Source organism: Salinivibrio costicola subsp. alcaliphilus (assembly GCF_001996185.1).
Lineage (GTDB): Bacteria > Pseudomonadota > Gammaproteobacteria > Enterobacterales > Vibrionaceae > Salinivibrio > Salinivibrio costicola.
Window position 1 is genome coordinate 1 of sequence record NZ_MUFR01000025.1, and the last position, 57,519, is coordinate 57,519.

Sequence of the window (57,519 nt, forward strand, 5' to 3'; positions counted from 1 at the left end):
TGGTTAGAATACCGGCCTGTCACGCCGGGGGTCGCGGGTTCGAGTCCCGTCCACTCCGCCACTACTTAGAAACCCTAGCTGAAAAGCTGGGGTTTTTTGTTATTGGACGACCAGACAGATCGCTTTATAAATAAGCGATTAAACGTTTGACTAGTAATTGATGGTGGTAATTTGTCGCGAGATCGCTACAATAGGCAACTATCTACAGGGGTATAGCTCCAACTGGCAGAGCAGCGGATTCCAAATCCGCGTGTTGGGGGTTCGAATCCCTCTACCCCTGCCAAATATTAAAGCATCGACATTGTCGGTGCTTTTTTTATGTCTACTGTCTGTGGTAGTAACCACGCCTTTCTTCCCTTTTTCTTCCTCCTGTTTCTTGTTCACATGTCGCGGTATGATGAGTTTTTACCAATCGAAAGGAGCACCCAGTGGTAAGCATATTGTGGGTAGGGCTTGGTGGCGCATTAGGGGCGTCCTCGCGTTTTTTAGTTTCAGAGTGGAGCGTCGCGGTGTTTGGTCGAGGATTCCCGTACGGCACCCTAATGGTTAATGTGCTGGGCTCATTAGCAATGGGCGTCTTTTTAGCGGCGATGAGCCAAGAGCTAATTGCCCCGGTCCCTTGGCGTCAACTGATTGCGATTGGCTTTTTAGGGGCTTTTACCACCTTCTCGACGTTCTCTGTCGATACCTTGATGCTGTTCCAACATGGAGAAACGGTGAAAGCCTTGCTAAATGTTGGTTTGAATCTCGCCTTATGCCTCGGAGCGGCAGCGATGGGGGCTTGGCTGTTGGGACGTATTACCGGGTAATAGAAAACATCGCGTACGTCGCTTGTTGTTGCGGCGGTGATTTCTTATACTGGCATTGAACTTGTCGGAGTGCCAATTGGCTGAGACCACATAAAGTGGGATCCGTTGAACCTGATCTGGTTAAGACCAGCGAAGGGAACAAGAGATGCTTCAGATCACAGACGCAACTCGTCTGCCAGTTTGCTCACATCTCAAATTCAGCGTTTTCCGGCAAGCATTAATTCCCATAATGAACACCGGAGTAATGCTATGTCGACCCGTAAACAGGCCCGCCTTGAGGCCAAATCCTTTATCGATTCCCTTTCTGCGCAAACCTACCCCAACTCGGAAAAAGTCTATGTCGAGGGCTCGCGACCTGACATTCGCGTCGGGATGCGCGAGATCCATCTTTCCCCCACCTTTGTGGGCGGCAGCAAAGAAAAGCCTCAGTATGAAGACAATGAGTCCATTCGGGTTTATGACACATCAGGGCCTTATACCGACCCACAGAGTACTATCGATATTTACCAAGGCTTAGCGCCAGTGCGAAAAGCCTGGATCGATGAACGTGCCGATACGGAGTTTCTTGATGCGGTGAGCTCTGACTATGCCCAAACCCGCCTCAGTGATGAAACCTTGGATGAACTTCGCTTTAGTGCCTTACCATCTATCCGCCGCGCGAAACCTAATCAGTGTGTGACTCAACTGCATTACGCACGCCAAGGCATCATTACCCCAGAAATGGAATTTATCGCCATTCGCGAAAATATGGGGCGTCAGCAGTATCGTGAAGAGCAGCTGAACCGCCAGCATCCCGGGGAAAGCTTTGGTGCGGATTTGCCATCACAAATCACCCCCGAATTTGTGCGCCAAGAGCTCGCCGAAGGGCGGGCGATTATTCCGGCTAACATTAATCACCCAGAAGCGGAGCCGATGATCATCGGGCGTAACTTCCTGGTGAAAGTGAATGCCAATATTGGTAACTCAGCGGTGAGCTCCTCAATAGAGGAAGAAACTGAAAAATTGGTATGGTCGACTCGTTGGGGTGCGGATACGGTGATGGATTTATCGACGGGCCGCAATATTCACGAAACCCGCGAGTGGATTTTACGTAATAGCCCAGTCCCGATTGGCACTGTGCCTATGTATCAGGCGCTTGAGAAAGTGAACGGCATTGCCGAAGACCTGACCTGGGAAGTAATGCGCGATACCTTGATAGAGCAAGCCGAGCAAGGGGTCGACTACTTTACCATTCACGCTGGGGTGCGTTTGCACTATGTGCCCATGACCGCCAATCGCGTGACTGGGATTGTCTCGCGCGGTGGATCGATTATCGCCAAATGGTGCTTGGCGCATCATCAAGAAAGTTTCCTGTATACCCATTTTCGCGAAATCTGCGAAATCTGTGCCGCTTACGACGTGTCTTTGTCGTTGGGCGATGGGCTGCGTCCCGGCTCAGTGGCAGACGCGAACGACGAAGCGCAATTCAGTGAGCTACGTACCCTGGGCGAGCTCACCAAGGTGGCATGGGAATACGATGTGCAGGTGATGATTGAAGGCCCTGGCCACGTGCCCATGCATATGATCAAAGAGAACATGGACGAGCAGCTCACCCATTGCCATGAAGCGCCTTTCTATACTCTCGGCCCGCTAACCACCGACATTGCTCCCGGTTACGATCATATTACCTCCGGCATTGGTGCGGCGATGATTGGCTGGTTTGGGTGTGCGATGCTCTGTTATGTCACGCCCAAAGAACATCTGGGTCTGCCCAATAAGGAGGATGTTAAAATTGGGCTTATCACCTACAAGCTTTGCGCGCATGCTGCGGACTTAGCTAAAGGACACCCGGGGGCGCAGGTGCGTGATAACGCCATTTCTAAAGCGCGCTTTGAATTCCGCTGGGAAGACCAGTTCAATCTATCCCTTGATCCGTTCACGGCACGCGCCTATCACGATGAAACACTGCCTCAAGAGTCGGGCAAGGTCGCACATTTTTGCTCGATGTGTGGACCGAAGTTCTGCTCCATGAAAATCAGCCAGGAAGTCCGGGACTACGCCAAAGAAAACGGCTATGCCGCCGCGGGTCAAGCGATTGATGTCGCTATGCTGGAAGACCCGTTAGCAGGCATGCAGCAAAAATCGCAAGAATTCCGAGAAAAGGGCAGTGAGCTCTACCTGCAAAAATCCCATCTTCAGCCACAACACGGTACTGAGGTGGAAGACAGCGACAAGGTGGGATCATGAGTTTGACTCCGTTTGCGCCTATGTCTGAAGGCGTAGGCCCATTATATCCGGTGGTGGACGATGTGGATTTGCTCGAACGCTTACTTTGTTTGGGGGTGAAAACTGTGCAACTGCGCGTGAAGCAGCCAGCGCATCCACAATTGGCGGATTGGATACAGCGCGCGGTGGCATTGGGTCGCGCGCACCATGCGCAGGTGTTTATCAACGATCACTGGCAGCTCGCGCTTGAAGCTGGCGCCTATGGCGTCCATCTAGGGCAACAAGACTTACGTGAGGCGGATCTTGACCGGCTTGCGCGGCAAGGGCTGCGTCTCGGTGTGTCGACGCGCAGTCCAGAACAGCTCGCTGCAGCGGTTGAACTCACGCCAAGCTATCTCGCCATCGGCCATATTTTTCCCACCACCACCAAACAGCTCGCCGAACCACCGCAAGGTATTTCAGCGTTAGCGCAGCAGGTGGCGACTGTGGAGGGCCGCTTCCCGACGGTGGCGATTGGCGGTATTGATCTCGACCGAGCTCCCGAAGTCTGGCGCACCGGCGTGGACGCCATTGCGGTAGTCCGCGCCGTGACGCAAGCGCCCGATTTAGCGGCGCGCATTGACGCGTTTAATCGCTGTCTGAATCCATCCAGACAGCAAGGAGAGTGTGATGCTATCGGACAGTGAATACCTGCGTTATAGCCGGCAAATTATGCTGCCAGAGGTCGGAGAGTGCGGGCAGCAGGCACTTAAAAAGGCGCACGTGTTGATGGTCGGTGCCGGTGGGCTTGGAACCACCGCGGGTCTCTATCTTGCAGGCGCTGGCGTGGGACAGTTAGCGATTGCTGACTCGGACCACATTGAGCTATCCAATTTGGCGCGTCAGGTGGCTTATCGGGAGGCGCAAATCGGCACCGGTAAAGCCGCAGCGCTAGCTGCTAACTTGGGCGCGCTGAACCCACATTGCCAGTGCCGGGCCATCAATGCCTATCTCGAGGATGAGCGCCTGGCGCTCGAAGTGGCGATGGCGGATGTGGTGCTTGATTGCAGTGATAATCTCGCCACTCGTCATGCGGTCAACCAAGTCTGTGTAGAGACTGGCACGCCGTTGGTGAGCGCGGCCGCGATTGGCTGGCAAGGCCAGTTATTGGTTTATCAACCGCATAGTGCATGTTATGCGTGCGCCTTTGCAGACGTGACGCCCTCTGAACCCACACGCTGCGCTGAAGCTGGGGTAATGGGACCTGTGGTCGGCATGATGGCCACTGCGCAAGCGCTTGAAGGGATAAAATTATTATTAGGGCAGGCGGTCGGTACCAATCGCTTGTCACGACTGGATGGACAAACCATGACATGGCAGCACTTTTCGCTGCCTGTTCATCCGCACTGTGCGGTTTGTCAGCCAACGCGGGAGGTAAGTGATGCAGTTAATCATTAATGACGCACCCACAGAGGTCAATGCCACGACCGTCACGCAATTGATTGAGGAGATGAAGGTGCCGGCCGAATCAGTCGCGGTCGCGCTAAATCAGACCATTATTGCGCGCGATGCTTGGTCATCCACGTCACTTGCCGCTGGCGATAGCTTGGCGGTCTTTCAAGCGATTGCCGGAGGATAATTATGTTAACCATTGCGGATACGACGTTTTCATCTCGGCTGTTAACTGGCACGGGCAAGTTTGCCAGTCGCAAGATCATGGCCGAATCACTGGCGGCCAGTGGTACTGAGCTGGTCACCATGGCGCTAAGGCGAGTCGATGTGCATGCCACACAAGACGATATTTTAACCCCGCTGCGTGAGCTCGGTGTGCGCCTGCTGCCCAATACCTCGGGGGCGAAAAATGCGCAAGAAGCGATGTTTGCCGCGCGTCTTGCTCGAGAAGCATTAGGAACACATTGGGTAAAGCTGGAAATTCACCCCGACCCTAAGTATCTGATGCCTGATCCGATTGAAACCCTTCAAGCGGCGAAAACGCTTGTGGATGAGGGGTTTGTGGTGCTGCCATATTGTCATGCCGATCCTGTGCTGTGTAAGCGTTTGGAAGAGGTGGGGTGCGCGGCGGTGATGCCCCTTGGCTCACCGATTGGCTCCAACCAAGGACTGGCTTCAATGGCGTTTCTCGACATCATTATTGAGCAAGCTCGCGTGCCGGTGATCATTGATGCCGGCATTGGTGCACCGTCAGATGCGGCGTTAGCGATGGAGCGCGGTGCTGATGCAGTTTTGGTGAACACCGCCATTGCCACGGCTGGCGATCCGATTGCCATGGGCGCAGCGTTTAAACAAGCGGTTGAAGCAGGACGCTGTGCGTATCGCGCTGGACTTGCGGGCACACACAATCACGCCCACGCGTCTAGCCCCTTAACCGCGTTTCTTGACGCTAAGGAGGCGTGATGAGTTTTTCTGAGCGGTGGGCAGCACTCGATTGGGATCATCATCGCCTTTCGATTTACAGCAAAACTCGCCAAGATGTCGAGCGGGCGCTGGCCAAGTCCTCGCGCAATGTGGACGATTTCGCTGCCCTGATCAGCCCAGCCGCTGAAGGGTATCTCGAGGCCATGGCTCAGCAATCTGCGGCCCTGACGCGGCAGCGGTTTGGCTACACCATGGGGTTCTATATTCCCCTGTATCTCTCCAATTTGTGCGCCAACGTGTGTACCTATTGCGGTTTTTCTATGGAAAACCGAATCAAACGGCGCACGTTGGATGAAGCTGAGATCGCCGCCGAGTGTGAAGCGATCAAAAAAATGGGCTTTGACAGTGTGCTCTTGGTGACCGGTGAGCATGAAACCAAGGTGGGACTCGAGTATTTTCTCCGCGCTTTACCGGTGGTGAAGCAATACTTTCATCATGTGGCGATGGAGGTGCAGCCGCTGGATACCGAGGCGTATCGTGCCTTGGTGGCACAGGGTGTGGATGCGGTGATGGTGTACCAAGAAACCTACCACGCTCCAACCTACGGGGAACACCACAAGCGGGGGAATAAAACCGACTTTCACTACCGGCTGCAAACCCCAGATAGGTTGGCACAAGCAGGGGTTGATAAGATCGGTCTCGGCGCTTTGATTGGCCTTGAGGACTGGCGCACCGACAGCTTTTTTACCGCCCAGCATCTGGATTATTTGGAAAAGCAATACTGGCAAAGCCGCTATTCGCTATCTTTTCCGCGCTTACGCCCTTGCGCGGGCGCCTTACAGCCGAAATCGGTGATGACGGATAAGCAGCTGGTTCAGCTGATTTGTGCCTATCGGTTGTGGAATCCGCAGGTGGAGCTGTCGCTATCGACACGTGAGTCACCGCACTTTCGCGACAATGTGTTACCGCTTGGGGTCACGAGCTTATCCGCGGCGTCAAAAACCCAACCGGGCGGCTACGCGAACCCGGAGCCACAATTGGAGCAGTTTGCTATCAGTGATGAGCGCAGCGCGGCAGAGGTAGCCGCCAGCGTTCGTGCGCTCGGTTTTGAGGTGGTATGGAAAGATTGGGATAACATCTACGATATCGCGCGTCAGGCGCAAATGGCTTCACAAACGGCAGCGGGTTAGCGACAATGCGGGCATGAAACGTATTACTGTATATGTGGGCCCGCGCTGTCCTCACTGTGAGGCGGCCAAAGCTTACTTGGATAAAAAAGGGCTGCGTTATCGTGTCGTCGATACGGCCACGCCCAAAGGCAAGAAGCTGCTGGCGGCAACAGGCTCGCGGGGTGTCCCGGTGATTTGCATTGGCGATACCACCTTGCGCGGCTTTTCGCCCAAAGCGGTCGAGAAAGCCCTGAAAGGGGAATAAAAAAAGCGTCCAATCGGACGCTTTTTGTTTTTCTCACTCGGTGAAGACACGACTTAACGGCTTAGCGGCACGGTCGCTTGTTTTAACCAAGCTTGGTCTTGATCATCGAGGTGCGGGCTGACTTCATCCCACACGGTTTGATGATAGCGATTCCACCACTGGATTTCCGCCTCGCTGAGCAAGCTCACGTCGACCAAACGACGATCGATCGGTGCACGCGTGAGTGAGGCAAACCCGAGCATCGTCATGTCACCCTCGGTGGGCTTTTCTTCAATCAACTCGAGGTTTTCAATCCGGATCCCAAACGCGTCGGCGCGATAGTAGCCCGGCTCGTTTGACACCACCATGCCTGGCAATAGCGCGACGCTATTGGGCGCTTTGGAAATGCGCTGTGGCCCTTCGTGCACATCCAAGAAATGCCCGACACCGTGACCGGTGCCATGGTCAAAATCATAGCCGTGTTGCCACAAATACTGGCGTGCTAAGGCATCAAGCTGGCTGCCTGAGGTGCCTTTCGGGAACAGCGCGGTGGCCAGCGCAATATGCCCTTTAAGCACCAGCGTAAAGGCCTTTTTGATCTCAGCGCTGCATTCGCCCACCGGCACGGTACGGGTAATGTCGGTGGTGCCGTCATAGTATTGGCCGCCTGAGTCGACCAAGTAGACGTTGTTGCTCTCAATCACGCTCGGTTTGGGCTGATTGTTGTGGTTATAGTGACACATGGCCGCATTGCCACCGGCGGCGGAAATGGTATCAAAGCTTAAGTCGACCAGTTGATCGTCTTGTTGGCGGAATTGATACAGGGTGTCTGCGAGCACAGCTTCATCAGGGCGTTCACCGGCGTCGACTTGACGGTCAAACCACGCCAAGAAGCGGGTTACGGCGACACCATCGCGCACGTGACAGGCTTGCATACCGGCGATTTCTTGCGGGTTCTTGGCCGCTTTTTCAAGCGCACATGGGTCTTGCGCTTCCACCACGGTGACTTGCGCTTGTTGGAGCGTGTCCAGTGTCCACGCATTGGCACCGTTTGGGTCGACCAATACACGTTGACCACTCAGTGCTTGCAGGGCATCAACTAGGCTGTCTGGGTGCGCGACGCTTACGCCTTGGCCCACGTGTGCATCAAAGCCTTCGGGCAGACGCGCGGGGTCGATAAATACGGTCACGTCACCGGATTGCTTGATAATCGCTTGGGTCAGCACCACCGGCAAACGTGGGATGTCGCGACCACGGATATTGAGCAGCCAACAAACTGCATCCGGTTGGGTGAGTACCGCGGCATCAAGACTCTGATCGGCTAGCTGCTGGCCAATGGTTTGACGTTTATCCAAGCTGGCGCGGCCGGTTTTCTCTTCGCCCAGTAAAATGGCAGGGCTATTAAGCGGGGCGGGGCGATCGTCCCACAAGCTTTCAATCGGGTTTTGCTCAACACTCACCAGTGTCAAAGCCCCATCCAACGCGCGTTGGGTACGTTTGTACCAAGCAGCGCTATGCATGCGAGCGTCGATAGCCAGCTTGGCACCTTTTGGCAATTGTTGCTGGGCCCATTGCACCGGTGGCTCATCAATCAGGTGGCAGTAGTCAAACAGGCCGGCGGGGACTTGCTTACGGACTTGAACCACATAGCGGCCATCAACAAAAATCGCTGCCTTGTCGCGGGTGATCACCGCCGCCCCTGCGGAGCCGGTAAAGCCGGTTGCCCAGTGGAGGCGTTCGTTGTGCTCGGGCACATACTCACCGAGATATTCGTCTTCGTGGGGGATGAGTAGGGCGTCATAATCGTGTTGAGCTAGCCAGTGTCTTAGCTGCTCAACACGCTTGGTAAGGGTCGCGTCCATTATTCTTCCTTCTTTGTATGGGGTGAACTTGCCATGTTCGGCCACGCGTAAAAAACCAGTGGATTAGACCCTAGCGCGATGGGCGATAGGCTGCAATTTTGCCGGGCTAAACTGCTGACAGCGCGAAATAATTAAATCTTTCAGCCATTGGTGCCCCGGGTCATTTTCTTGATTTTGATGCCAAAACAAGGTGTACGCCATCGGCGGTATTGGCGTCGGTAACGGCCGTACCACCAAATTGAGCGACGCGGCAATATAATGCGCAAACTGGCTTGGTGAGGTAAACACCAGGTCGGTATAGGTACACAGGCTCGCCGCACTGTTAAAATCAGGCACGTACATGGCAATGTCACGCTCAATATTACGCTCTGCCAGTTTATAGTCCAACAACCAGCGATCATTTCCATCACATTTCACCTGTACATGTCGCAGTCCAAGGTAACGCGCTTCATCCCATGGGCCCTTGAGTGCGGGGTGATCGGCGCGCATCAAGACACACTGGTGATCTTGGCAAAGCTCTTGGTAGCGCACACCCTTGGGCGGCATCATGGTCAGCATGGCATCGGCGGGGTTTAAATCTTTGCCGGTAATACCAAAGTCGATATTGCCACGGGCGAGACCATCAAAAGTGGTTTGATCCCAAGCGGCGGTATTGAGGGTGATCGATGGGGCGGCCTCTAACATGTCGCCAATAAATTGGGGCAGCAGTAATGGGTAGGCGCTTTCTACGAGCGCAAAGCGAAAACAGCGATCACTTAAGTGTGGCTGAAAATGGTCAGGTTCGGTCATCGCCGCGATATCATTGAGCAAAGCGCGTAATTTAGGTTGCAAGGTTTGTGCACGAACCGTGGGTTTTAAGCCGTGGGCGGCTCGAGTAAAAAGCGGATCGTTAAATTGCGATCTTAGCCGGGCCAGATTTTTACTCACCGCCGATTGACTTAAATGCAGGCGTTTGGCTGTGCCCGTGACATTGCACTCTTCTAAAAGTACATGCAAACACACCAATAAATTGAGGTCGGTACGTTGCAGTTGGTCCAAATCCATCTTTGGTATTCTCCTTAGGAATAACTGCTTTTACTATAAACCATTATGGTTCATATCCTGAAGCCACTATACTGCGTGCCTGTATAGAGGAGTAACCAATGACGCACACTGATTCACCGACATCAAATCGCTTACTGGTCGCCTTAATGGTGTTACTGGTGCTATTTAGCCCCATGGCGATTGATATTTACCTACCGGCACTATCGCATATGGCGGGTGACTTTAATGTGAGTCCCACTTTGGCTCAAGACACTGTGACCTGGTTTATGTTTAGCTTAGGTCTTGGTCAGCTGTTTGCGGGGCCGTTGGCCGATCGCTTTGGCCGTAAGCCTGTGGCTATTATTGGTATTTCGCTTTATGGCCTTAGCTCTTTGATGGCGTGGCTCGCCACCTCGATGGATATGATGCTGGTGGCGCGTTTGCTGCAAGGGTTTGGCGCGTGTGCAACCTCCGTGTGTGCCTTTGCCGCCGTCCGCGATCGTTTTGGTGCCGAACGCAGTGGCCATATGATTAGCTACTTAAATGGCGCGATTTGTTTTGTACCGGCTTTAGCGCCTCTACTTGGTAGTTGGTTAACCCAGGTGTTTGACTGGCGTGCTAACTTCACCTTTATGCTCGGTTATGCGGTATTAGGGTTGGTGCTGGTTATCGTCTTTTTGCCCGAAACCCGACCATCGCATACTGATACCTCGGGCCGCCTATTCAGCTTACGCCGTTATTGGCAGGTGCTGCGTGTACCAACATTTACTTATCACATAACCCTTTGCATGTTGGCGATGGCGGTGATCCTCGCTTATGTCACCTCCGCACCTGTGCTGTTGATGGACAGATACGGTATCTCCATGAACAGTTTCACCTTTTGGTTTGGCGCCAATGCGGCGTTAAATATTGCCGCGGCAATGTTAGGGCCACGTTATATGCAAAAGTTTGGTAGCCGCCGGGCATTAAATATTGGCCTTATGATGCTGGTGGGATCGGGCGGGTTGATGCTGGCGCTTAGCCCCATCGCTGAACCTTGGGCCTTTATGTTGCCGATCTTTACCTCTTCATTCGGCTTTGCTTGGGTGTTAGGCGCGTCAGCTGGAGCAGCATTAGCGCCGTTTTCGGACCGCGCGGGCACGGCCGCGGCATTGCTCGGGTTATTCCAAATGAGCGGGGCTGGGCTACTCGTGAGCTTAACCCAGCGTCTAGGCTTATCGGCCAGTGATTTGATGACGGTGCATATGTGGTTATTAGTGCCGGGTCTGATTATTTTATGGTCACCGAAAGGTAAGCAATGGCATGCCAAAATGGTAAAAAGCTAAATAATCAATAAAACAACGTCTCAGTTGGCAAACAATAATAAGACGTGCAAAACGCAGGGGTCTCGACAACCCATCATCCTTTTGCGCTGGCCTCGGCCAGCGTTTTTTTATTTTGCTAAACGTGCGTGGTTCAGAGTATATTTACTAAGCAAATCGAATTAACGCTCATTCCTTTTCGTTTTATATCCAAAGGTCAGTTATACACTATGTCATTATCGACAATCGAAATGGCGCGCGTCCTTGAACAACTTGAGGAATCGCCGGAAAAAATCATGTTTGGTAAATTATTGGTAGAGCTAGGCAGCCAAAGTGAAGAGCGTGTCCGTAGCGCCGCCCATCAAGTGCCGCTCAAATATTTACGCGAGCTGGTTTATCAATTTAATCACGTGATTGAAGATCGTCGTGCTGAGCGTATCGAGGAAATCACCCAAGGTTTGGAGCAAGATGGCTTGTCGGCTGACGAGCTATACCAGTATATGATCCAGCGTAAGATGGGTTAATGCCGATTGACGCCGTGTAACGGACGCCGTGCAACGGGCGCCGTGCATTGTGAGCGACATTGGCGACCCTTAAGCAATACAGATTACGCGCTCGCGGCAGGTTGTTTGCGCTTTTTTGGGGTACGCTGTTGGATCAGTAACCCCACTACAATAAAACTTAGCCCAACCAAGGTACTGATATGAATTGTCTCGCCAATAATGGTGGCCAGTAACACCAAGGAGATAAAAGGCGAAATAAAAATCAGATTACTGATCCGAGAGGTGTTCTGGGTATATTTCATCGCGCTCAGCCACAGCATAAAGGTTATTCCCATTTCGAATAGCCCGACATAACCGACTGCCAGCCATCCTTGCCAAGGGATCCCTTCCCAAGTACTTGTTAATCCAGCTAATAGCAAAGATACAGGCAGTGACAGAATAAAACAGAGCAAAATGCCGAGCACAGGATCAGCGCGATTTTTAGTATTAAGGACCCAAAAACCTGCCCACAATAACGTTGAGAGTAACGCCAAACCAATGCCAAGCGGGCTATCGAACTGGAGCGATAAAAGCTGGCCTTTGGTAGCGATCACAACCACGCCAAAATAGCCCAACGCCGCCGCAATCCAATCTTGACGACGAATCGTTTGGCCTAAAAACAATGCCGCCAATAATGTCAGAGTGATCGCCCAGCTGTAATTTAAAGGCTGGGCTAATGAAGCGGGTAACAGATCGTAAGCTTTAAAAAGCACCAAGTAGTAAATGAATGGATTAATCATCCCCAACACGCAATAGTAACCGGGTTGACGCCGAAAGGTCGGCCACAGCGCGTGAAGCTTTCCTTGCACGGCGGCAATAACGGTTAAAATCACCACTGACACCAAGCTGGCCGCTGCCAGCATTTGAATCGGTGTCATGTAGCTCAGGGTGATTTTGAATGCGGTTGCAACCGTTGACCATAGCAGTACAGCAGACAAGGCAAAGATCAGTGCCTTCCGTTCGTTATGCATGTTGCCTCCTTGCAAAGATGCCTGTCGTTCCAGGCAGTCTACGCCATTGAAACTGACTGAGATAGACTGGACATCTATCCAGTATCCCATTAGCCTTTGCTGACACTAATGACCGCACAATAGAGAACGTTTTATGCTTGATGGCTTGTCATTTTCCGCTTTACCTATTCTCACGTTTTGTTTTGGCGCTGTCAGTGCCCTTGGACTCGGTTATGGCCTACACCGACGTGTCGTTGCGCAATACCAGCAATGGTATGAAACGCAATATGCGCAGCAACAAGCCAGTGCTGACATGCAACACCAACAACTGCAGCAGCAGCTTGATCAGCAACAGCACGAGTTAGATAGCTTAGATGTCGAGCGCGATCGTCTGACGCAAGAGTTACGCCAGTATTATGGAAAGTTGACGTCGGCGAGCGAGAAACTGCGCCAATTGGAACAATTACGCCAAGACAATCATGCACTGTCAGATAAACTCGATACGGTACGTGAGGAAAAGTCTGAACTGTTGGCAGAGTTGCGAGAAGTCAAAGCCAGCGCGGAGCAGCAGTTAAACGCGGCGAAGGAAAAACACGCACTGCTAGAAAACGCGGAGGAGCGATTACGCACCCAGTTTGAGCAACTTGCCAATCAAGTATTTGAGCAAAAAGTCCACTCGGTCGATGAGCAAAATAAAATGAGCTTAGAAAGCCTGCTTGGACCGCTTAAATCGCAGTTGGAAGGATTTAAGAAGCAGGTGACCGATAGCTTTGGCGAGCAAGCCAAAGAGCGCCATACCTTGATTCATGAAATCAAAAATCTACAACAATTAAACGCGGACATGACCCGTGAGGCCCATAACCTGACTCAGGCGCTAAAAGGCGATAATAAGCAACAAGGTAATTGGGGCGAAGTGGTCCTCGCGCGCATTTTAGAAGAGTCTGGCTTGCGAGAGGGGCGTGAGTACCAAACCCAAGTCAGCTTTGAAAATGAACAGGGCAAGCGCTATCAGCCGGATGTGGTGGTTAAGTTGCCACAAGAAAAAGATGTCGTCGTTGATGCCAAAATGGCCTTGGTCGCGTATGAACGCTATTACAACGCTGAGACACTGGCCGAACAAGATGCCGCGCTTAAAGAGCATGTCCAGGCAATTCGTCAGCATATTCGTGGTTTGGGTCGCAAAGATTATCATCAACTCCATGGAGTACGCTCACTGGATTACGTACTGATGTTTATTCCTGTTGAGCCGGCTTTTCAGGTCGCGGTTGAGGCGGATGCCAGTCTGATTCGGGACGCCATGGACAACAACATCATGCTGGTGAGCCCGACCACCTTGTTAGTGGCTCTCAGAACAATCAATAATTTATGGCGCTATGAATATCAAAATCAAAACGCCAAACAAATCGCCGAGAAGGCCAGCAAGCTTTATGACAAGGTGCGACTTTTTGTTAGCGATATGGAAGGGCTGGGCAGCGCGCTAGGTAAAGCCAGTGACAGTTATCAAGGAGCGATGAACAAACTTAGCCAAGGGCGCGGCAATATCTTGCGCCAAGCGGAGAGCTTTAAAGCCCTAGGTGTCGAGGTTAAACGCGATATAAGTCCGGCGCTGGCCAGTGTGGCCACGGAACCTGGACCGGGAGAGTCGGTCAATGTCATGCAGACGGACCCAGGCACCACCACGCAAGAATGAGAATAAACTGGGTTGCGCGCTTGGAGTCCGGATGGGCGATAAAGTAAACTGGAGCCAATATGTTAGGGGAATACAATGACAGAGAAAAATTCGCACCAGGACCAAGAAACGATTGATTTTGGCTACCAGAAAGTCAAACGCCAAGAAAAAGAAAGCCTCGTGGCTGATGTATTTCATTCGGTCGCTGCTAAATACGATCTGATGAATGATGTGATGTCGATGGGCATTCATCGGGTATGGAAGCGCTTCACCATTGACTGTAGTGGTGTACGCCCCGGACAAAAAGTGTTGGATTTAGCCGGCGGCACCGGTGATCTGACCGCCAAGTTTTCTCGCATCGTCGGTGAGCAAGGTGAGGTGGTACTCGCGGATATCAATAACTCGATGCTGAAAGTGGGTCGCGATAAGTTGCGCGATAAGGGTATTGTTGGCAACGTGAGCTATGTGCAGGCGAATGCCGAGCAGCTACCTTTTCCTGACGATCACTTTGACTGTATTACCATCGCGTTTGGGCTTCGTAATGTCACCGATAAAGATGCGGCGCTGCGCTCGATGTTTCGTGTACTCAAACCGGGAGGGCGCCTTCTGGTCCTAGAGTTTTCTAAACCGGTGGCGAAGCCGTTATCGAAAGTATACGACGCCTATTCGTTCCACATTTTACCTAAGATGGGGCAGCTCATTGTCAATGACCCTGATAGCTATCGTTATCTTGCTGAATCAATTCGTATGCACCCTGATCAAGAAACCTTGAAAGGCATGATGGAACAAGCCGGCTTTGAACAAGCCAGCTATTATAATCTCACCGGTGGCATTGTCGCGCTGCACCGTGGGTATAAATTCTAAGGAGCCGGTATGGCGTTTGACTCACTCGTGTGTGCAGGACTCGAGACCGCCTTAAATGGCGTGATTAATAAAGATGCAGATAGCCAGCGCCGTTTAGCGCGACTAAAAGGGCGCAGTATTGGCGTCACGCTGCAAGAATATAATCGACAGTGGGTCTTTGTTTTTGGCCAGCAGATCGATGTACTGAGCCATTACGAGGGAGAGCTTGATTGTGCATTATCCCTCTCGCTTTCTGCGTTGCCGCAATTGCAGCAAAAAGCCAATCTTACTGCGTTAATAAAAGCCGATAAGCTGACACTTGATGGTGATATGGACGTGGCCCAGCAGTTTTCTCAATTGTTGAGCGGCATTCAGTTTGATGTCGCCGAATGGTTATCGCCTTATACCGGAGATGTGGTTGCCCATACCCTCGTCAGTCAGGCACAGCAGCGTTGGCAGCAATTACAACAACTGGCTCAGCGTCAGCAGCGCTATGCTGGGGAAGTGATCACCGAAGAGTGGCGCTTGGCGCCGGGGCCGTTAGAAGTGGCGGCATACAGTGATCAAGTGGATGAATTGCGCAGTGACGCGGCGCGGTTGGAAGCCAAGGTTAAGCAGTTAGTAGAACGGATGGAGTCCGCATGACACTCAGTGAGATTCGTCGCCTGTATTTTATTATTCGTACTTTGTTATTGTACGGTGTTGATGCCCTACTACCCAGGCAACCGCTGACTCGACTCGCCCATCTTGGGCGTAAATCGCTGTTTTGGCTTAAAAACCAACACCCAGACAAGCCTGTGGGTGAGCGCTTGCGTTTAGCGATGCAAAGTTTGGGGCCGGTATGGGTAAAGCTCGGGCAAATGATGTCGACCCGCCGCGATCTTTTTCCTGCTCATATCGCCAATGAACTCGCCCAGTTGCAAGATAAAGTCGCACCCTTTGATGGCCACAAAGCAAAAACGCAAATTGAAGCGTCACTGGGTGGGCCTCTGGAAACTTGGTTCAGTGATTTTGAGCCCAACCCATTAGCCTCTGCATCCATCGCACAAGTCCACACCGCGACATTAAAAGAAAATGGCCGTGAAGTGGTGATTAAGGTGATCCGTCCCGATATCTTGCCGGTTATTCAGGCCGACTTGCGTCTGATGTATCGCGTGGCACGGCTGGTGGCGCGTTTTCTCCCTGATGCACGTCGCTTAAAGCCGGTAGAAGTGATTCGCGAATATGAAAAAACCTTGCTTGATGAACTGGATTTAATGCGCGAAGCGGCGAATACTATTCAATTGCGTCGCAACTTTGAAAACGATCAAGCCTTGTATGTGCCCGAAGTGTTTAGTGACTATTGCCGCAAAGACGTGATGGTGTCTGAGCGCATTTACGGTATTCAAGTGTCAGATATCGACGCGCTTGAGGCGAACGGTACAGATATGAAGCTGCTCGCCGAGCGGGGGGTTGAAGTCTTTTTCACCCAGGTCTTCCGCGATAGTTTTTTCCATGCGGACATGCACCCAGGCAACGTATTTGTGTCGTATGAACACCCGCACGACCCGCAGTGGATTGGGCTTGATTGCGGTATTGTTGGTACGTTAAACCGCGATGATAAACGCTATCTAGCGGAAAACTTTATTGCCTTCTTTAACCGTGATTATCGCAAGGTCGCTGAGCTTCATGTCGATTCAGGTTGGGTGCCGCATGACACCAATGTCGACGATTTCGAATTTGCTATTCGTACCGTGTGCGAGCCGATTTTCGAAAAGCCGCTGTGTGAAATTTCGTTCGGTAATGTGTTATTAAACCTCTTCAACACCGCGCGCCGCTTTAATATGGAAGTGCAGCCACAGCTGGTCTTACTGCAAAAAACATTGCTCTATATTGAAGGGCTTGGACGTCAGCTTTATCCGCAACTTGATTTGTGGACCACAGCAAAGCCGTTTTTAGAGTCGTGGATGAAACAGCAAGTCGGACCGCAAGCGGTATGGGCGGCGGTCAAAGAGAAGGCACCGTTTTGGGCCGAAAAGCTGCCAGAAATTCCGGAGCTAATCTACGATGGCCTCCGCCAGGGGCGGCAAGTCAATCAGCGGTTAGACACCTACTATCAAAGCTATTTACAGACCAAACAGCGCCACTCGCGCGCCACATATCTACTGGGTATTGGTGCCACCTTACTACTGACTGCGACTATCTTGTATGCCAACCGGATCGATACACTACCGAGTGTTGCGACAGCGGGGGCGGTCGTTTTCTGGTTGTGTGGCTGGCGACTTTGTAATAAAACCTGTAACAAATAGCAGTTACACTGCTGCGCACATAACATTAACCAAGCGGAATAAAGGGAACCGGTATGGGTGGAATTAGTATTTGGCAGCTGCTGATCATTGCAGTCATCGTGGTGTTATTGTTTGGCACCAAGAAGTTACGCAATATGGGTGGTGATTTGGGCTCTGCGGTAAAAGGGTTCAAAAAAGCGATGCATGATGACGAGGGTAAGCGCGCTGATCAAGATGCTGACTTCGAGCCAACGTCGCTTAATGAGCGTGCTGAACCGTCGAAAAGCGAAAAAACGCAAAAAGACAAAGAGCAGGTATAAGCCGTGTTTGATATTGGTTTCTGGGAGCTGGTACTGATTGCCGTCATTGGCCTTGTGGTGCTTGGCCCAGAGCGGCTGCCCATTGCGATACGTAATGTGTCACGTTGGGTGGGCGCGGCCAAGCGTATGGCAGGTTCGGTCCGTGACGAGCTCGAGCAAGAGCTTAAGATCAAAGAGTTGCAAGATAATTTGCACAAAGCCGAGCAAGCAGGGATGAAAAATCTCTCCCCTGAACTGCAAGAATCGGTGGAGACGCTGCGACAGCGAGCCGCCGATGTGCAGCATCCTTATGCGTCTTCGCCAACATCAACCACTGCAGCGCATGATACCGAGAGTGCGGACACGGCCACCAGTCCCTCGTCCACCTCGTCGACCGATAAGTGATAACGAGCGACGCCTTATGTCTCTGATGAAAAAACCACTATGTCTTCTGTAAACGATTCTCAGCCACTCATCAGTCATCTGATGGAGCTCCGTAACCGCCTGCTTCGCGCCATCGTTGCCATCTTAGTGGTCTTTGTCGGGTTAGTGTATTTTGCCAACGACATCTATAGCTTGGTCGCTCAGCCACTGATTGACAAGCTGCCTGAAGGGGCGAGCATGATTGCCACCGATGTGGCGTCGCCCTTTTTCACCCCCATCAAACTGACGCTGGTTATCTCGGTATTTGTTGCCATCCCCGTGGTGCTTTACCAAATTTGGGCCTTTGTTGCCCCTGGCCTGTATAAGCATGAGCAGCGCTTGGTGATGCCGCTTTTGGTATCGAGCTCGTTGTTGTTTTATGCGGGCGTGGCGTTTGCCTACTGGGTGGTATTGCCCTTGGTGTTTGGCTTTTTTACCTCGATTGCGCCAGAAGGGGTGCAGGTGGCAACGGATATTGCCAGTTATCTCGATTTCATTTTGGCTTTATTTCTAGCATTTGGTATTGCTTTTGAAATCCCTATTGCGATTATACTGCTGGTCTGGACGGGCGCGACAACCGCGAAAAGCTTGACCAGCAAGCGTCCGTATGTCGTGGTGGCGGCCTTTGTCGTTGGCATGATGTTGACCCCGCCCGATATGATTTCGCAAACCTTGCTCGCCATTCCTATGTGTTTGCTGTTCGAGCTGGGTGTGTTGCTGTCACGTTTTTATGTCCCGCGCGACGCATCGGCATCTGAAGAGGCCAATGAATGATTGATATTGGTGTCAATCTCACCAGCTCACGATTTGATAAAGACAGAGACGAGGTTGTTGCTCATGCGCAGCAAGCCGGAGTCTCTGGGATGATTTTTACCGGCACCAACGTTGAAGAAAGCCAAGCAGCGGCGGATTTAGCGGCGCGGTACCCTGGCTACGCCTATGCCACTGCCGGGGTGCATCCGCACGATGCCAAATCTGTCGATCCAGCCAATTTAACCATGATTCGGCAACTGGCGCAGCGCGCCGAGGTGGTGGCGATAGGGGAATGTGGCCTCGACTTTAACCGTGACTTTTCGCCGCGCCCGCAACAAGAAGCGGTCTTTGAGGCGCAACTCGCATTAGCCGCTGAGCAGTCAATGCCGGTATTTATGCATTGTCGGGAGGCTCATGACCGTTGGCTGGCGATATTGCGTCCTTGGTTAGACAAGTTGCCGGCGGCGGTACTGCACTGTTTTACCGGTGAGGATCAGGCACTGCGAGATTGCTTGGATGCCGGGTTATACATAGGTGTCACCGGTTGGCTCTGCGACGAACGGCGCGGACAGCAGCTTCAGCAACAGGTAAGCTGGCTGCCCGATGATCGCTTGATGATTGAAACGGATGCCCCGTATTTGCAGCCGCGCGATCTGCGCCCGCGGCCCAAACGTAGCCGTAATGAGCCCAAGTATTTACCGCATATTGCACAGGCGGTGGCGCAACTTCGCCAACAGCCTGTTGAACAGATTATTGATTGTACAATAAAAAATACCCAGCGCTGTTTCTCGATACAGTGAGGGGTGCATAACGATAGCGAGGCAGTACGCTGCCCCAAAGCCCAGGTCTGCAACATTAAGGAGGATACCGTGGCCGTATCCATTCAAAGCGCCTTTCCTGCACGACGCCTGCGTCGTACACGCAAAACTGATTTTAGCCGCCGTTTGGTGGCAGAACATACACTCTCTGCCAATGATTTAATTTATCCGGTCTTCGTCCTGATGGGCAAAAACCGTCGCGAGCCAGTGGCTTCAATGCCAGGTATTGAACGACTGTCTATCGACTTGCTGTTACATGAAGCGGACTACCTTGCCAAATTGGGAGTGCCCGCGATCGCCCTGTTTCCGGTGATCCCCAAAGATGCTAAAACGCTCTGTGCATCGGAAGCCTTTAATCCGGAAGGGCTAGTGCCTCGTGCTGTGCGCCTGCTCAAAGAGCATGTGCCACAAATGGGCGTGATTACTGATGTGGCGCTTGACCCTTATACCATTCATGGTCAAGACGGTATTATCGACGACGACGGCTATGTGATGAATGAGCCAACCACTGAGGTACTGATCAAGCAAGCCCTGTCTCATGCCGAAGCTGGTGTCGATATTGTCGCGCCGTCGGATATGATGGACGGGCGAATTGGACGTATTCGCGAAGCGTTGGAAGCAAACGGCTATATTAATACCCAAATCATGGCATATTCAGCCAAGTATGCTTCCAACTACTACGGGCCTTTCCGTGATGCACTTGGTTCAGCCGCTAACCTTAAAGGCGGTAACAAAGCCAACTACCAAATGGATCCGGCCAATAGTGACGAAGCCCTCCATGAGGTTGCAATGGACATTGCTGAAGGCGCCGATACCGTGATGGTGAAGCCTGGAATGCCGTATTTGGACGTGGTGCGCCGAGTGAAAAGTGAGCTCAATGTGCCAACGTTTGCCTACCAAGTGTCTGGTGAGTATGCCATGCATAAAGCAGCGTTTGATAACGGTTGGCTGAAAGAGCGGGAAACGGTAATGGAATCACTTCTGTGCTTTAAGCGAGCGGGTGCGGATGGCATTTTAACCTACTTTGCCAAGCAAGTTGCCGAGTGGTTAGCCGAAGACGCGGGCGCGCCATTACCACCGCGGCCGGAAGATACCGTCGGCTAAATGACCACACAGTGTCTCTACGCCCTTGCCATTGGCAGGGGCGTTTTTTTAGTAAGGGCATGAATTACCGCACAAAACTCAAGGGATAACATTGCGGTTGATCGGGTTCTGTAGTGAGATCAGTGTCTCTGTCGATTGGACCTCATCGATGGCCTGCAGTTTATCAATCAATACAAACTGTAACTCCTCGATAGAGCGACACATCAGCTTCACGAAGATGTTATAGGCCCCTGTCGTATAGTAAGCTTCGACTACCTCATCGAGTTGGTTCAGCTTTTCTAGCGCGGAGTGGTAATCGCGCGCCGCTTTCAGATTGATACCAATAAAGCAGCATACGTCATAGCCTAGCTTTTTAGTATTTACCAATATCTCGGTGCCTTCGATAATGCCGGCGGCTTTCATCTTTTCGACACGAACGTGCACGGTGGCAGGGCTGACATTAAATCGCTTTGCCATTTCTGCGTAAGGAACGCGTGCATCATCCAGTAAGGTAGAAAGAATTCGACGATCAAGGTCATCCAGTTTCGGCAATTCGTTCATTGTTTTCGTCTTTTTGTTATAGCGAGGTCTTGTTTTTCGTTAACACGATTGCTTGACCGTTCGGTTAACACCTAATGTAGGGTATCGCGTTGTTTAGTGCGATACCAATCAACCAACAGGAAGTAGATGTGGGGATCAAATACCTTTTAGGCGGTTTACTGTTCTGGGTAGCATTGAGTGTCAGCGCCGCACAAAAAAACGTGCTGGTGGTGCATTCCTATCATCCCAACTTCTTTTGGAACCAAGCTCTGGTCGAAGGACTCGATACTGCCACCGCGGGAGAAGACATTGCGTTTCAACATACTTATCTAGAAATTAAACGTTATCAGTCAGAGGCGTATCGAGAGCAACTCAAAAAACTCTATATCCAAAAGCTCGGGAACCATCAATTCGATGCGATCTTAACCACGGATAATGCCGCACTTTGGTTAATCCATCAGTTGCATGAATATGTTGGTGAAACGCCAGTTGTTTACGCGGGCCTGAATAACTTTGGTCGCCAGCATTATCCGTTGCTCCCTAAGCTAACCGGCGTCAAAGAGGAAGTGGATCTACCGCGCAACTTGGCGTTAATGAAGCGGTTGCACCCTGGTTTAGAGCGCGTTTATGTGTTGCTCGATAATACCTTCTCGAGTCGTCAATACTGGAATGTCGTGCAAGCGCAACTGGCCAGAAACGGTGATTCTGGCATCGACGTCGTGCGCCTTTCTAGTCTCACCTTTTCGGGACTACGCGATAGAATTCAAGCCATGCATGACGGTGAGGCGGTGTTTTATCTTTCCTATTTTAGGGATAGCAACGGACAATTTCTCGATAAACTCAGTGGTATCCGAACGCTCACTCACAATACGCCCGTGCCCATCTATGGTGCCATGAGTTTTATGCTCGGTCAGGGTGTGGTCGGCGGCGTGGTGATAGATGGTAAAAATCAAGGCTACCATCAAGGGAAGCTCCTTCTTAAGACCTTGAGTGGTCAGCTACCCGCCGAACGTGATGGGACCAATATCACCATGTTTGATTACCCGGCACTCAAGCGCTGGCAGTTAGATATTAGCGCGTTTGATGATGTGACGATCACCAATCAACCCGAACCAATATGGCAAACTCATCCGGTGGCTGTGCAAGCGGTCGCCTTGGCTGTTTTGGTACTGGGCAGCGTGATTGTCATGCTAGCCGCGAATATTCGTCAGCTTCGACGCAGTGAGGCATCGTTGATGCGTCACCGGGCGATGCTCAAAGGGGTGTTTGATCAAAGTAATCAACTGATCGCGTTGTTGGATCAAAATGGCATCGTCGTTTCAGGCAACACCAGCTTTTATCAGCTGATCACCGACAGACAGGCGTATGGAGAGCGTCCTTTATGGCTGTGGCCAATTTGGCGTAATCCGGCAAGTTTGGAGCAACACCTAAAACAGATTGGAACCACTCAGCCTCAGCGGTTTGAATTATGTTTAAGCGAAGCCCACCGTGAAGTGATCTTGGACGTGGCAGTGAAAAGCTTTCCCGGTGAACGAGGCCAGCCACGCGTATTACTTGAAGCGCGAGATGTCACCCAACGCAAACAAACTGAAGAAAAGCTCCAGCGCAGCGAAATTGAATATCGTATGCTCTATGAACAACAACCCGTTATTTTGTTAACGGTGGACTACCAGGCGCGCATCCAGTCACTGAACCAATACGCCGCAGATTTATTCGGCCATGAAAAATCGTGCTTGCTGGGCCATAAAATCACTGAGTTGTATGTGAGCGACCAGGCGCCACCCCATCGAATGATTAAACGGGATCAGCATAACCAAGAGCAAGTCTGGCGCCGTGAGATTCCGTATCGAGCCGGCAATGGACACACCTTATGGGTTCGAGAAACCATCCGCGCTATGCATAATCAAACCCAGCTAATGGTCGTGGGTGAAGATATTACCGCGCACCGAGAAATGGAAAACCAGCTGACCTATCAAGCGCATCATGACTATTTGACCGGTCTTTACAACCGTAGCTACTTTGAACAAAAACTGGCCGCGGCATTATTACAAGCTCGAGAAGATGGTGAGTGCCATGCGATGTTCTACATCGATATGGACCAGTTTAAATTAATTAATGATACCGCGGGCCATGAAGCGGGGGATGAGGCGTTAAAACAAGTGGCTCAGATTATCCGTCAGCACTTGCCGGAAGGGGCGGTACTCTCACGCTTAGGTGGTGATGAGTTTGGCGTTATCGCGTATCATCACGCCGCGGAGCAGTCAGTGATCTGGGGGAGAGCCTTGCTGGCGGTGCTTGCTGACAGTGAGTTCTTCTGGCATGGCAGCCGGATGCGCTTAGCGTGCTCGTTGGGGATTCGTCTGCTTGACCGTACCGCGGGTTCGCCTCAACAAGTTCATGCCCAAGCAGACACAGCGTGTTATGCCGCTAAAGATGAAGGCCGCAATCGACTCCACATTTATCACCCCGATGATGAAGAGCTGCAACGCCGAGAGCAAGAAATGGCTTATGTCAGCCATATTCATGAGGCGATCGCGCATGACCGCTTTGACATCTATGCACAACAAATTGTGGATATCCAATCAGATGCGCAAGACACGCTCTACATTGAAGCACTGGTCAGAATGCGCGACACCAAAGGCGGTTGGTTACCTCCTAGTATGTTTATTCCTGCCGCCGAACGCTACAGCATGGCGCATCAACTGGATACGGTGGTGGTAACCAAAACGCTTGCCTGGTTTGATGCGAATCCCGAGCAAATTGCGAAGTTGGGCAAGGTATCGATTAATCTATCGGGCCGGTCGATTACCCAAAGCACGTTCGTTGCTTTTCTCCTTGATGCCATTAAACAGACCCAGGTGCCCAGCGAGTGCCTCTGCCTGGAGATCACGGAAACCGCGGCGATCAGTAATATGAGCAGTGCGATCGATCTGTTTTCTCAGCTTAAAGCACTGGGCTGTACCATCGCCTTAGACGATTTTGGTGCCGGCATTTCTTCGTTTGGCTATCTGAAGCGTTTACCGGTCGATATTATAAAAATTGACGGACAGTTTATCCGCGATATTGAGACTGATGAAACCGACTATGCCATGGTGAAAGCCATTCATGATTTAGCTAAGCAAATGGGAAAACAAACCGTGGCTGAATTTGTTGAAAACGCAGCTATCTTGGACAGAGTCAAAGCGCTTGGCATCGACTATGCCCAAGGTTATCACTTTAGTATCCCGGCGCCGTTGAGCGATCAGGTAAAAAAGTGGCGTCCCAGTCGTGAGACAGTGAAGGAAAAAAACCATCTCTGATATAATCGGACCAGCCCCAGCTGTGGAGATCCGATGTGCAACTCAGTTTGATTTGTGACGCTCTTGAAAAAGACGAAGAATTTGAAAGGCTAAAGTCGAAGTGGTCACTCACTCACGATCCTGATTCATCGTTTGCCCTGGTAATGACACAAACGCATCTTGAACTACGCAAGCGCGATGAACCTAAATTAGGGGCAGTGTTTGTTGACTTTGTGAGCGGTGCGGTCGCCCACCGTCGTAAATTTGGCGGGGGGAAAGGACAAGCGATAGCGAAAGCGGTTGGGCTCAATAAGGGGATCACCCCGCGCGTACTCGATGCCACCGCTGGACTGGGGCGCGATGCGTTCGTATTGGCGTCTTTAGGCTGCTCCGTGCAAATGATAGAAAGGCATCCGGTTGTTGCCGCCTTGCTTGATGATGGCTTACAGCGAGCCTATCAGGACCCCGATATTGGTGCATGGATGCAATCACGGATGACGTTATTGCATGCCAATAGTGAGCAAGCACTGACTGACATGGCAAACATGCCAGGTTTGGTGCGACCTGATGTGATTTACCTTGATCCCATGTATCCCCACAAGAAAAAAGCCGCCTTGGTGAAAAAAGAGATGCGCGTTTTTCAATCTTTAGTGGGGGCAGATAGCGATGCAGATGCCTTATTGCTGCCCGCACTTCAACTGGCCCGCAGTCGCGTGGTGGTTAAGCGGCCGGATTATGCGACGCCGTTAGCGGATAGACCACCGCATTCGACCATCACCACCAAGAAAAACCGTTTTGATATGTACATTAACGCAGCGTTAGGCGCGGAGGCGTAAGTGGCCAAAGCTTTATGTAAATGGCGCCGAGGCGAGGTTGAAGCTAACCTATCCTCCTTGGCAATCATCACCACACCGCCACGCGTGGCTTGTAGTAAATGTGCGCGGGTCGCGAGTGAAAAAGGCTACGTCTGTCGTCCTATTTCGCTAGTGAGTGGTGAAGAAAAGAAAGCGAAGAAAGCGAAGAAAGCGTCTGATCACGCCGCTAAAAAAGCTAAAAAAGCCAAACAAAAAGCAGCCAAGAAAGACAAAAAGGGTAAAGCGGATAAAAAGGCCAGAAAGAAGGCTAAGTCGGATAAACCCTAAATCAATATAAACAGCGGACAAGCAAAAACTCCATGGCGTACCATGGAGTCTTTCAGACTTAATCGAGACCTTTTACCATCAATACGGTTAATAGTCCGGTGATGACTGAAACAATCAGACCGGAAACGATTAGCCAAGGCAACATATCCATCATGATTTGCACTCACTTCTGTTGTTATGATTTGGGGGAAAAGCGAGCATGATTGGACCTGAGTTTAACCACTATCTCAACAGGGTAAACGCAGCTGGTTAACCTTAGTAACAGCTAGAAACAAGATGACTACAAAGTATTCAAAAAGCCCATGTGGCGCATAGGTCTATCAGTACAAAGGATCCAACATGAGTGTCAATCAAGGAAAGGCCGACCTATCGGTTTGGGATAAAGAAGAAGCGTTAAGTCGGTTAATGGACAGTCCGGCGCTTCTTGACGAAGCCTGCCGTATTTTTGTTGAAGAAAGCGAGCAACAGCTTCCGATGATGGAAAGGCAGTTAGCGGAGGCTAATTACGCCGATTTAGTCCGTGAAGCGCATAAAATGAAAGGCAGTGCCAGTAATTTGGCCGCACTAGAGCTGTATCAGAACGCGTTGACACTAGAGCAAGCGGCCAAGCAAGAAGACGCCGATCAAGCCACGGCGGCACTGGCGAGTCTTAAAGAAGGCTTGGCCCGCTTCTGTGCGCAGTTGACAGGCTAATTGCTGTAACAAACAATGAATCCCCATAAAAAACGCCGTGTATCGACACGGCGTTTTGATATGAACCTATCTCGCGCGGCTTAGCGCATGGTAACAAATTCTTCTGACCCGGTTGGGTGAATCGCAACCACGCTATCAAAGTCTGCCTTAGTGGCGCCCATTTTCATCGCCACCGCAAAGCCTTGAATCATCTCGTCGACCGTAAAGCCGATCCCGTGCAGGCCCACCACTTTTTCTTCATCGCCAGCACACACCAGCTTCATTTTGCAGGGTTGACGGTGCTGAGTAACAGCGGTGTACATGGCCGCAAAGCTGGACGTGTAGACTTTTATATTGTCATCGCCATACTTGGCGCGTGCTTCTGGCTCATTCAAGCCAATGGTGCCGATTGGCGGGTGGCTAAATACCACGGTTGGCACCAACTCATAGTCCATTTTGGCATGTGTCTGGCCGTTAAATAGGCGCCCTGATAATAAACGTCCCGCCTTCACCGCAACAGGGGTGAGCTCAATGCCGCCATCCATGATATCGCCGACACAGTGAATATGTGGCACGCTGGTGGTTTGGTATGGGTCGACTTTGATGTAGCCATCTGCCGTGGTTTGAACATCCGTCGCACCCAGGTTGATTTTATCTGTGGTGGGGTGACGGCCAATTGCCCAAATCAAGGTGTCTGTATTGTGGGTGGTGCCGTTTTCAAATGATAGCGTCAGGCTGCCATCGTTCTCTTTGGTAACGGAAACCGGAACATGCTGGGTATGAAGGGTTGGCCCCTCTTTTTCCATTACCTCGACCAAGGTATCTGTCACCATAGGATCGAATGTCCGTAGTGGACGGTCTTTACGCACAAACAAGTGGGTGTCAGAGCCGAGCGCATGTAACACGCCTGCAATCTCCACCGCGATATAGCCGGCACCGACAACAGCCACCCGCTTAGGCTGCTCGGGGAGAGCAAAGAAGCCATCAGAATCGATGCCAAGTTCAGCGCCCGGAATTGTTGGAACAGTGGGCGTGCCACCGACCGCAATTAAGAAGTTATCGGCGGTGTAATGCTCACCATCAACCTCAACCGTGTTGTTGTCGACAAAGCGCGCAAACCCACGGATGACATCGATGTTGTTTTTATCTAAAACATTGTCGTAGGCCTTATGGATGCGGCCGATATAGGCTTCACGGTTATTAACCAGTGTTGACCAGTTAAAGCCTTTCACATCCACATCAAAACCGTAGTCTGACGCGTAGAGGTTAAGCGCTTCTGCGACTTGGGCGCCATGCCACATCACTTTTTTTGGCACACACCCTACGTTGACGCAGGTGCCGCCTAGGTGTTTTGCTTCAATAAGGGCGACTTTAGCACCGTGCATCGCGGCACGGTTGGCAGAGGCAATACCGCCACTACCGCCACCGATACAGATATAGTCGAAATGCTTCGCCATGTCTTTCTCCATCTTATAGGCACAGGGTGCCACTGGCTTTTATGTCGAGGTCAGCTTGTCCTGTTTGGTGGCGCTTGTAAAGCCACCCACTCTGACCTTCTGAGTATTAGCATACCAAACCGGCAGTGAGGCAGCAGTCTCAGAATCATTTTGTAACGCTCGCAATACAACTTGCTTGAGTCCAAAGGATTGAAAAGTCCCCCTCGAGACGGCATATACACCGTATTGTTTATATATTCCTAGGGCTCGCTTCGTGAGCACCTTATCAGCAAAAAGGAAGGCACTATGTCCAACCCGCTACTTCAATTTGAGGATTTACCTCCGTTTTCGGCGATTAAGCCTGAGCATGTTAAGCCGGCAGTGGAAGCCGCTATTGCTGACTGTCGCCAAGCTGTCGATGCCGCTGCAGGCACTGACCAAGCTAACTGGACCACTGTTTGCGTACCGGTGACTGAGGCCGAAGATCGGCTAGGCCGGATCTGGTCACCGGTCAGCCATATGAATGCGGTGGTCAATAGCCAGCCATTGCGTGAAGCCTATGAAAGCTGCTTATCGTTATTATCTGAGTATTCAACATGGCGCGGGCAGCACAAAGGTTTGTATCAAGCATACAAAGCGATAAAAGAGAGCGCCGAATTCGAGACCCTAGAGATTGCTCAGCAAAAAGCCATCACCGATGCGCTGCAAGATTTTGAACTCTCGGGCATTGCCTTGCCGGTGGATCAGCAGCACCGATTTGGTGACATTCAAAAGCGTTTGTCTGAGCTTTCCTCTTCATTTAGCAATAATATACTTGATGCCACCATGGGGTGGACCAAGTTGATTTCTGACGAGAGTGAACTCGCAGGCTTGCCTGAGTCCGCGCGCCAGGCGGCGAAAGCGCAAGCAGAGGCAAAATCGCAGCAAGGCTATTTATTTACCCTGGATGTCCCCTCGTACCTGCCTGTGATGATGTATTGCGATAATCGTGCACTGCGTCAACAAATGTATGAAGCCTTTACCACGCGTGCTTCTGACCGCGGCCCGCAAGCGGGGCAGTGGGATAACTCCGAGCTGATGAATGAGTCGTTGCGCTTAAAATACGAACTGGCACGTTTGTTGGGCTTTAATAGCTACAGCGAACTGTCGTTGGCGACCAAGATGGCAGAAACACCAGACCAAGTGATGGGCTTTTTGAATGATTTGGTCGACAAAGCCCGCCCTCAAGGTGAACGCGAGTTTGCCGAAGTGAAGGCGTATGCCAAGCAAGAATTTGGCGTCGATACCCTTGAGCCTTGGGATATTCCGTATTACAGCGAGAAACTCAAGCAAGCGCGTTATACCATCTCCGATGAGGCACTCCGCCCTTACTTCCCTGAAGCGCGAGTGCTCAATGGTTTGTTCGAAGTGATGAAACGTGTGTTCGGTATGACGATTACCGAGCGTAAAGGAATCGACACGTGGCATGAAAGTGTGCGCTTTTATGACATTCATGACAGCCAAGGGACGCTGCGTGGCAGCTTCTATTTGGACTTATACGCGCGGGAGCATAAACGTGGTGGCGCGTGGATGGATGAATGCCGGGTGCGTCGTCGCAAAGCGAACGGTGAACTGCAAACACCGGTGGCGTACTTAACCTGTAACTTTAATCCGCCAGTGGGTGACGACCCGGCGTTGTTTACCCATGATGAAGTGGTCACCCTGTTCCACGAATTTGGTCATGGCATTCATCATATGCTGACGCAAGTCGATGTGGCTGATGTCTCCGGCATTAATGGTGTGCCTTGGGATGCGGTAGAGTTGCCGAGTCAGTTTTTGGAAAACTGGTGCTGGGAGCAAGAGGCGCTGAGCTTTATTTCGGGGCATTACCAAACCGGAGAAGCGCTTCCTGAAGACATGCTGGAAAAAATGCTCGCGGCGAAAAACTTTAACTCAGCCATGGGAATGTTGCGTCAGCTCGAGTTTAGTTTGTTTGATTTCCGTCTATTCAGCGAGTTTGATCCGGATGTGGGCCCGCGGATCATGGAAACGCTAAATGCGGTGCGTGAGCAAGTCTCAGTGGTGCCGACGCCTGAATGGAACCGCTTTCCGCATGCTTTTGGGCATATCTTTGCGGGCGGATATAGTGCAGGTTATTACAGCTATAAATGGGCTGAAGTACTCTCGAGTGATGCCTATTCGCGTTTTGAAGAGGATGGGATCTTTAACCGTGACACCGGTGAAGACTTCTTAAACCATATTCTTAGCCGCGGGGGCAGTGAAGCACCGAAAGACTTGTTTGTTCGCTTTAGAGGTCGCGAGCCAAGCCCTGAGGCGTTATTGCGTCATAGTGGGATTGCAGCGGCTTAATTGCCCGCTGAGCTGATTGACAGCGCCAAGGATAAAAAGGCTCACACCATCAAGGTGTGGGCCTTTTGTTTTGCTAATGGTGTGTATGCGATAGAGCGTGAGCGTCTTGAGCGTGCACGACGAGTGGCTGTCCAAGGCTTGATTGACGCAGCGCCTCTTGCTCTAGCTCCGCGCGTAACAGTGGGCTAGCGTCAAGCAGTGTGGTATCTAACGCTAAAGTGAGTGCGTCGCCGTCAGCATTGAGTCCGATCATTGGCCGAACGCGACTGTTGCGACGATGGCATAAAATCACAGCTACGCGTAGTAGTCGGAGGAGACGGTTGGCACTGGTGGTGGACAAGGCATGTTGGCCATCAATGCATACCAGTTGTTCACGGTAATAGCGTAACAAGGTGGCAACCAGTTGTTTTTGTGCACGGGTAAAGCCAGGTAAATCGAGATGAGTAATTAAATATGCGGCATGGTCGCCATCATGTTTAAAGCCAATGCTCAACCCAATTTCGTGCACGCAGGCTGCCGCATGGAGCAGGCTACCGGCTTCCGGCTCTGGAATCCATGACGCGGGACACTGATGAAGTAATTCAAGTGCGGTCGCAGCCACATTGATCCCGTGGTCCTCATCAAGCTGATAACGGGATTGGATGCTAGCTATGGTGCGCGCACGAATATCACTGTGACGCATCGCGGTCATCATTTCGTACACCAAGCCTTCACGTAGCGCCCCGCCGGCGAGGGTCATGCGAGTAACCTCTAAACACTCAAAAATGGCAATCAAGATGGACAGACCACTTGGAAAAACCAAGGCGCGCTCGAGCGTTAACCCCTCAATATCCAGTGCGTCCATTTGCCCGCAGGCAATCGCTTGATCGCGCAGTCGGTGAAGCTTTTCCAAGGTGATCACTTCATCCATCCCTTGGGTCACCATAATTTCTTGCAGCGCTTGTACCGTGCCGCTGGCGCCAACACAACAGTCCCACCCCAGTTCGCGATACTGAGCTACCAACGGGGCCAACTCTGCTTTCGCACCGGCGATCGCATTCTCAAAAGCGGCTTGGTTGAGTATGCGATTGGCAAAGTAGTCTTCTAAAAAAGTCACGCACCCCATATTAAGGCTTTGTAACAAGGTCGGTTCAAACTGCTCACCGATAATCAGCTCGGTGCTGGCCCCGCCAATATCGACGACCAAGCGTTTACCCGGACCACCTGAGGTGTGCGCCACCCCTTGATAGATGGTGCGCGCTTCTTCTTCGCCTGAGATAATCTCGATAGGGTAACCCAGTAAAGTATTTGCCTTGGCTAAAAAGGCATCAGCGTTACTGGCACGGCGCAGCGCAGCGGTCGCGACCACGCGAATATTGTCCGTGTTAAAGTCTTGCAAGCGTTCGGCGAACAGAGCCAAACAATCCCAGCCGCGTTGCATGGCTTCATCGCTGAGCTGTTGTTGGTTATCCATCCCAGCGGCGAGACGTACTTTTCGCTTTATTTTGGCAAGGGTTTGAACACTGCCGGCCACTTGGCGCACCACCAGCATATGAAAGCTGTTGGAGCCTAAATCAATCGCGGCGTACAGCGTCGGTGTTGATGTTGTATTTCCGTGACCACTCATGATGCGCTCTGACCTATGTTTCTTTTCTGTTATGCCGACTTTTGTGGACGGCGGCGCTGCCGGTTGCGGTTGTTGCTGCTGCCTTTATTATTGCTACCGCTCTTGTTATTACTACGACGCTGTGTGTTCGGGCGTTTAGCCATTTTCTTTGGCGGCGGCAGATCCTTCAATAGCGCGTTACGATCAAATTCGCTGACCGGAATACTGTGCTCAATGTACTCTTCAATCGCCGGTAAGTTTATCGCGTACTCTTCACAGGCAAAGCTAATTGAGCTGCCACTGGCGCCGGCTCGTCCTGTACGGCCAATGCGATGGACATAGTCTTGCGCATCATCGGGAAGGTCATAGTTAAAAACGTGGGTAACCAAAGGAATATGTAATCCACGTGCTGCCACATCGGTGGCAACGAGCAGGTCCAGTTCGCCGTTAGTAAACTGCTCTAAAATTTTAACCCGCTTTTTCTGAGGGACGTCGCCAGTGAGCAGACCTACGCGATGATTATCGGCGGCTAAATGGGCCCAAATGGATTCGCAGCGATGTTTGGTATTGGCAAAGATGATGGCGCGCTCGGGCCACTCTTCTTCAATGAGGGTTTGTAGCAGCGGCATTTTTTCTTTGTTGGATGGCTGGAAAAGCTCTTCCTTAATCCGATGTCCTGTGATTTGCTCAGGCTCCACTACCACGTGTTCAGGGTTAGTCATGTGCTCAAAGGCCAGCTCTTGTACACGATAGGACAAGGTCGCCGAAAACAGCATGTTTAAGCGCTGGTTGGGGGCCGGCATACGGTTAAACAAAAAGCGAATGTCTTTGATAAAGCCCAAATCAAACATACGGTCGGCTTCATCCAGCACCACTGCCTGAATGCTGTGCAAGTCGATAATTTTCTTTTTGTGGAAGTCGATGATACGACCACAGGTGCCGATTAATATATCAACCCCTTGTTCCAACGTTTGTTGCTGTTTATCGTAACCTTCACCACCATACGCGAGACCGGCGGTGATTGAGGTATTCGCCAAAAGCGGTTCAGCATCGTTATAGATCTGAATCGCCAACTCACGCGTAGGAGCTAGTATGATGGCACGCGGTTGATTTTGTTTACGCGATGCGGGGACATCGGTCGTGAGGAGGTGATGAAACGTCGCAGCGAGGAACGCCAGGGTCTTTCCTGTCCCTGTTTGCGCCTGCCCTGCAATGTCTTGGCCGGTGAGCAGGACCGGCAATGCCAATGCCTGGATAGGAGTACATTCAGTAAACCCCTTGGCATCCAAGCCTTTAAGAACATCGGCGTGCAAGCCGAGCTCGGCAAATTTCTGCTCTGTGATATGCGTCATTTTCATCCGGATAGAATATCAGCTTAGGCTTGCAATACGGAAGCGAATCCAGTCAAATAGTCCCATAATTTACTGGTCGCAATTTAGCCAGTAACTAAAACATGTATTGGAGTAAAAGATGAGCGACAAAATTATGCAGCTAACCGACGACAGCTTTGAGGCAGACGTTCTAAAAGCTGCAGGACCTGTTTTGGTTGATTTTTGGGCAGAATGGTGTGGTCCATGTAAAATGATTGCACCGATTTTGGACGAAATCGCCGAGGAGTATGCAGGTAAAGTCACCATCGGAAAACTGAACATTGACCAGAACGCAGGTACTCCGCCTAAGTTCGGCATCCGTGGTATCCCAACACTGCTACTCTTTAAAGATGGCAGCGTGGCAGCAACTAAAGTTGGTGCTGTGTCAAAAACTCAACTGAAAGAGTTTCTTGACGCTAACCTGTAATGTTAAAGTAACCGTCGCTGCCTCACAGCGGCGGTTGTTTTTCTGTCAACTAGACGATACCCCATTTAGGTGCTACCTTATTGCACGGAATTTGTACTTCTGTTCATCTCTCGAACATGCCACTGGTCTCGACACGCTAACTAATTTCAGACCTCAACTTTGACAAACAAGACACTCACCACTATGAATCTTACCGAACTGAAGACTCAACCCGTCTCGACGCTGGTTGCGCTTGGCGAAAGCATGGGACTTGAAAACCTGGCTCGCTTGCGTAAGCAGGACATTATTTTTTCGATCCTCAAACAGCACGCAAAAAGCGGTGAAGATATTTTTGGCAATGGCGCGCTGGAAATTCTTCAAGACGGGTTTGGCTTCTTGCGCAGCGCAGACAGCTCGTATTTGGCCGGCCCTGATGATATTTATGTCTCGCCCAGCCAAATTCGGCGCTTTAACCTGCGCACAGGCGATACCATCGCGGGTAAAATTCGGCCGCCGAAAGACGGCGAGCGCTACTTCGCGCTACTAAAAGTTAACCAAGTTAACAGCGACAAACCCGACAATGCCCGCAGTAAAATCCTTTTCGAAAACTTAACCCCATTACACGCGAGCGAGCGGATGGTGATGGAGCGCGGTAACGGCTCTACCGAAGACATCACCGCCCGTGTCCTCGACTTGGCTTCGCCTATCGGTAAAGGCCAACGTGGTTTGATTGTGGCACCGCCGAAAGCGGGTAAAACCATGTTGTTGCAAAACATTGCTCAAAGCATTGCGTTTAACCACCCTGATTGCGAACTGATGGTGCTTTTGATTGACGAGCGTCCGGAAGAAGTGACCGAGATGCAGCGTCTGGTTAAAGGGGAAGTGGTTGCCTCGACCTTTGATGAGCCAGCTAACCGACACGTGCAAGTTGCCGAAATGGTGATTGAGAAGGCAAAACGTCTGGTTGAACATAAAAAAGACGTGGTGATCTTGTTGGATTCGATCACGCGTTTAGCCCGCGCTTACAACACGGTTGTGCCATCATCGGGCAAAGTATTGACCGGTGGTGTGGATGCCAATGCTCTCCATCGTCCTAAGCGTTTCTTTGGTGCGGCGCGTAATGTGGAAGAAGGCGGGAGCCTGACTATCATTGCTACCGCGCTGGTGGATACGGGATCGAAGATGGATGAAGTGATCTACGAAGAATTTAAAGGGACAGGTAACATGGAACTGCACCTTTCGCGTAAGATTGCGGAAAAACGTGTTTTCCCTGCCATTGACTTCACCCGCTCAGGCACCCGCCGTGAAGAGCTACTTACCAAACCCGATGAACTGCAAAAGATGTGGATTTTAAGAAAGATCATGCATCCAATGGGCGAGTTTGAAGGGATGGAGTTCTTGATTGGTAAATTGGCGATGTCCAAAACCAATAATGAGTTCTTTGATGCCATGCGGCGGCAAAACTCGTAACGGCTAACGCAATAGTGTTAAGCACTGCGCATTCGCAGTGCTTTTTTATTGCTCACCCAAGGCCCAGCTCGCACAATAGACGTGACCAAGGAAAGGTGGCGCCGAACGCGTGACACTGGGCATAGGATTGCAACGGATGGCAAGACGTTACTGTACGACACTGTTGGCTATAGGGCTTGGGATCATGAGCTTGTCGAGCCCGGCGGCCTTGGCGGCTAATGCGCCAGCCGCGGATGGTCAGATCGTCACCCAAACCTTTATTGAACAGGTGCTAGATAACGCGAACACGGCTAAAGCCATGCGTACCATGTCTACTCTGCTCGCGAAAGACGATGTCGCTGCGCTCAAAGCGCATATTCGTCAGCTTCCGCCGCTCACACGTGAAGCGACACTCTACCGTTTACTCTCTTCACCCTTGCCACTGAACAACGATCATTGGCGACGTTATCTGGCTGAATTGAGTCAGCAACAACCCCATTTTTTGTTACGTCACCAGCAAGACGGTTATTGGGTCACGACCCCTGCCTTCCATTACGCGGCAGCAGCACGCCAACAGTTAAACCGTTATCGGGAGCAACAACTGACCCAAGAGTTAGGCATGTTACTCAGTTATCGCCAATTGGTGATTGCTGACTGGATTAAGCCATCTCAGCCGGGTTATCGACAACGCCGTGATGCATTGGTCGCGATGATTGATGAGTATGACAGCGATGGCTTAGCCTATTTGGTCGAACAATACCTCACTGATCCCACCTTAATGTGGCTACCAGATAACGCGATTTTGGCTGCAATTGCACAAGCGACGGACCGGCCGGCACTGTATGATCGTCTTTGGCGGCGCGGTACCGATCAATACAGCCTCAATGCACTGCATGCTTTGCGTCAACGAGCTAATGATGGGTTTGCGTTGCAACAAATGATGGCCGCCGCAGATAACCCATCGCTGCGTGGCCCCGCGATTCGACAACTGGCGAATCTTTCTCCATTACCCGCGCCAGTCGCTGACTTTTTGATGTCTCAGTTATCATTACGCCAAGGGCAGCAGGTGGCACAATTATTGGTCGAAGCTGGAAAAGATGAGTGGTTAAGTGGATTAGGTGACGAGCTTGGCCCCCTTGGCCGCCAGCACATTGCATCTGCGTTGTCGTCGCGCTAATGTCGACCCTTTACCGATCCGGATACCGGTTTACTTGGTATCATAGAGGCGTCCATTAACTCATTGAGCCTGATATGAAACTTTCCGATCTGCGCGATTTTATTGATTACCTTGAGGCCCAAGGTGAGCTTAAACGCATTACGCAGCCAGTGGATCCTGACCAAGAGATCACTGAGATATGCGACCGCACCCTAAGAGCGGGCGGGCCGGCCCTTCTGTTTGAAAATCCCATCGGGTATGACATGCCGGTATTAGCGAATCTGTTTGGCACCCCTAAGCGTGTGGCGCTCGGTATGGGCCGACACGATGTGCTTGAGCTACGTGAAGTCGGCAAACTGCTGGCCTACTTAAAAGAGCCTGAGCCCCCTAAAGGGTTTCGCGATGCGCTCGACAAGCTGCCTGTGTTTCGTCAGGTGTTAAATATGCCCGCCAAGACAGTCCGTCGTCCGCGTTGCCAAGAAGTTGTGCTTAGCGGCGATGACGTTGATTTGGATAAAATCCCAGTGATGCGCTGCTGGCCGGGCGATGTGGCGCCATTGCTGACGTGGGGGCTGACCATTACGCGCGGGCCGAATAAAAAGCGCCAGAATCTTGGTATTTATCGCCAGCAAAAAATCGGCAAAAACAAAGTGATTATGCGTTGGCTCGCACACCGCGGTGGCGCACTTGATTTGCATGACTGGATGCAAACCCATCCGGGTGAACCTTTTCCTATCAGCGTTGCTTATGGCGCGGATCCGGCCACCATTCTCGGCGCCGTCACCCCCGTGCCCGATACCCTGTCTGAATATGCCTTTGCAGGGCTGTTGCGCGGCAGTAAAACCGAGGTGGCAAAGAGCATCAGTAACGATTTGGATGTGCCGGCGAGTGCCGAGATTGTGATGGAAGGGTATATCGATCCGAACGAATATGCTGACGAAGGGCCTTATGGCGATCATACTGGCTATTACAACGAAGTAGAGCGTCACCATGTATTCACTGTGACGCATCTGACCATGCGCAAAAAGCCGATTTATCACAGCACCTACACGGGGCGGCCACCGGACGAGCCTGCCGTACTGGGTGTGGCCCTGAACGAAGTGTTTGTGCCCATTTTGCAAAAGCAGTTCCCGGAAATTGTCGACTTTTATTTGCCTCCGGAGGGTTGCTCGTACCGGATGGCGGTGGTCACTATGAAAAAACAATACCCAGGGCATGCGAAACGCGTGATGATGGGCGTGTGGTCTTTCTTGCGCCAGTTTATGTACACCAAGTTTGTGATAGTGTGTGACGACGATGTGAATGCGCGTGACTGGAATGATGTTATTTGGGCAATCACCACTCGCATGGATCCCGCGCGCGACACCGTGATGGTGGAAAATACACCGATAGATTCGCTCGACTTTGCGTCGCCAGTGGTTGGCGTTGGCTCGAAAATGGGGCTCGATGCCACCAATAAATGGCAAGGAGAAACCGCTCGCGAGTGGGGCACACCGATCGCGAAAGACCCGGATGTGGTCGCACGTGTCGATGCGATATGGGACGAATTAGGGATCTTAGACTAATCCGGTTGGTATGCGCTAGCATTCACCGTTAATGATAAAAACACAGCCTGAGGCGGCAGTGATACCGCCTCTCATAACCTCAACGGCTGTAGCAAAACGAACAGAGGAACAGAATGTCGATACTATGTGAAGTGACCGCCGTTGAGTCGCTGGCGTGTCACACTTACCGCATTGTCCTAAAGCCTCAGCAGGCGGTGAGCTATCACCCTGGGCAATATGTGATGGCGGTAATGGGCGAAAAAGATAAACGCCCGTTTTCACTGGCGAGTAGTCCATGTCGCCAAGACGGCGGTGAGCTCGAGCTCCATGTGGGCGCCGCCGATGAAAATCCGTTCGCGCTGGAAGTGGTTGAAAAAGCCAAAGCCGTGCTAGAAAGCGGTGAAGCGAGCTTTGAAATCACCGAACCGGCCGGCGATGCCTGGTTGCGTGAGAGTGAGCGTCCCTTGCTGTTGATTGCCGGCGGGACCGGTTTTTCGTATGTTCGCAGCATGGTCGATCACTGTATTAATCAAGGAATACAGTCTCCGATCTTTATTTATTGGGGGGCACGCAACCCGTGCCAGCTTTACGCGCATGACGAGCTGCAAGCACTGTCTGAATCGCATCGCAATATTACCTTTATGCCTGTGGTTGAACAGGCGGAAGGCGAATGGCGAGGCAAAGTAGGGAATGTATTAGAAGCGGTGATGGAAGATTTTGTTAGCCTCGGCGCTTACGATATCTATATTGCCGGGCGCTTTGAAATGGCAGGCGTGGCACGTGATATGTTCTGCAAAGAGCGCGGCGTGAGTCGTGATCATCTCTACTCAGACGCGTTTGCCTTTATCTGATCAGGGTTGGCTCTCGGGTAAATAAACAGGCAGGGGTTTCCCTGCCTGTTTTACGTTCGGGTTACTGAGGCTTTGGGTCGGCATTCCGTTGGGCGGCATTCCGTTGGGCGTCGACGCGGCGCTTGACCCAGGTTTGGTTAAACCACAGCGCGGCTAAAATCAGTACCCCGCCGCTGAGTAACGGCAGAAGATCCGCGTCGCGGTTCCAAATCAGTACGTTCACCACAATGCCGGCTGGGATCAGCGCGTTGTTCATCACTGCGAGCGCCCCAGCATTGACCAGGGTTGCACCCTTATTCCAAAAGAAATAGCCCAGCCCTGACGCGATAGTGCCTAGATAAATCAACACTCCCCACTGGGTTGGCGTAGAAGGCAGATTGTCACTGTTTCCGAGCAAGGCGAAAGCCAGCACGCCCACCACTAAGGCGCCAAGATAAAACCAACCGAATACCGCATGCTGAGGCAGCTGAGTTTGCTCTTTCTCAATCAAGTATTTGTAACCGACCTGGCCAATCGCAAAGCACAAATTTGCACCTTGTACCACTAAAAAACCAACCAGAAAGTCCGGATTGACAGTGGCATAGCGGATCACTACGGCGCCAAGCACCGCGATGGCCGCGGTGAGCAGGTACCAAGCGCTGAACTGCCTTTTCAACGCATCGTAAATTAAGGTGACATAAAGCGGAGTAAAAACGGTAAACAACAGCACTTCTGGTACCGATAAGAATAAGAAGGACTGATAGAAGAAACAGTACATGATGCCAAGCTGAAACGCGCCGACTAACATCAATTTGGCGGCAAACGCGGGGCGCACTTGGCGAGGACGTAAGAAAGGTAAAAACACCAATCCTGCCAGCACGATACGCATCAATACAGAAAAGTAGCTGTCGACTTGGCCGGCTAGATACACGCCAATTAGGCTAAACGAAAAGGCCCACAGCAGTGTCACGCCGCTAAGATACCCCATAACTCGGTTCCTTCGATAAAGAGAGTAAAAGGGCAGTGTACCGTTTCGCTTCTAGGACGCAATCGGTTCCCAGTCAGCGTATGGTTAAAAGCGCAGAAGGCAGAATGACCCGCCTTCTGTCGAGAGTGGTTAGCGAAGAGGGTTTAGTCGCGGATGGGCACCATCAAAAGATCAACGGGCGTTTTATTCAGCAGTTGTTTAGTTGACGACAACAACGAGCTCCAGAAATCTTGATGATGGCCGACGACCACCAAATCAATCCCCATGTTTTGAATCGACTCGGTGATCTCTTCCGCTAAATCACCGCTACTGACCAAGGTGTGTGTGACCGTGCTTTGTGCGTCGCTGGTCAGTTGATTGAGTTTTTGCTGGGCTTCTTCAATCACTCGGTTACGTGATTCGACTAAGTTAATATCAATCAGCCCGGTATAAAGCTCGGCATAATTGACGTCAATATGAACCAACGACAGTTGTGCGCCCAAGGCGAAGGCAAGTGCGTCAGCTTTCTTCAACAGTCTTTCACTGTCATCTGACAAATCAACCGCAACCAAAATATGCTTGTATGACATAGAGTTATCCTTTTTATGCGAGGTTATAAACGCAGTTTAACCAGCTTGAGAGGTAAAATCCGTCACTGTGATCGCATTCCGATTAAGAATTCGACAATGAGGCGGGTCATAAATTCGATATAAGAATCGGTCACGCTGGACATTACCGGCGTAATCCGCTTGAAAACCGACGTGCTGCTGGTCAGAATGGCAGCTAACCCCCAATAAAGAGGACGTTTTATATGCTAGCACCTGCCATGGTTGACAGGCTCAATGAGCAGATCAATTTGGAGTTTTTCTCATCAAACCTATACTTACAAATGAGCGCTTGGTGTGAGGATCAGGGTTTCGAAGGCGCGGCAAAATTCTTACATAAACACGCACAGGAAGAAATGCAGCATATGCAGCGCCTGTTTACTTATGTGAGCGAGACAGGGGCCATGCCTATCTTGGGGTCGATTGATGCACCGCGTCACGAATTTTCCTCGTTAGGTGAAGTGTTTCGCGAAACGTATCAGCACGAGCGCTTAATCACGGAAAAAATTAACAGCTTGGCGCATGCCGCGTTTACCACGCAAGACTATTCTACCTTTAACTTCTTGCAGTGGTATGTCGCGGAGCAACACGAAGAAGAGAAGTTGTTTAAAGGCGTACTCGATAAGATCGAGTTAGTCGGCGAAGATGGCAAGGCTCTGTTCTTTATCGACAAAGACTTGGCATCCATGGCAGTTGAAGAATCAACGTCAGTGATGGACAGCTCAGCGGGGCAGTAATTACGTAACCTCTCCCTCTGAAGCGCCATCCAGTGTAGTGAAGGGAGAGGATTATGAACGGTGATATCCTAATTGTGGCTGTGTTCACAGTGACAGTGATAAATATCGCACGCTATGTATCGTCATTGCGGGCATTGGTGGTGATGTTACGTGATGCCAATCCGTTGCTTTACCAGCAAATCTGTCGTCGTGAGAGCAACTTCTTCACTTTATCGCCCCAAGGCGATATCTCGCGACAAAAACGTTTATACCAATATATTCGCAGCCAAGAGTACCTTCATCATCACGATGCGGCATTTGTGGGTAAATGCAATAAGGTACGTCATCTGTTCACGCTTAATGTTGCCCTGTCCGGTGCCTTGCTCGCGACCTTTTTTCTTGTCGCTTTTGCGGGCTGGTAAACGGATAACCATCCTTTAGACAAAATGCTGACCTTGGTCAGCATTTTTTTTGTTAGTCTGACAAGCATAAACGCCTAGACACCGTAATCGTGAGGGAAGCATGCAAAGCCTAATCCAATGGTGGCAGTCACTCTATCAAGCCGCCGCGTGGGACTGGATCTCAGATATTGTCATTTTGATGGGGCTTGGAGCCGTCGTCTGGGCGATATGGCGTGTGTTGATGGGGCGCTTAAAGGCACTGGCAGAGCGCACGCAAACACGTTGGGATGATGTGTTGTGGCCCGCGATTGATACGCCATTTTCCCTCTTAATCTGGGGCTGGCCTGCGTTTCATGCGCTAGAAATTTTTCTTGATAATACCGCAGGTCACTTGAATTTAAGCTGGGTGAGCGTGATCAGAGAGCTGCTGGTCGTGTTCTTATTGATCTGGTTTTTGCTCCGATTGGTCAACAGTGGTGAGCAGCTGTTATTTGACGAAGGGCGCCGTGATCACACCACGATTAACGCCATTGGTAACGTCTTACGCGCACTCGCCGTCTGCATTGGCGTGATTACGCTGCTACAAAGCCTGGGTGTCAGTGTCTCCGGGTTACTCACGGTTGGTGGTGTGGGGGGCTTAATTGTCGGTCTTGCCGCCAAAGATTTGCTCTCCAACTTCTTCGGTGGGGTGATGATCTACTTTGATCGGCCATTTAAAGTGGGCGACTGGGTGCGCTCCCCCGATCGCAACATTGAGGGCACGGTGGAAAAAATTGGTATTCGCATGACGGTAGTGCGCACCTTTGATTTGCGCCCTTTATACGTGCCCAACTCGGTATTCAGTAACGTGGTGGTGGAAAACCCCTCGCGGATGCTGAACCGTCGGATTTACGAAACCATTGGGCTGCGTTATCAAGACGCCGATAAAATCAGTACGGTAATTGATGATGTGTATGCGATGTTAGAAGCGCATGCAGATATTGAAACGCGGCAAACCTTGATTGTGAACTTCAACAGTTTTGGCCCGCATTCACTTGATTTCTTTATTTACACCTTCACCAAAACGGTCAACTGGCAGCGTTATCATCAGGTAAAACAAGACGTGTTATTAAAAGTGATTGAAATTATTCATCAGCATGGTGCGGATATTGCTCTTCCTACCCGCACGCTGCATATGGATCCGAATATGCTAGAGCAAGGTGCTGCTGCTATGAGGCCACCGCCAGATGCACAGGCGCGTTAAATCGCGCTTGCCGCTCACGTGCGGGCTGCTACAATGCCGCTCCCACAGGGTGAGCAGAGAATAAACAGGTAAGCGTGTGACTGAGTATGATGTAATTGTGATTGGTGCCGGTGCCGCCGGATTGATGTGTGCGGCACAAGCCGGCCAACGTGGCCGCCGCGTTTTGGTGGTGGACCATGCCAAAAAGCCGGGTCGCAAGATCCTGATCTCGGGCGGCGGGCGCTGCAATTTCACCAACTATGACGTCACCGCCAATAATTTCCTGTGTGAGAACCCGCACTTCGTCAAATCCGCATTGGCGCAATACAGCCAATGGGACTTTATTGGCCTGGTGGCGACCCATGGCGTGGCCTATCACGAGCGTGACCATGGCCAGTTGTTTTGTGATGACAGCGCCAAAGATATCGTTAACCTACTTTTGGCCGAATGCGACCAAGCCACCATCAATCAACGCTATCGCTGTGAAGTGCATGATATCGAGCAAGAGGAAGCCGGCTTTCGCCTCAAACTCAATGGTGAGCCGGTACGCTGCCAGTCTTTGGTAGTCGCCACGGGCGGCCTTTCCATGCCCAAGCTTGGTGCCACCCCCTTTGGTTACCAGCTTGCCGAGCAATTTGGTCTAAAAGTGCTGCCCACCCGCGCCGCCTTGGTGCCGTATACCTTGCACCAAGAGGACAAAACGCGCTTTGCCGATATTTCCGGGGTGTCGGTGCCATGTTCGATCACCACCGAGTCTGGCGTTTGCTTTAGCGAGAACCTGCTCTTTACCCACCGCGGCTTATCGGGACCGGCGGTGTTGCAAACCTCCTCGTTTTGGCAACCGGGCGAAGCGGTCACCATCGATTTACTCCCCAGTGAGTCGCTAAAAGACGTGCTGGTAGCCATGCGTGATAAGCACCCCAACCAAACCTTAAAAACCTCACTGTCTCGCCTATTCCCCAAACGCTTGGTCGAGGTTTTGATTGCGCGCGATAGCTTGCCGGATAAACCGCTCAAGCAGCTCGATGACAAGCAGTTCGATCAGCTTCATCACTACGTTCACCAGTGGTCGATTGCCCCAAATGGCACTGAAGGTTACCGCACCGCAGAAGTGACGCTTGGCGGGGTAGATACCCACGCGGTTTCCTCAAAAACCCTTGAAGCGCGAGATATTCCCGGGCTGTATTTTATCGGTGAAGTACTTGATGTCACCGGCTGGCTCGGTGGCTATAACTTCCAATGGGCTTGGAGCTCCGGCTGGGTAGCCGGGCAGCATGTATAAAAAAACATGCTTGGATGCGCATTATCTTACTGAATTTATTGCTTAATCGCTAATCACGTAGAGAATCTGCTGCGGGGTGGATAAAGGATGAAGACTCCCCGTTTTTCCTTAAGTAGAGCCAAGGAGTGGTGAGTGATTTCTTTTCTAAGCGTGAGAGAGATATGCCGTGGTGTATCGAATAAAAACACGCTCTATACGTTTCTATTTGTGCTGCTTCACCAGTCATCGATTGCTTTTTCTATTTTCGCCTCTGTGATGGTTTCAGGCTATATTCTTGAAATTAATCAACATTATGAAGCATTGAAGCTCTGGGTATTCCTCTACATTGTCGCGATGATTCTTCCCTATATAATCGGCTACTTTTCTGATGTGTATAAAGAAAAGTGCTTGTGTGAATCACTGAGTCGATTTTGGCAATCCGCGACTAAACGCTATCAATCTTGCACTGACAGTCGCACAGTCGACCATACGCTGGGCGTGTACGTTTCTCAGGGAAAGAGTGCGATTTCTGACTTTATTGGCTATGCCTTTTGGGGGATGTCGTCTGGGCTCAACTTCTTCCTGAGTCTGCTAATGATCACCGCTTTTATTGATTGGCGTTTTTTTGTCAGCGTTATGATCAGTGTGCTGCTTATCTTGGGGTTCAATAAACTCATTTCCTCGCATCTGGAAAATAACGCCGTCACCACCCATAAAGCGGGTTCATCACTGACGTCAACGTTATCGACTATCCATGACAATGTACATTTTGGTTCGTCGGTGAATGCATTGGCTTATCAAACGCGGTTCGAGGAAGGGAAAGCGAAATACTTAGGGCTGAGAATCAAAGAGGCTGTGTTTAGGTATAAGGCATTGTTGGTTTCTTCCTTGCTCGCGCTTGCGCCAACTTCCTGTGTATTACTGTTCATTTTTACGTCTAGCAGTGTCCCGATGGAGGTAAAGGTGGCGTCGATTGTTAACTTCACACGCATTTATCATCTTTTAAATTCTGCGTCGGATATTGTTAGCTTGTTAATCTCTTTTCCGTCTATCAAAGGCCAGCTGTCGGTGATGACGTGTTTTTCGAAAAATAAGCCGCTTTACCAGCCACAATGGAATATCGCGATCCTTAAAGATAACGAGAGCGTTGATACCGTGAACCTTGCTCAAGCGCAGGAGGGCCGTTTTCGCGTTGTTGGAGAAAACGGATCTGGAAAAACTTCTTTCTTAAGGCACCTCTGCGCCAAAAATGATTATCTCTACTTCAACCCGTCTAAGCGCTTACTGTGGCCTTGGGATGATTCAGCAATACTGTCTGATGGTATGTACTCCGCCAAGAGTATTCAGTGGTTACTGGAAAATAGCTCGGGTCACTTGATTCTGGATGAATGGGATGCGTTTCTCGACTCAGAGAATACGAAAAAGATAGGTGCGCTGATTGATTCATATGCAGATAGCCGAGTTATTATTGAGGTCCGCCAATAGGCCGCGTTTCTGTCGGTCTTGCGAGGAATCCCCAATCCTCAGATGCTTGCTTTTGTGTTATTTACAACAAACTGCATATCATAAGCGATGATTGGTTTATGTGATCTTGATTCTAACTCTTCTCTAGTTGACTGTTTTTTGTCTAAAAAATGGCAATCTTTGTTGCGCGCTGTTACATTAGCGCGCGCTTGCCATGTCGGATAAAAATTATCCGGCGCTGTGAACCCGCGACGCGCAGGATGGGCTCGCGGTACCCTAGGGACGGGGTGACGGCTGTTCACTATTGCTACCTCGGTTATCGGGGAGTTTGGAATTAACCTGTCGTTGCTTTGAGAGCCGTTCCCATGCAGTTATCACTAAAACAAAAATTAATTGGGGCATGCTTATCTGCTGTATTGCTGATGGCCGCCTTTCTCACCTGGCTTGCGGTAAGCCAGATTCAAGCCCAAACCCAGTCGAGCATCTATAGCCGCGTCAGTGGTATCGCCGATGCGGCGACTGAATCGATCAGCGGGTGGGTGCAAATCCGTGCTGATATCACCAGTGCCTTTACCGATTACACCAGCAGTAGCCATCGTGTGAGCTATTTACAGCAAGCGCGTGAGGCCGGTGGGTTTGACGATATCTATTATGGTACTCCTCAAGGTGCCATGTATCGCTCGCGCCCAGAGCGCAACCGCGATGATTATGACCCTCGCCTCCGCCCGTGGTACAAGCAAGCCGTGAGTGCAGGTAGCCCGATGATTACCACCGCTTACAGTGATGCGATTACCGGTGCGATGTTGGTGACTTTGGCCGAGCCAGTACGTCGCAATGGCGAATTGATCGGTGTGGTGGGCGCAGATGTGTTGATTGACCAGTTGATCCGCGATGTGACCCAATTGAAAGTGGGCAAAAATGCGAACGCGATGCTGCTAGGCGCTGACGGCACTTTTCTCGCCCACAAAGACAAAGCACGCTTGCTAAAGCCGTATCGTAGCCTGTCTCCTGAGCTGAATGAAAACCGCGTGCGTCAGGCGTTGGCACAGCAATCGCTGGTGGAATTGCCTGTCGATGGCGTTGATAAACTGTTTTATTTTGCGTCGGTTCCTAACACCGATTGGGTGCTGGCGATTGAACTGGATAAGCGCACCGAATACGCCAGCCAGGGTGATGCCTTGTTCGATCTTATACTGACAGCCCTCGTTATCACCTTGTTGGTGGCCGGTGCCGTGACGTGGTTGATGCACGTGTTGTTCCGTGACTTGCTCAATGTGTCCGCCGCGCTAGAAGAAATTGCCTCCGGTGAAGGGGACTTAACCCAGCGCCTTGAGCCACACAGTAATGATGAAATTGGTAAACTGGCCAATAACTTCAACCGCTTTGTCGGCAACATGCACACTATGGTGTCGCATTTGCGCCAGCTGTCTGGCTCGCTCAAGCAACAAGCCGAGCTGACCGCGGCGCAAGCGGAAGAGCGTTCCACCCGTATTGGTCATCAGCAAGATGAAATCAATATGGTGGCGACCGCTATCCATGAAATGGCCTCGGCGACCCAAGATATTGCCGGCAATGCCGATAACACCGCACGCACTGCCCAAGAGACCGAAAGCGTCGCCAACGATGGTGGCCAGCAGGTAGAGAAAAGCAAACACGCTATCACCGAGTTGGCGCATGACGTCGAGGCGGCCACCGGTGTGATTGGTGAGTTGGATCAACACGCGCACAGCATCACGAGTATCTTATCGACCATTCAGAGTGTGGCCGAACAAACGAACTTGTTGGCGCTGAATGCCGCGATCGAAGCGGCGCGTGCGGGCGAGCAAGGCCGAGGCTTTGCGGTGGTGGCGGATGAGGTGCGTATTTTGAGTCAACGCACCCATGCCTCAACCACCGAAATCCAGCAAATGATTGATACCTTGCAGCAAGCGACCGGTAAAGCGGTGACCATGATGCAAAATAGCCAACAACGGGCACATGCCAGTGTCGATGAGGCGAGCGTTGCACATGAGAGCCTGAGCCAAATTGTTGCGGCGGTGAGCCAAATTAGCGATATGGCGACGCAAATTGCCTCGGCGGCGGAAGAGCAGTCGAGCGTGACCTCGGAAATCACTCGCAACTCAGAGGGCATTCGCGATGTGTCGAATGAGCTATCGACAGAAGCGGATGAAGCCGCGCGTCAAGCGGCCACGTTATCCGATCTTTCTCATAGCCTCGAGCAGGAGATCAGCCGCTTTAAACTGTAACCCATAAACGACTTAAACGCCGAGCATGGCAGCGCGCTGTGCTCGGCGTTTTTTGTTCATTCTTTTGGCGTCAGCATCTTGGCGGCGGGGAGAGGCTCGGTGTGATGGTGGCGGTCGGCCTCGTAGCTCTTCATAAAGTGGGCAAGAAAATGGTCCAGCTGCGTGGCGGCATCCACGTCGCCTCGGCTTCGTAGTAATGCACTCACCGCTTCACTGGTACACAGGTGTCCAGGTGGCTGGTTGCGCCTGAGCGTATATTGCGAGGCGGCTGTCGACGGCAAACTGACCCGCGGCAGACGATTGAGCCATGGGCTTTTATTGAGTATTTTTCGCGCCTGCTGCCAAGTCGCATCCAGCACCACAAACTGTAACGGCGCGCGAGGCGCATTCGTGGCGGCTAACGTCTCCGCGCAAGAGACTGACCTATTCTCGCAAGAGACAGACCGAGCCGGGTCAGCGAAGAGTCTATCTGCCGGGATAGCATCATCACTGGGAAACAATAACCAAGGTGACACATCACCGCGCGCCCAGCTGTCGAGCAAGGCTTGCGGTGGTTGTTTGCGTTGCCAAATCTCTATCTGAGTGTGGGGCAGCGCCGCTTTGACCAATTTGCCGGTGTTGGATTGGCGCGCCGCTTCGTTTTCGTGCATCACCAGCACGCATTGCAATTGGCTTTCAAGCGGCCAATAGCAGTGACAGATGCAGTGATAGGTAAAACCGCATTGGCGGCAGGGCGAACGGGCCATGATTGTCTCCTTGGTTAATAGCGCGCTATTGTGCGCAAGCCCAGCCACGAATACCAGGTCATTGTTGGCTGCTGTCCGCGCCATCGACCTGACGCTTAAGTGTTAACCCTTCAGGGCCCAAAGGATACGTATTGCCATTAAATGTCTCTTCGGTTGCGGTCAAGGACAAGCCGTTGCGTTGATAAATACGCTCAGACACCACCATTTGTTCGCCGCTACGAGTGGTCAGTACTTGTACCTTATTGTTAGCGACCGGCTGCCAAACCCCGGTTTCTTTAGTCACGGCTTCCCCTTGCGGGTGATAGGTAGTGATGGCGCTGTGGTCAGACAGTAATGTCAGTTGGGTGGTCAGTGTTGGTTGGCCCGAGTGTTGGCTAATCCCTTGATACTGGCCCGTCCAATGCTGGCTGGTATCGGCTGAAGGCAAAACCGCGCAGCCTTGGAAGGTATTTTGGGCTGTTTTTAAACGAGCCTGCCAGCCATAAAGGGTGTGTTCGCTTTGTTGGCAGCCGTTGAGGGTGAGAGTGAGAACGGCCTCTTTACTGCTAAACTGCGCCTGTTCATCGTCCAACTGATAGTCGGATAGGGGAACCTCTTGGGTATCATTGTCACTTTCCCACGCTACATGTCCTTTTCCTACCGCGGCGGACCAAAGTTGGGGATCACTGCCTTCGGCCAGCACAGTATTACGCGGTTGAGCACAACCTTTTAGCTCACTTGTCAGCATGTTTAAGCGCGAAACGGTGACGGCGGCGGGGTAATCGGCACTAAAACCTCGGCGAGAGACAGGGGTGAAAAAGCCTTCAAATTCGGCATAAACCGATGCCTCATGCTGGTCAAGTGCCGCGCGCTGTTCGCTGGTTAAATCGAGCCAGTACTGTTGTTGGCTGCCGCAGGGGATAAAACTGGCTGTTTCGGGACTCACAGCGATACGACCGCTTTGCATAAAAGGAATTGGCGACTGACTGAGTCCCGAGGCAACGACATCGCTACGGTGCCCAAGCTCTATAGGGCCAGAAGATTGGCTGCATCCCACCAAACTGAGCACACTCACAGCGGTAATCACGAACAGATGACGAGTGGATGGCACGATAAACTCCTTGTGATAAGCGATAGACAGACTTGCGCCGATTCAAGCTGGCGGGCAAGATTGCCGTTAGGATTGGATGAAGAGCAAGCTAGCATGCGTTATTGGTTATTTAAAACCGAGCCAGATACGTTTTCCATAGACATCTTAAAGCAGCAAAAGGTTTCATGCTGGGAAGGGGTGCGCAATTATCAAGCACGAAATATGCTGCGTGATGAGGTGACGGTCGGTGATCAGGTGTTGATTTATCACTCATCCTGCAAGCACGTTGGGGTAGTCGGCGTGGCGACCGTGGTGCGTGCGTGTTATCCCGATCATACCCAGTTTGAGCCAGAAAGCGGCTATTTTGATCCGAAATCGACGCCACAGATACCGAGGTGGTTTATGGTGGATGTGGCCTATCAGCGTCATTTACCGTTAATTACCTTGGCTGAGATAAAAGGTAATCCGGCCCTGGCTGAGATGCCCTTGGTGAAAAAAGGCAACCGTCTAAGTGTGATGCCGGTGACGGATACGCAATGGCAGGCCATCCTCGCCATGGTGGGGGAGTAACCACAGCGAGGCTGGCGCCAAAAGTAAGCCCAATGAAGCTGTCACTGATCCAATAAATGGGCTTTTAAATAGCGAGCGACGGCTTCGTCGGCATGGCTGCCAATGATTGCCTTGTCTGAAAGAGTCGCTTTTACCCGTGCTTGTGCCGTTGCCATCACCAGCCCTTGGCCGGCGGCATTCAGCATTTCGACATCATTCATGCCATCGCCAAACGCAATACAGTCACTGAGATTGAGCTGGTGGCGGCGGGCGACGGCCTCTAAGGCTGCGCCTTTTGACACCCCACTCCCCATGACTTCGAGACAGAAAGGGGTAGAGAAGGCAATGCTGACTTGATCCCCATACTGCTCAATAAATTGATGCTCATACTGCAGTAGGTAGTCATGATCATGGCGGATAAAGAAAATCTTGGCCACGTTATCAACCGGGGGATTATCGACGTCAAATTCACGGGCCTGGAACCCTGAGTCTTGATGGTAACGGGCGAGTTCTTCGTCCATTTTACTCAGTAGCCATTCATCATCACGGTATAAGTGAATGGTGACAGTTGCATCATCTTTGACGTCTTGAATCAGACTCGCGACGATAGCAGGGTCAACATTATGCTGGTAAACCAACTGGTTATCACTGTCGTGCACACGGGCGCCGTTCGAGGTGATCATGTAAGCTGGAATACCAACCGTTTCACGAATGCTAGCAACGTCGACATGATGGCGACCTGTCGCAAACACAAAGTGAATACCTTGCTGATGAAGGTGCTCCAGCACTTGCTTGGTATAGGGGGCGATACGATGCTCAGGCGTCAGCAAGGTACCGTCTAGATCAGAAGCGACAAGTTTGTACATCATGTCCTCATTAGTTTGGCGATCACAATCACAGTATCCTTTGAGTCTACTGCAACTCGTAGCGGTTAAAAAGGGAACACTATCACTGTTTGATTTCCGCTTTTAGTGAGCACATGGATGAGCCGACAGCTTGCATTAGCGATCCTCGCATTGGCGATCAAAAAAGTCGCGTATTGCGGATAAAGCGGCAATACGATGGGTGTCGGTTTCAAACAGGATCTCATGCCGTGCCCCCGCAAAAAACTGCCATTGGCTGGGTTGATTGGCCTGTTGGCGTAAAAAATGAAATTGCGACATGGCTGGATTAGAGACGATTTGCTCGCCACCAGCTTGGCAGATAAATGTTGGCGTCGTTAATTGTGATGCGACCGCTAAGCATTGTTCGCCTGCGGCCATGCCTTCGGCAATCCAGCGCGCGCTCGGTCCACCGATTTGTAACTGGGGTTGGTTGATATATAGCTGGCGAAACCAGGCATAGCGTGCTCGTGAGTGAGTCAGGCGGTTTTGCTCAAACGGCACATGACGATAGCCCACTTGCCCCGGCCCAAAACGCGGTGGGTGTTGATAGCGTGCCATCGAGCGACAAAGCCAAGGCGCGATACGGCCGAGCCAGGGACTCACTTGTACGCCAAACATGGGCGCGGTCATGGCTAATCCTGCGAGCGCGTTCGGATACTGATGCGCATAGAGTGTGGCAACGGCGCCCCCCATCGAGTGACCTAGCATGAAGGTCTGATCATAATGACGATGGGCCCGAATGGTTTGCATGAAGGTCGCGAGATCGGTGACATAATCGTCAAAACGTTCAACATGTCCCAAATCGCGCGGTTTAATGACTAAACGCTCTGATAAACCTTGGCCGCGATGATCAAAGCTGTAAACGTCATAGCCCATTTGAAAGAGGTCATAAAAGATCTCTTGGTACTTCATTACGCTTTCAATGCGGCCATTTACCACCACGACTGCACGCGTGTGTTGTGGGTGCGTAAAGCTACACCAATGCAGACGCAAGCCACTTTCTCCATGGAAAAATCCATGCTCACGTTGCTGCCAAAAGGGCGTAATATTGTGTTTAAACGTCTCACTCAGTTGTGCCTCGCGGGCAAGAGAGTGAGCGTCGCAAGCCGGTTGGTCCTGACTGTCGGCAAGAGTTGTCATTTGTTGGCTACCATCATTGAGATAGCGTTACTATAACCGTCTTCGAGGAAGGATGAAAATCCCACTTAAGAGGGAAAAAAGGCAAGCGTGATCGGCTTGCCTGGTAAAGAATCAAAGACGATTATTGGTTAAAGTTGTAATACGTCTCAGCGCCCGGGCCGACCGGTAAACCGAGAACAAAAACCCACACATAGAACAAGATGCTCCACCCGACCATAAAGATCATCGAGTAAGGCAGCATGGTGGCTATTAAGGTACCAATCCCCAGGTTTTTCACATAGCGGCAAGCTACCGCCAAAATCAGCCCAAAGTAACTCATCATCGGAGTAATGATATTGGTGACCGAGTCACCGATACGATAAGCGGACTGGATGGTCTCTGGTGCATACCCCACCAACATTAACATCGGCACAAAAATCGGTGCGGTAATCGCCCATTGTGCCGATGCAGATCCAACCGATAGGTTGATTAGACCGCACATTAAAATAAAGGCAAAGAATAACGCAGGGCCGGTTAAACCAATGGTTTGCAGAAAATCTGCGCCGCCGACGGCAATCACTTGGCCGAAGTTGGTCCACTTAAAGAAGGCGACAAACTGAGCGGCGAAGAACACCAGTACGATGTACATCCCCATCGCACTCATCGATTTCGACATCGAGTCAATCACATCACGATCGTTGTTGATGGTACCAACCGTACGACCAAACACGATACCCGGTACCGCGAAGAACACCATGATAAAGGCGACAATCCCTTTCAAGAACGGAGATCCCGCCACGTCACCGGTCTCGGGATGACGCAGTGCTCCCCACTCTGGGACAATGGTGAGTGCTAAAATACCACTGACAATCAGCACCGCAATCCCCGCATTACGCAGGCCGCGTTTTTCGTCATCATTAAGCTTACTGGCCGAGGCCGCAGAAATGTCTTCAGACGCTTGGCTTTGGTCATAAGGTCCAAGCTTAGGCTCAACAATCTTATCGGTTATCCAGGCGCCGACAAAGGCAATAAAGAAGGTGGAGACAAACATAAAGTACCAGTTCATCTCTGGGCCCACGGTGTACTCGGGATCAATCATTTGTGCAGCAGATTCGGTGATCCCGGAGAGCAATGGGTCGACGGTACCCAGCAATAAGTTAGCTGAATAGCCGCCCGACACCCCGGCAAATGCTGCTGCCAAGCCGGCAAGTGGGTGGCGGCCTAACGAGTGAAAGATCATCGCCGCGAGCGGAATTAAGACCACATAACCGAGCTCTGAGGCGGTGTTAGAGATAATACCGGCAAAGACAATGGTAAAGGTGACGGTACGGCGAGAGGCGCCCATCACTAAACCACGCATTGATGCTGAGAGTAAGCCAGAGTGCTCGGCTACTGCGACACCCAACATAGCAACCAATACGGTGCCTAATGGCGCAAAGCCAGTAAAGTTTTTCACCAAATTGGTGACGATCATTTGCAAACCTTCGGCATTAAGCAGGCTTTGCACGTAGATCATGCCATCGGCGGCACGCCCGCTTGCGCCTTCTGGACGCGGATCCGCCACTGAAACATCAAAGTAACCGGCGACACCCGATGCCAGCAGAATGGCGACGCAGAAAATTGCGAATAAGGTCACAGGATGGGGTAATAAGTTGCCGAGCCACTCGACGGTATCGAGAAAACGCGTAAACAGCGTGCGTTTATGTGGGCCGCCCCGTTGCTCGGAGGTGTTTGAGTGCATGTCATTCGTCTCCATGTTAGTACTGCACTTCCCGTCAATGGGAAAGAAGGCCGGATGTTAATTGTTTTTTAAACCAAACATCAACATTAAATACTAATTTTTAACGTAATAAGCCGATCTGTGTGCTAGTTTTCGGCATAAAAATTGACATACTTGACTGTAAGTTGTCGTGAATGAGCAGTCTTTTGACTTCAATTTGGCGTATTATGAAGTTCGTCTTGTTCACTCAGATGGTTAAAGGTGTTAACAAATGCAACCAGCGCAACATCAAGGGCATATTGCGTATCTCGATGTACTTCGCGTGTTGGCCGCATTATTTGTGGTCGCGATTCATGTCTTGGGGCCGTATCGCACTGAAATTGGGCAGATCGCTTTATCAGATTGGAGCGTGGCGGTTGGACTCAATAGCGCCAGCCGCTGGGTGGTGCCGATATTTATTATGATTTCAGGGGTGTTGCTGTTGTCGTCCTCGCACCGGTTCACGCTTAGACACTTTATTCAGCGTCGGGTGATGAAAGTGGTGGTGCCTTTTGTGCTTTGGTCGCTATTGTTCGCGGGCTTATCTGGACTCACTGCTGAAGGCTTTTCTTGGCAGACGGTAGCGCAAACATTACACGCTGCGCCCGACCATGAGACCTATTATCATCTGGGGTTTTTTTACTATTACATCCCGCTATTACTTTGGATTCCGATACTGCGTCCCGTTGTCGCGCATTTACCGGCACCGGGCGTGGCGGCGGTGGGGCTTGCGTGGATGGGCGTCACCGCCTGGTATTTATCGGGCGCGCAGGGGTGGTGGCGGAATGACTTTATTCTTTATGGCGGTTATTTGTGGCTGGGATTTTGGCTTCATTATTACCCTCGCGCGCGGCCTCTTTGGTGGGTTTTAGGGTTACTCGCCGTGGGAATGACCGGATACCATGTGCTTGGTACCAGTATCCAATACCAGCGTTATATCACCGAAGGCTGGTTATCTTACACGACGATCAACACGGTACTGATCAGCGCCGCGGTCTTTTTGGCGGTTCGGCAGTGGCGGCAGGGACGAACCACACCATCATGGGTGGCCACGCTAAGTCGTTATAGCCTCGGCATTTATTTGATTCATCCGATTTTCCTTTGGCCGGTGCGTGCATACTGGCCGACCTTGTCGCCATCGTGGCTATGGATCCCGGCTCTGACGATTTATGCGTTTGCAGGCGCGGCGTTGATAACGGCATTATTACAGCGTCAGCGCATCACCGCGTGGCTGGTTCCCTAGTGGATGACACTTTTTGCGATAAAAGCAGTCATAAGTAATTGAAAGCATGTATACGGAGTCAGATCCCAATCATGAAATCGCGAATCCCTAAAGGGCGTAAAAACCGTCATACTAGAAAGATGGCAGTGAGCCAGCAAGGAGAGAGATCATGGATGATGTAGCAGTGGTTATTAAGCACAGTAAGCGCCTAGAAAGCTTACTGCGCCAGCACTACCACGCGGAAGGGAAAGGGCTCCACCAGCTTATCGACAGCAGTCAAAAACGGCTTCCCCATGATGTGGTCAAAAAGCTGCGCTTCGTGGCGACCATTAGGAATAAAGTGGTGCATGAAGACGGTTACCAAGTCGATGATATGCGTAAATTTATATCGGTAAGCAAGTATTGTGAGTCGGAACTGGTACCGCGAAGCAACCGCTTAATATGGCGCCTTGCTGCTGCCCTTATTCTGCTGTTTACCGCGGGAGCGATAGGTTTTTACGCGCAAGTTTGGCCGCAATGGAGCGGCTAACGAACGACTCGCCGCGACTGTCACCGCCTCGTTAACATTACGATTTTTTTAAACTGGATCTTGTTCTTATCAAGGTACACTGGACATCTTCGCTAGCCTGCCTAGACTTGGCGTCCTTGTTGTGAAAGGAATGATAATCATGTGGAGCTGGTTCGCTGTCTGTTGTTCTGGACTGCTGCATATCTCCGCAGCCTACCGGGGCCCGCGCTGGCAGTTTTATCTTTTTAAACCGCTGACCATTGTGCTGCTGATGCTCATTGTTGGTGCACACCTTAGCGTCTCCCATTATGCGCAATGGGTATTCGTTGCACTATTACTGTCAGTGGTTGGTGATGTCTTTTTAATGCTACCCAAAGACAGATTTGTCCATGGGTTAACCAGCTTTTTATTCGCACATCTCGTTTATATATTTGCGTTCTGGGCACAATTTGACGGCCACATGGTGTGGTGGTTACCTGCCATGCTCTCAGGCCTTGGAGTGATCGTCTTTCTTTTGCTACTTCCCAACCTTGGGCGTTTTGCCTTGCCGGTTGCTATCTACATTGCCGTGATCACACAGATGGTATGGGCCGCAGGCGAGTACTGGTTGAACACCCATTCTCTCGCAGCAGGGATGACGTTAGCGGGAGCAATATTATTCATGTTCTCAGATACGGTGCTTGCTTTTGCGCGTTTTAAAGGTGAGTTCCGTGCAGCACAAGCGATGGTGATGTCGAGTTACTTTGTGGCGCAAGCATTGATTAGCGCCTCGGTGGTGATCGCCCAAGGAGGATAACCATGGAGCAAGTCTATCAAGCGATGAACCTCTTAGAAGCACACAGCCTAAAAGGGTTACTGGTCAGCCACCAGATTGATTGTGTGTTAAAAGGTGAAACATTGAGTGCCGCGGTGGGAGAGCTACCCCCGGATGTTCAGGGGGTCACCTTGTGGGTCGAGCCAGAAAAGGTGATTCAGGCGCGGACGTTGCTACAGGAATACGAAGCCCAAAGTCACACCCATTGGATTTGCCAAGCATGCGGTGAAGAGAATGCCGGTAGCTTTGAACTATGCTGGCAGTGCCAGCATAGTCGCGAGTGATTGCGTTACACCATATACTTACGGCGAATATCGAGCAGCGCAAAGATCCCAAAAATCAGAATTGACCACTTCTCCCAGCGGCTCATGGCAACTTTATCGCCGAAGGCCCCTAAAAAGATCAGCATTTGTAAGCCGTGCATGACCAACAAAAAGCCCGTCATGATGTACAGTGCCATGGCGGCGACACCAGGAAAAGGATGGACAATATTGGCAATCAACACCAGCCACACAAAGGCGATGGCGGCTTTCGCCAATAAGATTAACACTTTCATAGTTTTTCTCTCACGGGTCTTGTTTGCTTAATGATCGGGTTCAGTAAAATATAACCGGTAGTTGACTTGTCCTGCGCGTTTTTCACGGTGACAGTGCCAATGCGCGGGGATCTGATAGGCCTCTAAATTACTCTCGGCTTCGATATAAACACAGGCGTTTGGCGCAAGCCAATGATTGGCGTCTAACGCGGCCAAGGTGTCCTCGAGTAGGCCTTGATGAAAAGGCGGATCGACAAACACAATATCATACGGACCGTCTTTGGGGGCGGTGGCAAGTAGGGCGAGCGCATCGCCGCAATCAATGTGTGCGTTTTGCGCCCCAAGGTGATCTACATTAGCCCGTAATTGTTTGGCTGCCGCGGGATGTTTCTCACAAAAATGGACCCAGCTTGCGCCACGAGAGAGCGCTTCAAAGCCGAGTCCGCCACTTCCTGCGAAAATATCGAGGCAGCGAGCCTCTGGCAAATAAGGCGCGAGCCAGTTAAAAACGGTTTCTTTCACCCTGTCAGTGGTGGGGCGGAGCCCTTGCGCGTCTTGTACCGCAAGCTTACGGCCACGCCAGCGGCCAGCAATAATACGGACAGACCCAACCCCACGAGAAGGGGTAGGCGATGAGGGTTTGCGGTTGGCGCGTTTAACCATAGATTTTTTGACCGTTAAGAAGGTGGTAGACTATGCCGATTCGGTATTGTGCCGCTGATTGTATCAAGCATGCTTTAGGATTTGCCAATGGCAGAAAAAAAGAAACGTGGATTTATGTCATGGTTGGGCTTGGGTCGTAAAAAAGACCAGGCACAGCCGGACCCAGAACAAGAATCATCAACGCATTCGCCAGACGTGGCGGACGATACGGTGGCGTCAGTGACGTCGACGGATACGTCTGTTGAAACTGCTTCACAAAATCAACAAGAAAGCCTTGCATCTGAGGGCGAAATCAACACGGGTAGCTTGCCAGAGCCAGAGCCAGAGCCAGAGCCAGAGCCAGAGCCAGAGCCAGAGCCAGAGCCAGAGCCAGAGCCAGAGCCAGAGCCAGAGCCAG

55 protein-coding genes, 1 tRNA gene, 2 pseudogenes and 1 riboswitch are annotated in these 57,519 nt (G+C 51.3%); of the genes and pseudogenes, 42 read left to right on the plus strand and 16 right to left on the minus strand.

The genetic code is table 11. The features are described from left to right. Nucleotides 1-206: 206 nt before the first annotated feature. The 9 genes from BZJ21_RS09735 to BZJ21_RS09775 all read left to right on the plus strand — a co-directional run bounded on the left by BZJ21_RS09735 (nt 207) and on the right by BZJ21_RS09775 (nt 6,803). A tRNA-Trp gene (locus BZJ21_RS09735) sits at nt 207-283 on the plus strand. Nucleotides 284-428: 145 nt separating this feature from the next. Beyond that, complete coding sequence (gene crcB / locus BZJ21_RS09740) at nt 429-809, plus strand: fluoride efflux transporter CrcB (RefSeq protein ID WP_021022180.1); 381 nt, start codon at nt 429-431, stop codon at nt 807-809. Between the two features lie 55 nt (nt 810-864). Further along, nucleotides 865-964: riboswitch (TPP riboswitch) on the plus strand. A 94-nt stretch (nt 965-1,058) separates the two neighbouring features. Next, nucleotides 1,059-3,035 carry a phosphomethylpyrimidine synthase ThiC gene (gene thiC / locus BZJ21_RS09745; RefSeq protein ID WP_077669673.1) on the plus strand — a complete coding sequence of 659 codons (1,977 nt, stop codon included), beginning with the start codon at nt 1,059-1,061 and terminating at the stop codon, nt 3,033-3,035. After that, entirely contained in the window at nt 3,032-3,700 is a 669-nt protein-coding gene (thiE, locus tag BZJ21_RS09750) for a thiamine phosphate synthase (RefSeq protein WP_077660409.1), read from the plus strand. The genes thiC and thiE overlap by 4 nt, the downstream gene beginning before the upstream one ends. Then, on the plus strand, nt 3,684-4,451 hold the full coding sequence (locus BZJ21_RS09755; protein WP_077669674.1) for a HesA/MoeB/ThiF family protein: 768 nt from the start codon (nt 3,684-3,686) through the stop codon (nt 4,449-4,451). Before thiE ends, BZJ21_RS09755 begins: the two co-directional genes overlap by 17 nt. Then, nucleotides 4,435-4,632 (plus strand): sulfur carrier protein ThiS, encoded by a 198-nt coding sequence (thiS, locus tag BZJ21_RS09760; RefSeq protein WP_077576409.1) that lies wholly within the window; start codon nt 4,435-4,437, stop codon nt 4,630-4,632. The genes BZJ21_RS09755 and thiS overlap by 17 nt, the downstream gene beginning before the upstream one ends. 2 nt (nt 4,633-4,634) lie before the next feature. Further along, nucleotides 4,635-5,408, plus strand: a complete 774-nt coding sequence (locus BZJ21_RS09765) for a thiazole synthase (protein WP_077669675.1) — start codon at nt 4,635-4,637, stop codon at nt 5,406-5,408. Then, entirely contained in the window at nt 5,408-6,559 is a 1,152-nt protein-coding gene (gene thiH, locus BZJ21_RS09770) for a 2-iminoacetate synthase ThiH (protein ID WP_077669676.1), read from the plus strand. The genes BZJ21_RS09765 and thiH overlap by 1 nt, the downstream gene beginning before the upstream one ends. A gap of 13 nt (nt 6,560-6,572) precedes the next feature. Then, nucleotides 6,573-6,803 (plus strand): glutaredoxin family protein, encoded by a 231-nt coding sequence (locus BZJ21_RS09775; RefSeq protein ID WP_069361819.1) that lies wholly within the window; start codon nt 6,573-6,575, stop codon nt 6,801-6,803. 53 nt (nt 6,804-6,856) lie between these two features. On the opposite strand, the gene BZJ21_RS09780 is transcribed toward BZJ21_RS09775, so the two are convergent. Both BZJ21_RS09780 and BZJ21_RS09785 read right to left on the minus strand, forming a co-directional pair. Then, the gene (locus tag BZJ21_RS09780) at nt 6,857-8,644 is read right to left on the minus strand and encodes an aminopeptidase P family protein (RefSeq protein ID WP_077669677.1); all 1,788 of its coding nucleotides are present in this window, start codon (nt 8,642-8,644) and stop codon (nt 6,857-6,859) included. A gap of 63 nt (nt 8,645-8,707) precedes the next feature. After that, the gene (locus BZJ21_RS09785; protein ID WP_021022189.1) at nt 8,708-9,688 is read right to left on the minus strand and encodes a LysR family transcriptional regulator; all 981 of its coding nucleotides are present in this window, start codon (nt 9,686-9,688) and stop codon (nt 8,708-8,710) included. 98 nt (nt 9,689-9,786) lie between these two features. Between BZJ21_RS09785 and BZJ21_RS09790 the strand changes: the two genes are divergently transcribed. Both BZJ21_RS09790 and tsrA read left to right on the plus strand, forming a co-directional pair. Further along, nucleotides 9,787-10,992 carry a multidrug effflux MFS transporter gene (locus BZJ21_RS09790; protein WP_077646435.1) on the plus strand — a complete coding sequence of 402 codons (1,206 nt, stop codon included), beginning with the start codon at nt 9,787-9,789 and terminating at the stop codon, nt 10,990-10,992. A 206-nt stretch (nt 10,993-11,198) separates the two neighbouring features. After that, nucleotides 11,199-11,492 carry an H-NS-like global regulator TsrA gene (tsrA, locus tag BZJ21_RS09795; protein ID WP_021022191.1) on the plus strand — a complete coding sequence of 98 codons (294 nt, stop codon included), beginning with the start codon at nt 11,199-11,201 and terminating at the stop codon, nt 11,490-11,492. Between the two features lie 83 nt (nt 11,493-11,575). Here the strand turns inward: tsrA and BZJ21_RS09800 are convergent, their stop codons facing one another. Beyond that, complete coding sequence (locus BZJ21_RS09800; protein WP_077669678.1) at nt 11,576-12,481, minus strand: DMT family transporter; 906 nt, start codon at nt 12,479-12,481, stop codon at nt 11,576-11,578. 133 nt (nt 12,482-12,614) lie between these two features. Between BZJ21_RS09800 and rmuC the strand changes: the two genes are divergently transcribed. The 9 genes from rmuC (at nt 12,615) to hemB (ending at nt 20,636) form a co-directional block, all read left to right on the plus strand. Further along, nucleotides 12,615-14,150, plus strand: a complete 1,536-nt coding sequence (rmuC, locus tag BZJ21_RS09805) for a DNA recombination protein RmuC (protein ID WP_077669679.1) — start codon at nt 12,615-12,617, stop codon at nt 14,148-14,150. A gap of 75 nt (nt 14,151-14,225) precedes the next feature. Next, nucleotides 14,226-14,993, plus strand: a complete 768-nt coding sequence (gene ubiE, locus BZJ21_RS09810) for a bifunctional demethylmenaquinone methyltransferase/2-methoxy-6-polyprenyl-1,4-benzoquinol methylase UbiE (RefSeq protein ID WP_077461854.1) — start codon at nt 14,226-14,228, stop codon at nt 14,991-14,993. A gap of 9 nt (nt 14,994-15,002) precedes the next feature. Beyond that, nucleotides 15,003-15,617: a ubiquinone biosynthesis accessory factor UbiJ gene (locus tag BZJ21_RS09815; RefSeq protein ID WP_077461855.1), complete on the plus strand. Its 615-nt coding sequence runs from the start codon at nt 15,003-15,005 to the stop codon at nt 15,615-15,617. Next, complete coding sequence (gene ubiB, locus BZJ21_RS09820; protein ID WP_021022196.1) at nt 15,614-17,260, plus strand: ubiquinone biosynthesis regulatory protein kinase UbiB; 1,647 nt, start codon at nt 15,614-15,616, stop codon at nt 17,258-17,260. Before BZJ21_RS09815 ends, ubiB begins: the two co-directional genes overlap by 4 nt. A 53-nt stretch (nt 17,261-17,313) precedes the next feature. Next, the gene (gene tatA, locus BZJ21_RS09825; protein WP_021022197.1) at nt 17,314-17,559 is read left to right on the plus strand and encodes a Sec-independent protein translocase subunit TatA; all 246 of its coding nucleotides are present in this window, start codon (nt 17,314-17,316) and stop codon (nt 17,557-17,559) included. Nucleotides 17,560-17,562: 3 nt separating this feature from the next. Beyond that, entirely contained in the window at nt 17,563-17,943 is a 381-nt protein-coding gene (gene tatB / locus BZJ21_RS09830) for a Sec-independent protein translocase protein TatB (protein ID WP_077669680.1), read from the plus strand. A 39-nt stretch (nt 17,944-17,982) separates the two neighbouring features. After that, a complete protein-coding gene (tatC, locus tag BZJ21_RS09835; RefSeq protein ID WP_077646439.1) occupies nt 17,983-18,735 on the plus strand; it encodes a twin-arginine translocase subunit TatC in 753 nt (250 codons plus the stop codon). Beyond that, nucleotides 18,732-19,514, plus strand: a complete 783-nt coding sequence (locus tag BZJ21_RS09840) for a TatD family hydrolase (RefSeq protein WP_077576398.1) — start codon at nt 18,732-18,734, stop codon at nt 19,512-19,514. Before tatC ends, BZJ21_RS09840 begins: the two co-directional genes overlap by 4 nt. Before the next feature lie 69 nt (nt 19,515-19,583). Beyond that, nucleotides 19,584-20,636 carry a porphobilinogen synthase gene (gene hemB / locus BZJ21_RS09845; protein WP_077461859.1) on the plus strand — a complete coding sequence of 351 codons (1,053 nt, stop codon included), beginning with the start codon at nt 19,584-19,586 and terminating at the stop codon, nt 20,634-20,636. A gap of 78 nt (nt 20,637-20,714) precedes the next feature. On the opposite strand, the gene asnC is transcribed toward hemB, so the two are convergent. Next, complete coding sequence (gene asnC, locus BZJ21_RS09850) at nt 20,715-21,176, minus strand: transcriptional regulator AsnC (protein ID WP_021022202.1); 462 nt, start codon at nt 21,174-21,176, stop codon at nt 20,715-20,717. An 89-nt stretch (nt 21,177-21,265) separates the two neighbouring features. Between asnC and BZJ21_RS09855 the strand changes: the two genes are divergently transcribed. The 4 genes from BZJ21_RS09855 (at nt 21,266) to BZJ21_RS09870 (ending at nt 26,268) form a co-directional block, all read left to right on the plus strand. Beyond that, the gene (locus BZJ21_RS09855) at nt 21,266-24,454 is read left to right on the plus strand and encodes a bifunctional diguanylate cyclase/phosphodiesterase (protein ID WP_236719545.1); all 3,189 of its coding nucleotides are present in this window, start codon (nt 21,266-21,268) and stop codon (nt 24,452-24,454) included. Between the two features lie 35 nt (nt 24,455-24,489). Then, complete coding sequence (locus BZJ21_RS09860) at nt 24,490-25,269, plus strand: class I SAM-dependent methyltransferase (RefSeq protein WP_077576397.1); 780 nt, start codon at nt 24,490-24,492, stop codon at nt 25,267-25,269. Further along, on the plus strand, nt 25,270-25,575 hold the full coding sequence (locus BZJ21_RS09865) for a hypothetical protein (protein ID WP_021022205.1): 306 nt from the start codon (nt 25,270-25,272) through the stop codon (nt 25,573-25,575). 339 nt (nt 25,576-25,914) lie between these two features. Next, nucleotides 25,915-26,268, plus strand: coding sequence for an Hpt domain-containing protein (locus BZJ21_RS09870; protein ID WP_077669681.1), 354 nt, complete (start codon nt 25,915-25,917; stop codon nt 26,266-26,268). 80 nt (nt 26,269-26,348) lie between these two features. On the opposite strand, the gene gorA is transcribed toward BZJ21_RS09870, so the two are convergent. Beyond that, on the minus strand, nt 26,349-27,704 hold the full coding sequence (gene gorA / locus BZJ21_RS09875) for a glutathione-disulfide reductase (protein WP_077669682.1): 1,356 nt from the start codon (nt 27,702-27,704) through the stop codon (nt 26,349-26,351). Between the two features lie 285 nt (nt 27,705-27,989). Here gorA and prlC point away from each other — a divergent pair, with 285 nt between their 5' ends. Further along, nucleotides 27,990-30,032 (plus strand): oligopeptidase A, encoded by a 2,043-nt coding sequence (gene prlC / locus BZJ21_RS09880; RefSeq protein ID WP_077669683.1) that lies wholly within the window; start codon nt 27,990-27,992, stop codon nt 30,030-30,032. Nucleotides 30,033-30,105: 73 nt separating this feature from the next. On the opposite strand, the gene gppA is transcribed toward prlC, so the two are convergent. Then, nucleotides 30,106-31,638, minus strand: coding sequence for a guanosine-5'-triphosphate,3'-diphosphate diphosphatase (gene gppA, locus BZJ21_RS09885; RefSeq protein ID WP_077669684.1), 1,533 nt, complete (start codon nt 31,636-31,638; stop codon nt 30,106-30,108). 29 nt (nt 31,639-31,667) lie between these two features. Further along, nucleotides 31,668-32,975 carry an ATP-dependent RNA helicase RhlB gene (gene rhlB / locus BZJ21_RS09890; RefSeq protein WP_077669685.1) on the minus strand — a complete coding sequence of 436 codons (1,308 nt, stop codon included), beginning with the start codon at nt 32,973-32,975 and terminating at the stop codon, nt 31,668-31,670. A gap of 112 nt (nt 32,976-33,087) precedes the next feature. On the opposite strand from rhlB, the gene trxA reads away from it, so the two are divergent. The 5 genes and pseudogenes from trxA (at nt 33,088) to fre (ending at nt 38,393) form a co-directional block, all read left to right on the plus strand. Continuing rightward, nucleotides 33,088-33,414, plus strand: a complete 327-nt coding sequence (gene trxA / locus BZJ21_RS09895) for a thioredoxin TrxA (RefSeq protein WP_021022211.1) — start codon at nt 33,088-33,090, stop codon at nt 33,412-33,414. Between the two features lie 183 nt (nt 33,415-33,597). Further along, the gene (rho, locus tag BZJ21_RS09900) at nt 33,598-34,863 is read left to right on the plus strand and encodes a transcription termination factor Rho (protein WP_021022212.1); all 1,266 of its coding nucleotides are present in this window, start codon (nt 33,598-33,600) and stop codon (nt 34,861-34,863) included. Nucleotides 34,864-34,999: 136 nt separating this feature from the next. Then, nucleotides 35,000-36,019, plus strand: coding sequence for a hypothetical protein (locus tag BZJ21_RS09905; RefSeq protein WP_131826340.1), 1,020 nt, complete (start codon nt 35,000-35,002; stop codon nt 36,017-36,019). A 74-nt stretch (nt 36,020-36,093) separates the two neighbouring features. Then, a pseudogene (gene ubiD, locus BZJ21_RS09910) lies at nt 36,094-37,515 on the plus strand (4-hydroxy-3-polyprenylbenzoate decarboxylase); the annotation flags it as partial. A gap of 161 nt (nt 37,516-37,676) precedes the next feature. After that, a complete protein-coding gene (gene fre, locus BZJ21_RS09915) occupies nt 37,677-38,393 on the plus strand; it encodes an NAD(P)H-flavin reductase (protein WP_021022215.1) in 717 nt (238 codons plus the stop codon). A gap of 61 nt (nt 38,394-38,454) precedes the next feature. Here the strand turns inward: fre and BZJ21_RS09920 are convergent, their stop codons facing one another. Together BZJ21_RS09920 and BZJ21_RS09925 are read right to left on the minus strand one after the other, a co-directional pair. Beyond that, the gene (locus BZJ21_RS09920; protein ID WP_021022216.1) at nt 38,455-39,360 is read right to left on the minus strand and encodes a carboxylate/amino acid/amine transporter; all 906 of its coding nucleotides are present in this window, start codon (nt 39,358-39,360) and stop codon (nt 38,455-38,457) included. Between the two features lie 143 nt (nt 39,361-39,503). Next, a complete protein-coding gene (locus tag BZJ21_RS09925; protein WP_077669687.1) occupies nt 39,504-39,929 on the minus strand; it encodes a universal stress protein in 426 nt (141 codons plus the stop codon). A gap of 221 nt (nt 39,930-40,150) precedes the next feature. Here BZJ21_RS09925 and ftnA point away from each other — a divergent pair, with 221 nt between their 5' ends. From ftnA to BZJ21_RS09955, 6 genes are all read left to right on the plus strand, one after another. Beyond that, nucleotides 40,151-40,681, plus strand: coding sequence for a non-heme ferritin (ftnA, locus tag BZJ21_RS09930; protein WP_021022218.1), 531 nt, complete (start codon nt 40,151-40,153; stop codon nt 40,679-40,681). 53 nt (nt 40,682-40,734) lie between these two features. Beyond that, entirely contained in the window at nt 40,735-41,082 is a 348-nt protein-coding gene (locus BZJ21_RS09935) for a universal stress protein UspB (protein ID WP_021022219.1), read from the plus strand. Between the two features lie 100 nt (nt 41,083-41,182). After that, a complete protein-coding gene (locus BZJ21_RS09940) occupies nt 41,183-42,304 on the plus strand; it encodes a mechanosensitive ion channel family protein (RefSeq protein WP_101494574.1) in 1,122 nt (373 codons plus the stop codon). A gap of 76 nt (nt 42,305-42,380) precedes the next feature. After that, complete coding sequence (locus BZJ21_RS09945; RefSeq protein ID WP_077669688.1) at nt 42,381-43,565, plus strand: BaiN/RdsA family NAD(P)/FAD-dependent oxidoreductase; 1,185 nt, start codon at nt 42,381-42,383, stop codon at nt 43,563-43,565. Nucleotides 43,566-43,697: 132 nt separating this feature from the next. After that, the gene (locus tag BZJ21_RS09950; protein WP_077669689.1) at nt 43,698-45,029 is read left to right on the plus strand and encodes an ATP-binding protein; all 1,332 of its coding nucleotides are present in this window, start codon (nt 43,698-43,700) and stop codon (nt 45,027-45,029) included. A 344-nt stretch (nt 45,030-45,373) separates the two neighbouring features. Then, entirely contained in the window at nt 45,374-47,254 is a 1,881-nt protein-coding gene (locus BZJ21_RS09955) for a methyl-accepting chemotaxis protein (protein ID WP_077669690.1), read from the plus strand. 56 nt (nt 47,255-47,310) lie between these two features. On the opposite strand, the gene BZJ21_RS09960 is transcribed toward BZJ21_RS09955, so the two are convergent. Both BZJ21_RS09960 and BZJ21_RS09965 read right to left on the minus strand, forming a co-directional pair. Continuing rightward, on the minus strand, nt 47,311-48,000 hold the full coding sequence (locus BZJ21_RS09960; RefSeq protein WP_158075516.1) for a tRNA-uridine aminocarboxypropyltransferase: 690 nt from the start codon (nt 47,998-48,000) through the stop codon (nt 47,311-47,313). Nucleotides 48,001-48,058: 58 nt separating this feature from the next. Next, nucleotides 48,059-49,090: a hypothetical protein gene (locus BZJ21_RS09965; RefSeq protein WP_077669692.1), complete on the minus strand. Its 1,032-nt coding sequence runs from the start codon at nt 49,088-49,090 to the stop codon at nt 48,059-48,061. Nucleotides 49,091-49,183: 93 nt separating this feature from the next. Between BZJ21_RS09965 and BZJ21_RS09970 the strand changes: the two genes are divergently transcribed. Continuing rightward, nucleotides 49,184-49,639, plus strand: coding sequence for an EVE domain-containing protein (locus BZJ21_RS09970; RefSeq protein WP_077669693.1), 456 nt, complete (start codon nt 49,184-49,186; stop codon nt 49,637-49,639). A gap of 41 nt (nt 49,640-49,680) precedes the next feature. Here BZJ21_RS09970 and BZJ21_RS09975 read toward each other — a convergent pair whose 3' ends face one another. The 3 genes from BZJ21_RS09975 to BZJ21_RS09985 form a co-directional block, all read right to left on the minus strand. Further along, a complete protein-coding gene (locus BZJ21_RS09975) occupies nt 49,681-50,484 on the minus strand; it encodes a Cof-type HAD-IIB family hydrolase (RefSeq protein WP_077461872.1) in 804 nt (267 codons plus the stop codon). 135 nt (nt 50,485-50,619) lie between these two features. Further along, entirely contained in the window at nt 50,620-51,642 is a 1,023-nt protein-coding gene (locus BZJ21_RS09980) for an alpha/beta fold hydrolase (protein ID WP_077576388.1), read from the minus strand. 121 nt (nt 51,643-51,763) lie between these two features. Further along, the gene (locus BZJ21_RS09985; RefSeq protein ID WP_077461874.1) at nt 51,764-53,362 is read right to left on the minus strand and encodes an AbgT family transporter; all 1,599 of its coding nucleotides are present in this window, start codon (nt 53,360-53,362) and stop codon (nt 51,764-51,766) included. Nucleotides 53,363-53,612: 250 nt separating this feature from the next. Here BZJ21_RS09985 and BZJ21_RS09990 point away from each other — a divergent pair, with 250 nt between their 5' ends. From BZJ21_RS09990 to BZJ21_RS10005, 4 genes are all read left to right on the plus strand, one after another. Then, complete coding sequence (locus tag BZJ21_RS09990) at nt 53,613-54,623, plus strand: acyltransferase (protein ID WP_077669694.1); 1,011 nt, start codon at nt 53,613-53,615, stop codon at nt 54,621-54,623. A gap of 148 nt (nt 54,624-54,771) precedes the next feature. Further along, a complete protein-coding gene (locus tag BZJ21_RS09995; protein WP_077461876.1) occupies nt 54,772-55,131 on the plus strand; it encodes a DUF4145 domain-containing protein in 360 nt (119 codons plus the stop codon). Nucleotides 55,132-55,270: 139 nt separating this feature from the next. Next, nucleotides 55,271-55,906, plus strand: a complete 636-nt coding sequence (locus tag BZJ21_RS10000) for a lysoplasmalogenase (protein ID WP_077669695.1) — start codon at nt 55,271-55,273, stop codon at nt 55,904-55,906. A 2-nt stretch (nt 55,907-55,908) separates the two neighbouring features. Beyond that, nucleotides 55,909-56,208 (plus strand): putative signal transducing protein, encoded by a 300-nt coding sequence (locus BZJ21_RS10005; protein ID WP_077660385.1) that lies wholly within the window; start codon nt 55,909-55,911, stop codon nt 56,206-56,208. Between the two features lie 5 nt (nt 56,209-56,213). On the opposite strand, the gene BZJ21_RS10010 is transcribed toward BZJ21_RS10005, so the two are convergent. Both BZJ21_RS10010 and rsmD read right to left on the minus strand, forming a co-directional pair. Then, nucleotides 56,214-56,480, minus strand: a complete 267-nt coding sequence (locus BZJ21_RS10010) for a DUF1145 domain-containing protein (RefSeq protein WP_021022233.1) — start codon at nt 56,478-56,480, stop codon at nt 56,214-56,216. 27 nt (nt 56,481-56,507) lie between these two features. Then, nucleotides 56,508-57,122 (minus strand): 16S rRNA (guanine(966)-N(2))-methyltransferase RsmD, encoded by a 615-nt coding sequence (rsmD, locus tag BZJ21_RS10015; protein ID WP_077669696.1) that lies wholly within the window; start codon nt 57,120-57,122, stop codon nt 56,508-56,510. A gap of 87 nt (nt 57,123-57,209) precedes the next feature. On the opposite strand from rsmD, the pseudogene BZJ21_RS16595 reads away from it, so the two are divergent. After that, nucleotides 57,210-57,519 (plus strand): annotated as a pseudogene (locus tag BZJ21_RS16595) (hypothetical protein); the annotation flags it as partial.

Bases quoted from the DNA above. Each gene is read 5' to 3' on its own strand.
- thiC (WP_077669673.1), top strand. From the start codon at position 1,059: ATGTCGACCCGTAAACAGGCCCGCCTTGAGGCCAAATCCTTTATCGAT.
- thiE (WP_077660409.1), top strand. From the start codon at position 3,032: ATGAGTTTGACTCCGTTTGCGCCTATGTCTGAAGGCGTAGGCCCATTA.
- BZJ21_RS09755 (WP_077669674.1), top strand. From the start codon at position 3,684: ATGCTATCGGACAGTGAATACCTGCGTTATAGCCGGCAAATTATGCTG.
- thiS (WP_077576409.1), top strand. From the start codon at position 4,435: ATGCAGTTAATCATTAATGACGCACCCACAGAGGTCAATGCCACGACC.
- BZJ21_RS09765 (WP_077669675.1), top strand. From the start codon at position 4,635: ATGTTAACCATTGCGGATACGACGTTTTCATCTCGGCTGTTAACTGGC.
- thiH (WP_077669676.1), top strand. From the start codon at position 5,408: ATGAGTTTTTCTGAGCGGTGGGCAGCACTCGATTGGGATCATCATCGC.
- BZJ21_RS09775 (WP_069361819.1), top strand. From the start codon at position 6,573: ATGAAACGTATTACTGTATATGTGGGCCCGCGCTGTCCTCACTGTGAG.
- BZJ21_RS09780 (WP_077669677.1), bottom strand. From the start codon at position 8,644: ATGGACGCGACCCTTACCAAGCGTGTTGAGCAGCTAAGACACTGGCTA.
- BZJ21_RS09785 (WP_021022189.1), bottom strand. From the start codon at position 9,688: ATGGATTTGGACCAACTGCAACGTACCGACCTCAATTTATTGGTGTGT.
- BZJ21_RS09790 (WP_077646435.1), top strand. From the start codon at position 9,787: ATGACGCACACTGATTCACCGACATCAAATCGCTTACTGGTCGCCTTA.
- tsrA (WP_021022191.1), top strand. From the start codon at position 11,199: ATGTCATTATCGACAATCGAAATGGCGCGCGTCCTTGAACAACTTGAG.
- BZJ21_RS09800 (WP_077669678.1), bottom strand. From the start codon at position 12,481: ATGCATAACGAACGGAAGGCACTGATCTTTGCCTTGTCTGCTGTACTG.
- rmuC (WP_077669679.1), top strand. From the start codon at position 12,615: ATGCTTGATGGCTTGTCATTTTCCGCTTTACCTATTCTCACGTTTTGT.
- ubiE (WP_077461854.1), top strand. From the start codon at position 14,226: ATGACAGAGAAAAATTCGCACCAGGACCAAGAAACGATTGATTTTGGC.
- BZJ21_RS09815 (WP_077461855.1), top strand. From the start codon at position 15,003: ATGGCGTTTGACTCACTCGTGTGTGCAGGACTCGAGACCGCCTTAAAT.
- ubiB (WP_021022196.1), top strand. From the start codon at position 15,614: ATGACACTCAGTGAGATTCGTCGCCTGTATTTTATTATTCGTACTTTG.
- tatA (WP_021022197.1), top strand. From the start codon at position 17,314: ATGGGTGGAATTAGTATTTGGCAGCTGCTGATCATTGCAGTCATCGTG.
- tatC (WP_077646439.1), top strand. From the start codon at position 17,983: ATGTCTTCTGTAAACGATTCTCAGCCACTCATCAGTCATCTGATGGAG.
- BZJ21_RS09840 (WP_077576398.1), top strand. From the start codon at position 18,732: ATGATTGATATTGGTGTCAATCTCACCAGCTCACGATTTGATAAAGAC.
- asnC (WP_021022202.1), bottom strand. From the start codon at position 21,176: ATGAACGAATTGCCGAAACTGGATGACCTTGATCGTCGAATTCTTTCT.
- BZJ21_RS09870 (WP_077669681.1), top strand. From the start codon at position 25,915: ATGAGTGTCAATCAAGGAAAGGCCGACCTATCGGTTTGGGATAAAGAA.
- gorA (WP_077669682.1), bottom strand. From the start codon at position 27,704: ATGGCGAAGCATTTCGACTATATCTGTATCGGTGGCGGTAGTGGCGGT.
- prlC (WP_077669683.1), top strand. From the start codon at position 27,990: ATGTCCAACCCGCTACTTCAATTTGAGGATTTACCTCCGTTTTCGGCG.
- gppA (WP_077669684.1), bottom strand. From the start codon at position 31,638: ATGAGTGGTCACGGAAATACAACATCAACACCGACGCTGTACGCCGCG.
- rhlB (WP_077669685.1), bottom strand. From the start codon at position 32,975: ATGAAAATGACGCATATCACAGAGCAGAAATTTGCCGAGCTCGGCTTG.
- trxA (WP_021022211.1), top strand. From the start codon at position 33,088: ATGAGCGACAAAATTATGCAGCTAACCGACGACAGCTTTGAGGCAGAC.
- rho (WP_021022212.1), top strand. From the start codon at position 33,598: ATGAATCTTACCGAACTGAAGACTCAACCCGTCTCGACGCTGGTTGCG.
- BZJ21_RS09905 (WP_131826340.1), top strand. From the start codon at position 35,000: ATGGCAAGACGTTACTGTACGACACTGTTGGCTATAGGGCTTGGGATC.
- fre (WP_021022215.1), top strand. From the start codon at position 37,677: ATGTCGATACTATGTGAAGTGACCGCCGTTGAGTCGCTGGCGTGTCAC.
- BZJ21_RS09920 (WP_021022216.1), bottom strand. From the start codon at position 39,360: ATGGGGTATCTTAGCGGCGTGACACTGCTGTGGGCCTTTTCGTTTAGC.
- BZJ21_RS09925 (WP_077669687.1), bottom strand. From the start codon at position 39,929: ATGTCATACAAGCATATTTTGGTTGCGGTTGATTTGTCAGATGACAGT.
- ftnA (WP_021022218.1), top strand. From the start codon at position 40,151: ATGCTAGCACCTGCCATGGTTGACAGGCTCAATGAGCAGATCAATTTG.
- BZJ21_RS09935 (WP_021022219.1), top strand. From the start codon at position 40,735: ATGAACGGTGATATCCTAATTGTGGCTGTGTTCACAGTGACAGTGATA.
- BZJ21_RS09940 (WP_101494574.1), top strand. From the start codon at position 41,183: ATGCAAAGCCTAATCCAATGGTGGCAGTCACTCTATCAAGCCGCCGCG.
- BZJ21_RS09955 (WP_077669690.1), top strand. From the start codon at position 45,374: ATGCAGTTATCACTAAAACAAAAATTAATTGGGGCATGCTTATCTGCT.
- BZJ21_RS09960 (WP_158075516.1), bottom strand. From the start codon at position 48,000: ATGGCCCGTTCGCCCTGCCGCCAATGCGGTTTTACCTATCACTGCATC.
- BZJ21_RS09970 (WP_077669693.1), top strand. From the start codon at position 49,184: ATGCGTTATTGGTTATTTAAAACCGAGCCAGATACGTTTTCCATAGAC.
- BZJ21_RS09975 (WP_077461872.1), bottom strand. From the start codon at position 50,484: ATGTACAAACTTGTCGCTTCTGATCTAGACGGTACCTTGCTGACGCCT.
- BZJ21_RS09980 (WP_077576388.1), bottom strand. From the start codon at position 51,642: ATGACAACTCTTGCCGACAGTCAGGACCAACCGGCTTGCGACGCTCAC.
- BZJ21_RS09985 (WP_077461874.1), bottom strand. From the start codon at position 53,362: ATGCACTCAAACACCTCCGAGCAACGGGGCGGCCCACATAAACGCACG.
- BZJ21_RS09990 (WP_077669694.1), top strand. From the start codon at position 53,613: ATGCAACCAGCGCAACATCAAGGGCATATTGCGTATCTCGATGTACTT.
- BZJ21_RS09995 (WP_077461876.1), top strand. From the start codon at position 54,772: ATGGATGATGTAGCAGTGGTTATTAAGCACAGTAAGCGCCTAGAAAGC.
- BZJ21_RS10000 (WP_077669695.1), top strand. From the start codon at position 55,271: ATGTGGAGCTGGTTCGCTGTCTGTTGTTCTGGACTGCTGCATATCTCC.
- BZJ21_RS10005 (WP_077660385.1), top strand. From the start codon at position 55,909: ATGGAGCAAGTCTATCAAGCGATGAACCTCTTAGAAGCACACAGCCTA.
- BZJ21_RS10010 (WP_021022233.1), bottom strand. From the start codon at position 56,480: ATGAAAGTGTTAATCTTATTGGCGAAAGCCGCCATCGCCTTTGTGTGG.
- rsmD (WP_077669696.1), bottom strand. From the start codon at position 57,122: ATGGTTAAACGCGCCAACCGCAAACCCTCATCGCCTACCCCTTCTCGT.